The sequence below is a fragment of the Streptomyces sp. NPDC005393 genome (assembly GCF_040606675.1).
Classification (GTDB): Bacteria; Actinomycetota; Actinomycetes; order Streptomycetales; family Streptomycetaceae; genus Streptomyces.
On record NZ_JBEXFG010000018.1, the window covers coordinates 1 to 57,671 of the forward strand.

General features: G+C 71.0%; 43 protein-coding genes and 3 pseudogenes (1 of these 46 running past the window's edge). 17 read left to right on the forward strand and 29 right to left on the reverse strand.

Going from position 1 to position 57,671, the window contains the following annotated elements:
• Positions 1-89: 89 nt before the first annotated feature.
• Entirely contained in the window at positions 90-1,547 is a 1,458-nt protein-coding gene (gene ahcY / locus ABZS71_RS17190; RefSeq protein WP_356210888.1) for an adenosylhomocysteinase, read from the reverse strand.
• Between the two features lie 393 nt (positions 1,548-1,940).
• Here ahcY and ABZS71_RS17195 point away from each other — a divergent pair, with 393 nt between their 5' ends.
• Positions 1,941-4,055, forward strand: a complete 2,115-nt coding sequence (locus ABZS71_RS17195) for a fructose-specific PTS transporter subunit EIIC (protein WP_356210891.1) — start codon at positions 1,941-1,943, stop codon at positions 4,053-4,055.
• An 82-nt stretch (positions 4,056-4,137) separates the two neighbouring features.
• Here the strand turns inward: ABZS71_RS17195 and ABZS71_RS17200 are convergent, their stop codons facing one another.
• The 7 genes and pseudogenes from ABZS71_RS17200 to ABZS71_RS17230 form a co-directional block, all read right to left on the reverse strand.
• The gene (locus ABZS71_RS17200) at positions 4,138-5,064 is read right to left on the reverse strand and encodes a cation diffusion facilitator family transporter (RefSeq protein WP_356210893.1); all 927 of its coding nucleotides are present in this window, start codon (positions 5,062-5,064) and stop codon (positions 4,138-4,140) included.
• Between the two features lie 105 nt (positions 5,065-5,169).
• Positions 5,170-6,375 (reverse strand): mannose-6-phosphate isomerase, class I, encoded by a 1,206-nt coding sequence (gene manA / locus ABZS71_RS17205; RefSeq protein WP_356210895.1) that lies wholly within the window; start codon positions 6,373-6,375, stop codon positions 5,170-5,172.
• A 59-nt stretch (positions 6,376-6,434) separates the two neighbouring features.
• Positions 6,435-7,742, reverse strand: a complete 1,308-nt coding sequence (locus tag ABZS71_RS17210) for an SIS domain-containing protein (RefSeq protein ID WP_356210897.1) — start codon at positions 7,740-7,742, stop codon at positions 6,435-6,437.
• An 80-nt stretch (positions 7,743-7,822) separates the two neighbouring features.
• The gene (locus ABZS71_RS17215; RefSeq protein WP_355859643.1) at positions 7,823-8,005 is read right to left on the reverse strand and encodes a Trm112 family protein; all 183 of its coding nucleotides are present in this window, start codon (positions 8,003-8,005) and stop codon (positions 7,823-7,825) included.
• Between the two features lie 983 nt (positions 8,006-8,988).
• Complete coding sequence (locus tag ABZS71_RS17220; RefSeq protein WP_356210899.1) at positions 8,989-10,353, reverse strand: phosphomannomutase/phosphoglucomutase; 1,365 nt, start codon at positions 10,351-10,353, stop codon at positions 8,989-8,991.
• A gap of 103 nt (positions 10,354-10,456) precedes the next feature.
• Positions 10,457-10,624: pseudogene (locus ABZS71_RS17225) on the reverse strand (L-lactate permease); the annotation flags it as partial.
• Between the two features lie 325 nt (positions 10,625-10,949).
• The gene (locus tag ABZS71_RS17230; RefSeq protein ID WP_355859647.1) at positions 10,950-11,405 is read right to left on the reverse strand and encodes a DUF3499 domain-containing protein; all 456 of its coding nucleotides are present in this window, start codon (positions 11,403-11,405) and stop codon (positions 10,950-10,952) included.
• Positions 11,406-11,746: 341 nt separating this feature from the next.
• Between ABZS71_RS17230 and ABZS71_RS17235 the strand changes: the two genes are divergently transcribed.
• The gene (locus ABZS71_RS17235; protein WP_355859649.1) at positions 11,747-12,169 is read left to right on the forward strand and encodes a metallopeptidase family protein; all 423 of its coding nucleotides are present in this window, start codon (positions 11,747-11,749) and stop codon (positions 12,167-12,169) included.
• Positions 12,170-12,368: 199 nt separating this feature from the next.
• Here ABZS71_RS17235 and ABZS71_RS17240 read toward each other — a convergent pair whose 3' ends face one another.
• From ABZS71_RS17240 to ABZS71_RS17260, 5 genes and pseudogenes are all read right to left on the reverse strand, one after another.
• On the reverse strand, positions 12,369-13,130 hold the full coding sequence (locus ABZS71_RS17240; RefSeq protein WP_355859662.1) for a MerR family transcriptional regulator: 762 nt from the start codon (positions 13,128-13,130) through the stop codon (positions 12,369-12,371).
• Positions 13,131-13,315: 185 nt separating this feature from the next.
• Positions 13,316-13,564: pseudogene (locus ABZS71_RS17245) on the reverse strand (transposase); the annotation flags it as partial.
• 175 nt (positions 13,565-13,739) lie between these two features.
• Positions 13,740-15,281, reverse strand: a complete 1,542-nt coding sequence (locus ABZS71_RS17250) for a DUF5719 family protein (protein ID WP_356210903.1) — start codon at positions 15,279-15,281, stop codon at positions 13,740-13,742.
• Positions 15,278-19,234 (reverse strand): glycosyltransferase, encoded by a 3,957-nt coding sequence (locus ABZS71_RS17255; RefSeq protein WP_356210905.1) that lies wholly within the window; start codon positions 19,232-19,234, stop codon positions 15,278-15,280. The genes ABZS71_RS17250 and ABZS71_RS17255 overlap by 4 nt, the downstream gene beginning before the upstream one ends.
• 183 nt (positions 19,235-19,417) lie before the next feature.
• Complete coding sequence (locus ABZS71_RS17260) at positions 19,418-19,681, reverse strand: WhiB family transcriptional regulator (RefSeq protein WP_004952403.1); 264 nt, start codon at positions 19,679-19,681, stop codon at positions 19,418-19,420.
• Between the two features lie 554 nt (positions 19,682-20,235).
• On the opposite strand from ABZS71_RS17260, the gene ABZS71_RS17265 reads away from it, so the two are divergent.
• From ABZS71_RS17265 to ABZS71_RS17280, 4 genes are all read left to right on the forward strand, one after another.
• Positions 20,236-20,778, forward strand: a complete 543-nt coding sequence (locus ABZS71_RS17265; RefSeq protein ID WP_356210908.1) for a cysteine dioxygenase family protein — start codon at positions 20,236-20,238, stop codon at positions 20,776-20,778.
• 49 nt (positions 20,779-20,827) lie between these two features.
• Positions 20,828-21,790, forward strand: coding sequence for a 2-phospho-L-lactate transferase (cofD, locus tag ABZS71_RS17270; RefSeq protein ID WP_356210910.1), 963 nt, complete (start codon positions 20,828-20,830; stop codon positions 21,788-21,790).
• Positions 21,787-23,169 (forward strand): coenzyme F420-0:L-glutamate ligase, encoded by a 1,383-nt coding sequence (locus tag ABZS71_RS17275; RefSeq protein ID WP_356210913.1) that lies wholly within the window; start codon positions 21,787-21,789, stop codon positions 23,167-23,169. The genes cofD and ABZS71_RS17275 overlap by 4 nt, the downstream gene beginning before the upstream one ends.
• A gap of 991 nt (positions 23,170-24,160) precedes the next feature.
• A complete protein-coding gene (locus ABZS71_RS17280) occupies positions 24,161-25,066 on the forward strand; it encodes a DNA-3-methyladenine glycosylase 2 family protein (RefSeq protein WP_355846842.1) in 906 nt (301 codons plus the stop codon).
• Between the two features lie 791 nt (positions 25,067-25,857).
• On the opposite strand, the gene ABZS71_RS17285 is transcribed toward ABZS71_RS17280, so the two are convergent.
• Together ABZS71_RS17285 and ABZS71_RS17290 are read right to left on the reverse strand one after the other, a co-directional pair.
• Complete coding sequence (locus tag ABZS71_RS17285) at positions 25,858-26,958, reverse strand: NDP-sugar synthase (protein ID WP_356210915.1); 1,101 nt, start codon at positions 26,956-26,958, stop codon at positions 25,858-25,860.
• A gap of 72 nt (positions 26,959-27,030) precedes the next feature.
• Complete coding sequence (locus ABZS71_RS17290; RefSeq protein WP_356210918.1) at positions 27,031-28,593, reverse strand: N-acetylmuramoyl-L-alanine amidase; 1,563 nt, start codon at positions 28,591-28,593, stop codon at positions 27,031-27,033.
• Positions 28,594-28,720: 127 nt separating this feature from the next.
• Here ABZS71_RS17290 and ABZS71_RS17295 point away from each other — a divergent pair, with 127 nt between their 5' ends.
• From ABZS71_RS17295 to ABZS71_RS17310, 4 genes are all read left to right on the forward strand, one after another.
• On the forward strand, positions 28,721-29,473 hold the full coding sequence (locus tag ABZS71_RS17295) for a TIGR03089 family protein (protein WP_356210921.1): 753 nt from the start codon (positions 28,721-28,723) through the stop codon (positions 29,471-29,473).
• Between the two features lie 216 nt (positions 29,474-29,689).
• Complete coding sequence (locus tag ABZS71_RS17300) at positions 29,690-30,808, forward strand: LCP family protein (protein WP_356210924.1); 1,119 nt, start codon at positions 29,690-29,692, stop codon at positions 30,806-30,808.
• A 229-nt stretch (positions 30,809-31,037) separates the two neighbouring features.
• The gene (locus ABZS71_RS17305; RefSeq protein WP_356210927.1) at positions 31,038-32,726 is read left to right on the forward strand and encodes an LCP family protein; all 1,689 of its coding nucleotides are present in this window, start codon (positions 31,038-31,040) and stop codon (positions 32,724-32,726) included.
• 72 nt (positions 32,727-32,798) lie between these two features.
• Positions 32,799-34,421, forward strand: a complete 1,623-nt coding sequence (locus tag ABZS71_RS17310; protein WP_356210930.1) for an LCP family protein — start codon at positions 32,799-32,801, stop codon at positions 34,419-34,421.
• Between the two features lie 60 nt (positions 34,422-34,481).
• On the opposite strand, the gene ABZS71_RS17315 is transcribed toward ABZS71_RS17310, so the two are convergent.
• Complete coding sequence (locus ABZS71_RS17315) at positions 34,482-35,498, reverse strand: glycosyltransferase family 2 protein (protein WP_356210933.1); 1,017 nt, start codon at positions 35,496-35,498, stop codon at positions 34,482-34,484.
• Between the two features lie 210 nt (positions 35,499-35,708).
• Between ABZS71_RS17315 and ABZS71_RS17320 the strand changes: the two genes are divergently transcribed.
• Positions 35,709-37,142, forward strand: a complete 1,434-nt coding sequence (locus ABZS71_RS17320; protein ID WP_356210936.1) for an LCP family protein — start codon at positions 35,709-35,711, stop codon at positions 37,140-37,142.
• Here ABZS71_RS17320 and ABZS71_RS17325 read toward each other — a convergent pair.
• Both ABZS71_RS17325 and ABZS71_RS17330 read right to left on the reverse strand, forming a co-directional pair.
• Positions 37,114-37,644 carry a hypothetical protein gene (locus ABZS71_RS17325; protein WP_356210939.1) on the reverse strand — a complete coding sequence of 177 codons (531 nt, stop codon included), beginning with the start codon at positions 37,642-37,644 and terminating at the stop codon, positions 37,114-37,116. The genes ABZS71_RS17320 and ABZS71_RS17325 overlap by 29 nt on opposite strands.
• An 82-nt stretch (positions 37,645-37,726) precedes the next feature.
• Positions 37,727-38,269 (reverse strand): acyl-CoA thioesterase, encoded by a 543-nt coding sequence (locus ABZS71_RS17330; protein ID WP_355846873.1) that lies wholly within the window; start codon positions 38,267-38,269, stop codon positions 37,727-37,729.
• A 107-nt stretch (positions 38,270-38,376) separates the two neighbouring features.
• Here ABZS71_RS17330 and ABZS71_RS17335 point away from each other — a divergent pair, with 107 nt between their 5' ends.
• Positions 38,377-39,684, forward strand: coding sequence for an LCP family protein (locus ABZS71_RS17335; RefSeq protein ID WP_356210942.1), 1,308 nt, complete (start codon positions 38,377-38,379; stop codon positions 39,682-39,684).
• Between the two features lie 72 nt (positions 39,685-39,756).
• Here ABZS71_RS17335 and ABZS71_RS17340 read toward each other — a convergent pair whose 3' ends face one another.
• Positions 39,757-40,917, reverse strand: coding sequence for an acyl-CoA dehydrogenase family protein (locus tag ABZS71_RS17340; protein WP_355846902.1), 1,161 nt, complete (start codon positions 40,915-40,917; stop codon positions 39,757-39,759).
• A 169-nt stretch (positions 40,918-41,086) separates the two neighbouring features.
• On the opposite strand from ABZS71_RS17340, the gene ABZS71_RS17345 reads away from it, so the two are divergent.
• Positions 41,087-42,427: a UDP-glucose/GDP-mannose dehydrogenase family protein gene (locus ABZS71_RS17345; protein WP_356210944.1), complete on the forward strand. Its 1,341-nt coding sequence runs from the start codon at positions 41,087-41,089 to the stop codon at positions 42,425-42,427.
• An 87-nt stretch (positions 42,428-42,514) separates the two neighbouring features.
• On the opposite strand, the gene ABZS71_RS17350 is transcribed toward ABZS71_RS17345, so the two are convergent.
• The 4 genes from ABZS71_RS17350 to ABZS71_RS17365 form a co-directional block, all read right to left on the reverse strand.
• On the reverse strand, positions 42,515-43,942 hold the full coding sequence (locus ABZS71_RS17350; protein ID WP_356210946.1) for an alkaline phosphatase family protein: 1,428 nt from the start codon (positions 43,940-43,942) through the stop codon (positions 42,515-42,517).
• Positions 43,943-44,105: 163 nt separating this feature from the next.
• On the reverse strand, positions 44,106-45,305 hold the full coding sequence (locus ABZS71_RS17355) for a dipeptidase (RefSeq protein ID WP_355846911.1): 1,200 nt from the start codon (positions 45,303-45,305) through the stop codon (positions 44,106-44,108).
• Between the two features lie 101 nt (positions 45,306-45,406).
• On the reverse strand, positions 45,407-45,931 hold the full coding sequence (gene purE / locus ABZS71_RS17360) for a 5-(carboxyamino)imidazole ribonucleotide mutase (protein ID WP_356210949.1): 525 nt from the start codon (positions 45,929-45,931) through the stop codon (positions 45,407-45,409).
• Positions 45,928-47,091, reverse strand: a complete 1,164-nt coding sequence (locus tag ABZS71_RS17365; RefSeq protein ID WP_355846917.1) for a 5-(carboxyamino)imidazole ribonucleotide synthase — start codon at positions 47,089-47,091, stop codon at positions 45,928-45,930. Before ABZS71_RS17365 ends, purE begins: the two co-directional genes overlap by 4 nt.
• Positions 47,092-47,253: 162 nt before the next feature.
• Between ABZS71_RS17365 and ABZS71_RS17370 the strand changes: the two genes are divergently transcribed.
• Positions 47,254-47,781, forward strand: a complete 528-nt coding sequence (locus ABZS71_RS17370; protein WP_355846920.1) for a GtrA family protein — start codon at positions 47,254-47,256, stop codon at positions 47,779-47,781.
• A gap of 28 nt (positions 47,782-47,809) precedes the next feature.
• On the opposite strand, the gene ABZS71_RS17375 is transcribed toward ABZS71_RS17370, so the two are convergent.
• Together ABZS71_RS17375 and ABZS71_RS17380 are read right to left on the reverse strand one after the other, a co-directional pair.
• Positions 47,810-49,060, reverse strand: a complete 1,251-nt coding sequence (locus tag ABZS71_RS17375) for an ATP-binding protein (RefSeq protein ID WP_355846923.1) — start codon at positions 49,058-49,060, stop codon at positions 47,810-47,812.
• Between the two features lie 22 nt (positions 49,061-49,082).
• A complete protein-coding gene (locus ABZS71_RS17380) occupies positions 49,083-49,763 on the reverse strand; it encodes a response regulator transcription factor (RefSeq protein WP_355846926.1) in 681 nt (226 codons plus the stop codon).
• 320 nt (positions 49,764-50,083) lie between these two features.
• On the opposite strand from ABZS71_RS17380, the gene ABZS71_RS17385 reads away from it, so the two are divergent.
• Positions 50,084-51,613, forward strand: coding sequence for an oligopeptide:H+ symporter (locus tag ABZS71_RS17385; protein WP_355846929.1), 1,530 nt, complete (start codon positions 50,084-50,086; stop codon positions 51,611-51,613).
• Positions 51,614-51,743: 130 nt separating this feature from the next.
• A pseudogene (locus ABZS71_RS17390) lies at positions 51,744-52,523 on the forward strand (transposase); the annotation flags it as partial.
• A 447-nt stretch (positions 52,524-52,970) separates the two neighbouring features.
• On the opposite strand, the gene ABZS71_RS17395 reads toward ABZS71_RS17390, so the two are convergent.
• Entirely contained in the window at positions 52,971-53,480 is a 510-nt protein-coding gene (locus ABZS71_RS17395; RefSeq protein ID WP_355846932.1) for an ATP-binding protein, read from the reverse strand.
• Between the two features lie 183 nt (positions 53,481-53,663).
• Positions 53,664-54,032 (reverse strand): STAS domain-containing protein, encoded by a 369-nt coding sequence (locus ABZS71_RS17400; protein ID WP_355846935.1) that lies wholly within the window; start codon positions 54,030-54,032, stop codon positions 53,664-53,666.
• 253 nt (positions 54,033-54,285) lie between these two features.
• Here ABZS71_RS17400 and ABZS71_RS17405 point away from each other — a divergent pair, with 253 nt between their 5' ends.
• Positions 54,286-55,233, forward strand: a complete 948-nt coding sequence (locus ABZS71_RS17405; protein WP_355846938.1) for an RNA polymerase sigma factor SigF — start codon at positions 54,286-54,288, stop codon at positions 55,231-55,233.
• Between the two features lie 103 nt (positions 55,234-55,336).
• Here ABZS71_RS17405 and hutI read toward each other — a convergent pair whose 3' ends face one another.
• Both hutI and ABZS71_RS17415 read right to left on the reverse strand, forming a co-directional pair.
• Complete coding sequence (gene hutI / locus ABZS71_RS17410; protein WP_355846941.1) at positions 55,337-56,518, reverse strand: imidazolonepropionase; 1,182 nt, start codon at positions 56,516-56,518, stop codon at positions 55,337-55,339.
• 44 nt (positions 56,519-56,562) lie between these two features.
• A protein-coding gene (locus tag ABZS71_RS17415; RefSeq protein WP_355847123.1) for a formimidoylglutamate deiminase crosses the window boundary here: on the reverse strand, positions 56,563-57,671 show its 3' portion. The gene runs 277 nt beyond the window's last position; the window shows 1,109 of its 1,386 coding nt (coding positions 278-1,386); its start codon lies beyond the right edge, outside the window — the gene reads right to left on this strand; the stop codon is at positions 56,563-56,565.

Below are 57,671 nucleotides of genomic sequence, written 5' to 3' on the forward strand. Positions count from 1 at the left end.
ACGACGTGGGGGAAGCCGGCGAGCTGGAAAGCGCTGGCGCGGGCGGGGGCCGGCCGGCCGCCGACCGGTGGGGTCGGCGGCCGGTGCGGTCAGTAGCGGTAGTGGTCGGGCTTGTACGGGCCCTCGACCGGGACGCCGATGTATGCCGCCTGCTCCGGCCGGAGCGTGGTCAGCTTGACGCCGAGGGCGTCCAGGTGCAGCCGGGCGACCTTCTCGTCCAGGTGCTTGGGGAGCACATAGACGTCCGTCGGGTAGGACTCCGGCTTGGTGAAGAGCTCGATCTGCGCGATGGTCTGGTTCGCGAAGGAGTTGGACATCACGAACGAGGGGTGACCGGTGGCGTTGCCCAGGTTCAGCAGCCGGCCCTCGGAGAGCACGATGATCTTCTTGCCTTCGGGGAAGGTCCAGGTGTGGACCTGCGGCTTGACCTCGTCCTTCACGATGCCCGGGATGGCGGCGAGGCCGGCCATGTCGATCTCATTGTCGAAGTGGCCGATGTTCCCGACGATTGCCTGGTGCTTCATCCTGGCCATGTCGGAGGCCATGATGATGTCCTTGTTGCCGGTCGTGGTGATGAAGATGTCGGCGGTCTCCACCACGTCGTCCAGGGTGGCGACCTGGTAGCCGTCCATCGCCGCCTGGAGCGCGCAGATCGGGTCGATCTCGGTGACGATGACCCGGGCGCCCTGGCCGCGCAGCGACTCGGCGCAGCCCTTGCCCACGTCGCCGTAGCCGCAGACGACCGCGACCTTGCCGCCGATCAGCACGTCGGTGGCGCGGTTGATGCCGTCCACCAGGGAGTGGCGGCAGCCGTACTTGTTGTCGAACTTCGACTTCGTCACCGCGTCGTTGACGTTGATCGCCGGGAAGAGCAGCGAGCCGTCCCGGTGCATCTCGTAGAGGCGGTGGACGCCGGTGGTGGTCTCCTCGGTGACACCGCGGATCTCCGAGGCGAGCTGCGTCCACTTGCGCGGGTTCTCGGCGATGGTGCGGTTCAGCAGCTCAAGGATGACGCGGTGCTCGTCGTTCTCGGCGGTGGCCACGTCAGGGGCGGCGCCGGCCTTCTCGTACTCGACGCCCTTGTGGACGAGGAGGGTGGCGTCGCCACCGTCGTCCAGGATCATGTTGGGGCCGCCGGTGGCGGTGCCCGGCCAGGTCAGCGCCTGCTCCGTGCACCACCAGTACTCCTCCAGGGTCTCGCCCTTCCAGGCGAAGACCGGGACGCCCTGCGGGTTCTCCGGGGTGCCGTTCGGGCCGACGGCGATCGCGGCGGCCGCGTGGTCCTGGGTGGAGAAGATGTTGCAGGACGCCCACCGGACCTGGGCGCCGAGGGAGACCAGGGTCTCGATCAGAACCGCGGTCTGCACCGTCATGTGCAGCGAGCCGGTGATACGGGCGCCGGCCAGCGGCTGGGAGTCGGCGAACTCCTTACGGATCGCCATCAGGCCGGGCATCTCGTGCTCGGCGAGGGTGATCTCCTTGCGGCCGAAGGCAGCCAGGGAGAGGTCGGCGACCTTGAAGTCCTGACCGGAGACGGCTGTCGTCATGGGTGCTGCTCCTCATCGATCGTGTTGCGAGCGAGAGTGGTTTCGGCTGGGCATACGAGGCAAGCGGGGCAGGTCATGCCGTCCAGCGGACACACCTGTCCCGTCCTCGCACTGCGCAGTCCGTCCGGGGCCCTCTCTCCCTCGGCCGGTCCACGGGACGGACCGCCCGACCGCCATCAGCAGCGACGTCTGGCTCGGTCACGAATCTACACCGATCGGCGCAGTGATCCCCAGCCCGGAGGGGGTCTCTTCGGCCGCGATCGCGGGGCGAGGGGTGTGCCGGCCCGTGTAACCGGGCGCTTTGATCCCGTCCGCATCTATTGCAGGATGCCGCGAGCGCGGGGACGCTTGCACATTCCCGCGCCCGCTCAACGCGTTGTGAAGGAGAACCACGTGACCAGTCCAGCCGATCCCCCGGGTGGTGCGGGGGCCAGCGGAGCAGGGCTCAAGCTGCTCGCGGTGACCGCCTGTCCGACGGGCATCGCCCACACCTATATGGCCGCTGAGAAGCTGGCTCAGGCCGCGGCGTCGCTCGGCCACAGCATGAAGGTGGAGACGCAAGGCTCGATCGGGGCTGAGAATGTACTGTCTGACAACGATGTCAGGCAGGCCGACGGCATCATCATCGCCGCCGACAAGGACGTCGACCGCAGCCGGTTCCTCGGCAAGAAGGTGCTTGTCGTCGGAGTCGCCGAGGGCATCCACCACCCCGAGCGGCTGATCGAGCAGGTGCGGAGCGCACCGGTGTACGGGGGCGACGGCCGCGGCTCGGACCGCGGAGCGGCGACCGCTTCCGGCGGCGGTAAGGGGCGCAGCGTCACCTACAAGGCGCTCATGAACGGCGTCTCGTACATGATTCCGTTCGTCGTGGTCGGCGGTCTGCTGATCGCGGTCTCGCTCGCGCTGGGCGGCGATACGACGTCCAAGGGAATCGTCATCCCCGACGACTCCTTCTGGAAGACGGTCAACGACATCGGCGCCATCGGCTTCCAGCTGATGATCCCGGCGCTGTCCGGCTATATCGCCTACGCGATCGCCGACCGGCCCGCGCTGGTGCCCGGCATGGTGGGCGGCTGGATCGCGGCCCATGGCGAGCTGTACGACAGCGAGGCGGGCGCCGGGTTCATCGGCGCGATCGTCACCGGCTTCCTCGCCGGCTATCTGGTGTTGGGGATCAAGAAGGTCAAGGTCCCCGCGTTCGTGCAGCCGATCATGCCGATCATCGTGATCCCGATCGTGGCGACCTCGGTGCTCGGTCTCTTCTTCATCTCTGTGCTCGGCGCGCCGATCTCCTGGGTGTTCGAGCACCTCACCGACTGGCTCGGCGGGCTGACCGGGACCAGTGCGGCGCTGCTCGGCATCGTCCTCGGGCTGATGATCGCGTTCGACATGGGCGGTCCGGTCAACAAGACGGCGTTTCTCTTCGGCGCCGGGCTGGTGTCCAAGAACCCGGAGGTCATGGGGGCGTGCGCGGCGGCCATTCCGGTTCCGCCGCTCGGCCAGGGGCTGGCCACGCTCATCCGCCGCCGGATGTTCGACGACCAGGAGCGGGAGACCGGGCTCGCGGCGCTCTTCATGGGCTTCTTCGGCATCACCGAGGGGGCGATTCCGTTCGCCGCGGCGCGCCCGGCACGGGTCATCCCGGCGAACATGCTCGGCGGCGCGGTCGCCGGTGCGATAGCCGGGCTCGCGTCGGTCGAGGACAGCGTGCCGCACGGCGGGCCGATCGTCGCGGTGCTCGGGGCGATCAACGGCGTGCCGATGTTCTTTGTCGCCGTGCTCGTCGGTACGGCGGTGACCGGGCTGGTGACGGTCGCGCTGATGTCGGTCGGCAGTGGCGGCGGCGAGGCCCCGGCGGAGGCCGGAGCGGCCGCCGAGGTGCCCGTGGCGGTGCCGGAGCCGGTGCCGGAGCCGGTGCCGGCGGGAGTGGCGAGCGGCGGCGGTACGGGCGGTGCGAGCCGTACTACGGAGGCCACGGCCCCTGCCCGTACGGCCCCTGCCCAGGCGGAGGCCGCGCCCCAGGCCGCACCCGAGTCCGCGCCCGGGGCGGACGAGGTGCTGTCCGGCTATCTCACCGAGCAGACCGTCACGGAGCGGCTGGCGGCGGACGACAAGGACGCCGCGATCCGCGAGATGGCCGAGCTGCTGGCCACCACCGGCAAGGTCACGGATGTGGCGGAGCTGGTGCGGACGGCGTTCGCCCGGGAGGCCCAGGGCACCACCGGGCTGGGCGAGGAGATCGCGATCCCGCACGCCAAGACGGACGCGGTGACCGCGCCGGTCGTCGGCTTCGCACGCTCCCCCGAGGGCATCGAGTGGGGCGCGCCGGACGGGACCAAGGCGCGGCTGATCTTCATGATCTCGGTGCCGGAGGCCGCCGCGGGCGATGAGCATCTGCGGATCCTGGCGCTGCTGTCGCGCACGCTGATGGCCGCCGAGTTCCGGGAGCGCCTGCTGAGCGCTCCGGACACGGCGGCGATCCTGCGGGTGCTCGGCGAGATCCAGTAGCCCCGCGGTAGCCGGGCGGTGGCGAAACGGCGTCGGCCTTCATGATCCGTGTGTGGTCATGAAGGCCGACGCCGGCTTCGTGTCAGGCGGAGGAGGAGGACGTCCGGAGGATGTCCGGCTCCAGATAGATCACCCGGGCGATCGGCACCGCCTCGCGGATCCGCGCCTCCGCCGCGTCGATCGCGCGGGCGACCTCCGCCGCCGCGTCATCGTGCTGCACCGCGATCTTGGCGGCGACCAGCAGCTCCTCGGGGCCGAGGTGGAGCGTCCGCATATGGATCAGGTCGGTGACCGTCTCACCGTCCACGATCGCCTCACGGATCTTGGCGACCTGGTCGACATCGGCCGCCTCGCCCAGCAGCAGCGACTTCGTCTCCGCCGCGAGGACCAGCGCGATCAGCACCAGCAGGGCGCCGATGCAGATGGTGCCGATGCCGTCCCAGACGCCGTCGCCGGTCAGCAGCGCCATGCCGACGCCGCCGAGCGCCAGCACCAGACCGACCAGCGCGCCGAAGTCCTCCAGGAGGACGACGGGCAGCTCGGGGGCCTTGGCCCGGCGGACGAACTGCGCCCAGGTCAGCTCGGCGCGGATCTCGTTGGACTCCCTGATGGCCGTACGGAAGGAGAAGCCCTCGGCGATGATCGCGAAGATGAGCACACCCACCGGCCAGTACCAGTGCTCCAGCTCATGCGGGTGCTTGATCTTCTCGTAGCCCTCGTACAGCGCGAAGACGCCACCGATGGTGAACAGCACGATGGAGACGAGGAAGCCGTAGATATAGCGCTCACGGCCGTAGCCGAAGGGATGCTCGGGGGTCGCCTCGCGCTTGGCCTTCTTGCCGCCGAGCAGCAGCAGTCCCTGGTTGCCGGAGTCGGCAATCGAGTGCACGCCTTCGGCGAGCATCGACGACGAGCCGCTGAAGGCGAACGCCACGAACTTGGCTACGGCGATGGCCAGGTTCGCGCCCAGCGCGGCAACGATCGCCTTGGTTCCGCCTGATGCACTCATATGTGCCGAATGTCCCTTCCGCTTTCTGGCAGCTTTGCTTGTGCTTTACTGCGCACGGCGGGCCATTGTTCCAGCCCCGTTCCAGCCCCTCGCACAGGCCGTACCTCAGGCCACCAATGTGGCCCGGAACACCGTGCCCTCGCCCGTCAGCGCGGCACCCTCGCCCGCCGGGACGAAGGCCGACTCCCCGCACGCCAGCCGCAGTTCCCCGCCGTCGTCCCCGGCGCCGCGCAGCGTGACCGTGCCCGAGGCGCACAGCAGGATCTGCGGGGTGGCGGCGGGCAGCGGGCGCGGCTCGGCGCCCTGGGCCAGGACGTACCGCGAGAGCCGGAACTCATCGATCGGGGTGGCGTAGAGCTCCTCCCCGGAGGAGTCCGCCTCCGGCCGTAGTACGGCGGGCGCGTCGGCCTCGAAGCGCACGACGCGCAGCAGTTCGGGGACGTCGACATGCTTGGGGGTCAGACCGCAGCGCAGCACATTGTCGGAGTTGGCCATGATCTCGACACCCAGCCCGTCGAGGTAGGCGTGCGGGACGCCGGCGCCCAGATAGAGCGCCTCACCGGGCTGCAGCCGTACGAAGTTGAGCAGCATCGCCGCGATCACCCCGGGGTCGCCCGGGTAGTGCCGCGCGATGGAGGCGTATGCCGCGTATGCCGGGGCGTGCGGGCCGTCGAGTGCGCTGAGCCGCTCGGCGGCGGCAGCGGCCTGATGCACGGTCTCGGCCATGGCCTCGGGGTCGGCCGTCAGTACCGCGGTCAGCACCTCGCGCAGCGCGTGCGACTCCGGGTGCGCGTGCAGGATGTCGACGTACGGCTTGAGCGAGTCGACCTCCAGGGCGGCCAGCAGCGCGGCGGCCTCGCCCGGGTCGCGGAAGCCGCACAGCCCGTCGAAGGGCGTGAGCGCGCATATCAGCTCGGGCTTGTGGTTGGCGTCCTTGTAGTTGCGGTGCGGGGCGTCCGCCGGAACGCCGCGCCCCTCCTCGTCCGCGAAGCCCTCCTTCGCCTGGTCCAGGTCCGGATGCACCTGGAGCGACAGCGGCGAGGCGGCGGCCAGCACCTTCAGCAGGAACGGCAGCCGCGGCCCGAAGTGCCGTACGGCCCCTGGGCCGAGCTCGCGCTCGGGGTCGGCGGCGATCACCTCGGAGAGCGCGACGGCGCCCTCGCCCCGGTCCACCCGGGACGGCGCCCCGGGGTGCGCCCCCATCCACATCTCGGCCTGCGGCTCACCGGTCGGCCGGACACCCAGCAGCTCGGGGATAGCGGTGGTGGAGCCCCAGGCGTAGGGGCGCACGGTGTTGACGAGGCGGTCCATGCGGTGCGGTTCCTGACTGTACGGACGAAGAGACGAACGAGCGTCTGCGGTTCACGGGCTCAAGTTCTATCCGCCGAAGCGAGCGCCAGGTAAACGGCGGCGAAATCCGTGATGGCGAGAAGCTCCGCCGCGCCCTCCAGGGAGCTGCTGCCCTCGGCCGGTTCGAGCTCGCTGAACGCCGTGTCATGGGCGAGCGCCAGCTCCCGGGCGGTCGGCACGGCCGAGACGGAGCCCACCGGCTCCTCGTGGAGCAGCACGATCCGGGCCCGTAGCGCCTCGGGCTCCTCCACCCGGTCGCGGAAGAAGTCATCGGGGTCCGCCCCGCCCGCGAACGCCCCCGTAAGCAGCGAGCCGTGCGCGGCCAGCGCCCCGGGGAGCTCGGAGGCCAGCGCGGGACGCCCGGCGAGCGCCGCGAGCAGCCCCGCGAAGCGCCGTCCGACCGCCGCCGCGACCGGCCCCTCGGTCCACAGCAGCGGAAGCGCCCCGGCGAGCTCGGCCGCGAGCGTCTTGGCGGGGTTGGTGTAGGTGGCGATGGCCGGGCCACAGCGCTCGGCTACCTGGTCGAGCCGGTCGGCCACCTGCTGCAGCGCGGTGGGCGGCGCGGAGACCAGGCCGATCCGGTCGACGAGCATCAGCAGCGGGGTGAGCAGGGCCCAGACCGTGCCGGGCAGGGCGGGGCCGGTCACCTCGTCGGGCGCGGTGCCCGGCGGCTCGATGTGCTGCGGGACGGACGGGGCGTCATGGAGGGCGGAGGGCTCGTCCAGGGCGCCCTCGGCGGCGGTGTCCTGGAGGGCGCCTTCGCCGGGTGTGTGCCGAGGGGGGGTGTACGGGTGGGCGGTGTGCGGCCCTGTGCCGTACGGCCCCGCTTCGTCCGGGGCCGTGGCCAGCGGAACCAGCAGACCGCGCACCTGTGCGACCGCGTCGGTCAGCGGCGAGTTCCCCGGGGCGACCGCGACGATCGCGCAGCCCCGGCGGTACGCCTGCTCGGCCAGGAGCGGAAGGCCCGGCTCCGTACCGTCCGGCGTCACGATGACCAGCAGGTCCAGCGGGCCCGCCCAACCGGGCAGCGCCCAGCGCAGCGCGCCCGGCGCGGGTGCGACGCCCGTGGGCGGGATCAGGCTGACCGGGCAGTTGCCGCCGCCGAGCGCGCCGAGCAGGTCCGCGGTGCAGCTTCCGGCCGCCCCCGGGCCCGCGACCAGTACGGCGCGCGGCCGCCCGTCCGGCTTGAGGTCGGCTATACCCGCCTCGGCTGCGTGCCGGGCGGCGGTACGGACCCGGGCACCGGATTCCGCGGCCCCGCGAAGCAGCCCGCGGGTGTCCGCGCGGGCCAGGGCCTCAGGGGCGTCGAGGAGGGATTCGTCGAGCATGGTGCTTCGGCCTCCGATTCGCCGTGGTGGGGCGGTTCGCGCGAGGGCTGCGCGGGGACTGGGCGCCGTCGGGCCGCCGGTCAGGCGGGGCGGCGCGCCTCATCGACGAGCAGCACCGGGATGCCGTCCCGGACGGGGTACGCGAGGCCGCACCCCTCGCCCGTGCACACCAGCTCGGGGGTCTCCGCGGCCTGCTCCTCGCGCAGCGGGGCGTGGCACGCCGGGCAGGCGAGGATCTCCAGAAGACCGGCTTCGAGCGGCATGGGGTGTCCCTTCGGGTATGGGTCCAACCGGATACGACTCCGGCGTGGTCAGCGTACCGCCGGGGGCGGGGGCGGCGCCGGTGGCTCCGCCGGGTGGTCGGTGCGCTGGGTGGTCGGTGCGCCGGGTGCCGGTGCGCTGGGTGCCGGTGCGCTGGGTGCCGGTGCGCTGGGTGCCGGTGCCTGTGCGGGTGGTCGGGTGCCATCGGGTGCTCCCCCGCCCCTGGGGCTCCGCCCCAGCCCCCGCCGGGACTCCGCCCCGGACCCCGTTTCGGGGGCTCCGCCCCCGCACCCCCGCTCCTCAAACGCCGGAGAGGCTGGATTTGGGGCTGCGGCCCCGGACCCCGCTCCCCCACACCCGACGGGGCCAGGCTCAGGGCTGCGGGGGCAAGCCGGACACCTGCGGTGGGTCGAGGCCGGGTGTAGGGCCCCGCACGGACCCGATCCGAAGGCTGCACCCTCGCACCCCCGCACATCAAACGCCGGAAGGGCCGGGTGTCCGGGGCCCGCCCCGGACCCGACCCGGGGGGGCTGCACCACCGCACCCCCGGACCCCCGCACCTCAAACGCCGGAGAGGCTGGATTTGGGGCTGCGGCCCCGGACCCCGCTCCCCCACACCCGACGGGGCCGGGCTCGGGGCTGCGGGGGCAAGCCGGGCACCTGCGGTGGGTTGAGGCCGGGTGTAGGGCCCCGCACGGACCCGATCCGAGGGCTGCACCCTCGCACTCCCGCACCTCAAACGCCGGAAGGGCCGCGTGTCCGGGGCCCGCCCCGGACCCGACCCGGGGAGCTGCACCCCCGGACCCCCGCAGCGCAAACGCACAAGGGGCCGGGTGTGGGACCAGCCCCGGGGCCCAACGCCCCAACACCTGACGAGGTCGGGTCCGCGGCTGCGGCCCGGGCTTCGCTGCTCAGACGGCCGACGGGCCAGGGTCCGGGGGCGGAGCCCCCGGACCGCGAAGCAGCGCCGCGCGCCGCGTAAGGGTCAGGCGCGGACGATGGCGAGGGCCTCGTCGCGGACCTTGGCCACCGTCTCGGGGTCGCGCGCCTCCACGTTCAGGCGGAGCAGCGGCTCGGTGTTGGAGGGGCGGAGGTTGAACCACCAGTCGGCGCTGGTGACCGTCAGGCCGTCCAGCTCGTCCAGCGCGATGCCCTCGTCCTTACGGCCCTCGTACGCCGCCTTGACGGCCTCCATGCGCCCGGTCTGGTCGTCGACGGTGCTGTTGATCTCGCCGGAGGCGGCGTACCGGTCGTACTGCGCGACCAGCTGCGACAGCGGGCCGTCCTGGCCGCCGAGCGCGGCCAGGACGTGCAGGGCGGCCAGCATGCCGGTGTCGGCGTTCCAGAAGTCGCGGAAGTAGTAGTGCGCGGAGTGCTCGCCGCCGAAGATCGCGCCGGTGTGGGCCATCTCGGCCTTGATGAAGGAGTGGCCCACCCGGGTGCGGACGGGGGTGCCGCCGTTCTCCTTGACGACCTCAGGGACGGACCACGAGGTGATGCAGTTGTGGATGACCGTGCCGCCCGGGTGCTTGGCCAGCTCGCGTGCGGCGACCAGGGCGGTGATGGCGGACGGGGTCACCGGCTCGCCGCGCTCATCGACGACGAAGCAGCGGTCGGCGTCGCCGTCGAAGGCGAGCCCGATGTCGGCGCCGATCTCCCGGACCCGGGCCTGGAGGTCGACGATGTTCTTGGGGTCGAGCGGGTTGGCCTCGTGGTTGGGGAAGGTGCCGTCCAGCTCGAAGAAGAGGGCGTCCAGCTCCAGGGGGAGCCCCTCGAAGACGGTGGGGACGGTGTGGCCGCCCATGCCGTTGCCCGCGTCCACGACGACCTTGAGGGGCCGGATGTCGGTCAGGTCGACGAGCGAGCGCAGATGGGCGGCGTAGTCGTCGAGGGTTTCCCGCTGGGTGATGGTGCCGGGGTCGGCCGCGGGCTCGGGCGCGCCGGATTCGGCCCACTCCTCGACCAGGGCGCGGATCTCGGCCAGCCCGGTGTCCTGGCCGACGGGGGCGGCGCCCGCGCGGCACATCTTGATGCCGTTGTACTGCGCGGGGTTGTGGCTGGCGGTGAACATCGCGCCGGGCAGACCGAGATGTCCGCTGGCGAAGTAGAGCTGATCGGTCGAGCAGAGTCCGATCTCGGTCACATCGACGCCGAGCGAGGCCGCCCCGCGTGCGAAGGCCCCGGACAGACTGGGGGAGGAGGGGCGCATGTCATGGCCGACGACGATCGCGTCCGCGCCGGTCGCCCGGGCGAAGGCGGCGCCGAACAGCTCGGAGAGTGGCTCGTCCCACTGATCCGGGACCACACCGCGCACGTCGTACGCCTTCACGATCTGCGACAAGTCGGGCACAGCCAACCCCTTCTGGAGGTCCTGGTAGAGGTCTCTACGGACCTCAGAACCTACCCGCAGGACGTGGGCGGGAACTGTGAGGCCCGTCGCGCGGCACGCTTCGCGGCAGCATCCAGCCGAGCAGGAAGGACGACTGCGCGACGACGATGAGACACCTCACCAGCAACAGGGCGAGGCTCCATGGCAGCACCTTGCGCAACAAGTCCCCCTCGCGCCCCTTGAGGCCCACCGCCCCGCAGGCGGTCGTGAGGTTCCACGGGGAGATCATCTTGTGCCCTGTCAGCAAGTGATCAGAGGCTGGGGGCACCTCCCAGCGGTAGCTGGGGGCGAGCTGAAGGGGCGCGCCGCCGGCGAGCCTCCGTCGACCCGGCGAGTGAGCCAAGGGGCGCAATGCCGTCGAGCCTCAAGTGGGACCACCGGCTGGGGGCACCTCCCAGCGGTAGCTGGGGGCGAGCCGAAGGGGCGCGCCGCTGTCGAAAGGGAGAGCGCGCGGAGGCCCCGAGGAACGAGGGGTCGAGCACGGTCGACCGTCGACAGTGGCTGGAGCGCCCCGGAGGCGAACCGAGCCCCAAAAAAAGGGGGGCCGGCAAAGTGCGTCAGGAGTCGGGCGAGCGCAGGACGCGCAGATGGCCGCGGCGGGCAACCTCCCGGGGGTCGGCCTCCCGGCCGCTCTGCCCCGCGCCGGATCCCGGGCCCCCTGCTCCGCCCGCCGCCCCGGCCGCGCGCTCCTGCGGACGGGCGGCCTCGCGCACCGCGTTGGCAAGCGCTTCCAGATCGTCGCTGCTGGGCCGGGCCGGGCCGGTGTCGATGGCGAGCCGGACGACGTCCCAGCCACGCGGGGCGGTCAGCCGCTCCGAGTGTTCCGAACACAGGTCGTAGCAGTGCGGCTCGGCGTAGGTGGCGAGCGGCCCGAGAACGGCGGTCGAGTCCGCATAGACGTACGTCAGCGTCGCGACGGCGGGGCGGCCGCAGGCGGTGCGCGAACAGCGACGTACAGGGCTCACGACGTTGGACGGTACCGCACTCTTGAGCGGGCCGCGACGACTCTCCACCAGCTCACTCCGCCGTGTCGTCCCGGTTCGCCCCGTGTACCCGATACGTGAACTTCCCCGCTGACCAGCGCGGACTTCCGGACGGGCGAAAAGCGCCGATGGCGATTTCGGTCAGCAGTCGAACCGAGAGGCGTCATCCTGGGCCAGGGAAGCGGCTCAAGAGACATCCGTTTATGAACGTAAGGGTGGCCGGAATGTTCATTTGGCGACATCGACCACGGCTGTCCGGTAAGCGCGTGGCGGTGGCCGGTCGACGGCTACCCTCGTGAGTGATGACCAGGCCCGTACCACCCCACCAGTCCGAACCGCGCCCCCGTCGTCGCGATCGGCACGGACGAGGTATGCGCGGCCCGATCGCGCCACCCCAGGTTCCGCTGTCGATCAGTCGTGCGGAGTCCTTCGTGGATCTGGTCCAGGACTCCGCCGAGCGGCTGGAAAGACGCTGGCCCCAGCTGTCGGGGGTCGACTTCACCGTGCTCGAGGTGCCGACGTCGGATCTCGGCGGCGGCCCCGGCGCGGGCACCGGCCCGGACGCACACGGCGGGCCGGACGGATGGGACGGCGAGTCCGTACCGCTCGGGCGCTTCATCGCGGCCCGCGGGGAGGCGCCGGACCGGATCGTGATCTACCGGCGCCCGGTGGAAATCCGGGCGAAGAACCGGGACGAGCGGGCGATGCTGGTGCACGAGGTCGTGGTCGAGCAGGTCGCGGAGCTGCTGGGGCTGGCCCCGGAGTCCGTGGACCCGCGGTACGGCCAGGAATAGAGCACCCCGGGTACGCCTGCGCCGGACGGGCTGGATGGTCCAGCCCGCCCGGCGATGAGGACAGACCCATCGGACGCCCGGGGGCTCGGGGCGCGGAGGCGCGGGGCTGGAGCCTGTCCGGTGGGTCGAGTGTTCTGAGCACGGCGGAGAGTTGCTTGTCGCCGGGGGTCTGCAGCCCCCCGGCAGTGTGAGCCGTCAGTCAGCTCAGCCGGGCATCGGCGTAGACGACCATCGCGTCGCGCTGGTAGACGGCCAGCCCGTCGGCGATCTTGTCGTAGTTCGCACGGATCTGCGGGTCGTCGACGTAGGTCTGGCCCAGTCCCTTGTACGCGGCCGCGTTCGGGGTCCAGAACCGGCAGACGCCCTGGTAGTGGGCGTCCACTTCGGCCTGCACCGCAGGATCGGGAACCGGCGTGCCGGCCACCATGAACTCCGCAATACGGATCATCTGTGCCGTCACCTCACGCTGCCACTGCTCCTGGTCCTCGGCGGTCATCGTCTCGATGGCCTGCCGGGACTGCTCCCACGCCTTCGGCCACCGCTCGCGCACCTCGGCCTCGGCGGAGGAGGGCTCGAATCCCTCGAACAGGTTCTCCGGCCTGTTGATCTTTGCCATGTCGTTGTTGTCCTTGCCTTCCTCCAGTTCGGCGATGGTCCGCCCGACCGTGCGCACCAGCGTCTCCAGCCGGTCACGCTCCCTGAGTAGCCGCCGGTGGTGCTCGCGCAGCACAGTCACCTGATCGACCTGGCTGTCCAGAACCGCCTGGATCTCGCGCAGTCCCAGATCCAGCTCCCGCATCAGCAGGATCTGCTGCAGCCGCAGCAGATCTGCCTCCTCGTAGCAGCGGTGCCCGTTACTTCCGATCCACGCAGGCGGCAGCAGACCGATCTCGTCGTAATGCCGCAGCGTCCGGGACGTCACCCCGGACATCCGGGCCACATCCGCGATCGACCAGGCCATTGCCGTGCCTCCCATCGCCAGGCCGGTCTCTCCGGCCACACCGACGACCGTAGGAGTTGACGCAGCGGAAACCGCAAGCCGGAACCGGCGTCCGGATCGCGCCCCACTTGATTACATTCCGTGAACCATTACAGCGGTGTCCGGTGACTTGCGCTCGCAGCCACAGACGCACCGCTGCGGCGGTGACGGACCTGACGCCGCCGCAGGTAACGGCGGTTACGACGCGACGAATACGCCTTGTCGGCGCTCAGGCAGTCGGGACGGGTACGCGGACGCCCGCCGGTCAGTCTGGGCACACGCAACCGTTCCAGAACGGGGATCATCTGCGGGCCGTCACCCCACTGGCCCGGCGTGACCAACAGGGCCAGCGGGCGGCGACCGCCCTCACTGGTCAGGTGAATCTTCGTCGTCAGCCCGCCCCGGGAACGCCCCAGGGCCTCATTGGGCGGTGCCACGCGGGGCGCCTCCGCTTGCCTGGGACTCGCGGGGAACGCTTGCGGGCACCAGCCGCATGCTGGTGAGCACGGCAGACGGTCGAATCCACACCGACCATGGACCAGTCGATCCGTCCCTCCGCATCGGCATTGGCCAGAAGGGCCCGCAGGACACCTAGTCGTCGTTGAGCAGGGACAGCTCCTGGTCCGCCTCGGGGACCACGACCGTGCCCCGGTCGTCCGGCAGCGGCTGGATGGTGAACATCGGGATCCCGCCCTGCGGCAGCGCCAGCATCCGGGAGGCGTGCACCGGGCCGCCCGAGAGCCGCTCGACCGTCACCGCGTACTGGCCCTTGCCCGAGGCCGGGCGCGGCGGTGGCATGGCCATGCTGGTGCCGCCCTTGACCTCATAGGTCTTGCTGACGGGGCTCCCGCCGTCGCTGCCCGCCGAGGCGGTGACCCGCACCTTCGCGGTCGCGCCCGGCGCCACGAGGGAGAGCGTCGAACCCTTGGCGCGGTTGTCGGCCGCGGTGGCGCTGCGGTCGATCCGGCCGGTGGCGGGGATGAAGGCCGTCTCCTGGTCGCTCCCCTCGCCCCGGGTGACCCGTAGTGCCGCCACCACGGGCGTGGCCGCGCCCTCGCCGCCCTCGGGGGTGAGCAGCAGCGAACCCGGTTCGCCCTTGGTCACGTCGCCGAGGTCTATCGCGGTCGTCATCCCGCTCTTGATGTGCAGCGACTCATGTCCGGCCGGGGTGATGGAGCTGGTCGGCCCGGCGAGCCGCACCTTGAGGTCCGCGTCGTTGGAGCCGGGAGCGAAGACGACCAGGCGCGCCGAGGTCGCGTCGGCCGGGATACCGGGGAGCGCGACGCTGGTCGAGGGTGCGGCGGAGGCGGGCAGCCAGTCGCTGCCGAGCTTCTGGTCGACGGCCTGGACCGCCGCGCCGACCCGGCCGGTGCGGGCCGTCACATGGAGCGAGACATTGGCGACCCGCTGATCGGTGAGGGTGGAGAGCAGCACGGGGACGGTGGAACGGGCCGGGACCGTGATCGACTCGTCGGTCGCGGACTTGAGCCGGCCGCTCGGGCCGTACAGCTTGAGGTCCACCTCGGCCGCGCTGTCGTCCGGGTTGGTCAGATGGACGAAGTCCTGGCGGTCCTGGTCGGTACTGGCGCCGGGGAACCAGAAGTCGGTGTCGGGCGCCGTGCACGCGGTGCCGAGGAGGCCGCGTCCGCTGCCCGCGTCGATCCTGGTGGTCTGCTGGACGGCCCAGCCGGGCGCGAGAGGGCCGTCGGCGGTGCCGATGAGCGCGGGGGCGTCCGAGCGGTCCGTGTCGGTCGTGACGGGCTTTCCGGGCGCCTTGAGGGGCAGGACGGGCTTGTCGTCGCCCTGCGACGCCTGGCCGCCCTTCTTGCCGCCGGACCCGGCGTCCGGCGCCGATACCTCGTCAGGAGGGCTCTGCGCGGGCAGGAGTTCGGCGGTCCCGCTCTTGCCGCCCGCGCCCGCCCGCTTGGGGGTGTAGGCGGTGTAGGTGGTGCTGCTCACCTCTGAGGAGGACGGTGCCGGGCACAGCAGCGTGGAGCGCTGGACGGGCAGCCGGGTGGCCGCCTTCGTCGCCGGGCCCGCGTCGTCCGGCGAACCCCCGGTGAGGGACGCCACGCCGGTGACGGCGGCCAGCGCCGTCGCGGCGCCGATCAGGGACAGGGTGGTGCGGTTCATCGCTGCTGCTCGCTCCCGTCGCGGCGGTCCTCGGGGTCGGTGCCGTCGTACGTCGTGTCGCCCTGCGGGGGGTACGTGCCGTCGGCGTAGGGCCGCTGCTGGTCGTAGCCGTACGGATCGGCGTACTGGCCGCCCGCGTACGGGTCCGCCGGGTACTGGCCGTCCTGGCCGTCCTGGCCGTCCTGGTACGGGGCCGGATAGCCGGCGCCCTGATAGCCGCCCTGGTAGTCACCGGCCGGATACTGCCCGCCGGGGTAGTGGCCCGCGTACTCCCCGCCCTGGTACTGCTCTCCCTGATCCTGGTACTGCTCTCCCTGATACGGGCCGCCCGGGTACTGGCCGTATCCGGCGTCGGCGTACGTCTGCGCGTCCCACTGTTGCCCGTACTGATGCTGATGCGGCACCGCCGCGTACGGATCCAATCCGGCCGTCTGGTCGGCGTACGGGTCCGCCACCATGGGCGGCTCGGCCGGCGGCGCGGGGACGCCCGCGGCCATACCGCCCGCGTCCGGGTCCATGTCCGCACCCGCGTCCGGCGCCTGCCCGGCGTCGGCCTCGGCCTGCGCGCCCTGTGCCTCGGCGGCGGCCCGCAGCCGCCGCGCCCGGCGTCCGTCGCCCGCCAGATCCTCGGCGGTGACGGCCGCGGCGGCGGTGACCTCCGCGTCCGGCAGATCGTCGTCGACATGGCGGCGGCGCCCCGGCAGCGCGAGCACCAGCAGGACGACCGCGAGCAGCCCCTGCGCCCACACCCACGCGGTGTGCGTCATCGGCGTCTCGTAGGTGAGGTCCAAACGGCCGCCGGAGGCCGGGAGTTCGAAGCCCTGCGCCCAGCCGTCGACCGTCGTCGCCTTCAGCGGCTTGCCGTCGAGCGTGGCCTGCCAGTCGGGGGCGGACCTGTCGGCGATCCGCAGCACGCGCCCCGCCGCCCCGTCCGGGACGGTGGTGTGCGCCTCGACGGGACCGGCCGCCACATGCACCGGCTTGGCCGTGGCACCCGCCGAGCCAGCCCCGGACGCCGCCGGGACGATCGAGACCCGCGAGACCCGCTGGTCGACCCGCCACAGCACCCCGCCGTGCTCACGGCTGAGCTGGGTGAGACCCGGCGTCGCGTTCAGCACGCGCTCCATCTCGCGCGGCGCGCCCTTCTGCACGTACACATAGCGCACCGCGTAGCCGCCGAGCTGACCGGTCTGGTCGGCGCCGGAGCCCGCGATCAGATTCGCCACCACGTCGTCGAGCCGGGTGTCGTCGCCGCCCGCCGCCGCGAGTTCGCCGTCGCCGAGCCGGGCGCCGGAGCCGCGCACCAGGGCGTAGTCGGCGCGGGCACCGCTGCTGCCGCCGCCGAGCACCAGCGTGCGGGCCTGGTCCTCCGTGGCGCTCTCCGCCGCCACGAACGCCGGGACCTGCGAGGGGTCGCGCCGCTCGACCGGCCCGTCCGCCCCGCTCACCATCCAGCTGACGGCGGCGTACAGCGGGGCCGCGGCCGCGGCGAGGGCGATGAGCAGCGCGACCGGCTGGCGCCAGCCGAAGCTCTGCGTCGCCACGCGTTCGCGCGCGTCCTCGGCGCCGACCAGGGCGGCGGTCAGCAGCGCCAGGCCGTAGACGAGGGTCGCCGGCCCGGCCCAGCCGGAGCCGCCCGCGAGCGCCGCGAAGAGGAAGCCGGTGAGCGCCACGACCCAGGCCGTACGGACCACCAGCTGACGCTCGCCGCGCATCAGGGCGGCGAGCGCGGCCAGGACGAAGCCGAGCAGCAGCAGCGTGCCGCCGCCCTTGGGGCCGCCGGGGCTGAGCGCGAGCAGGTCCAGGGCGGACGCGGAGCCGGTGCCCTTGTCGAGCCCGGCCTCCTTGAGGAAGCGGGCGGGGTCGGTGAGGAGGCCGAGCGACCAGGGGGCGAGGACCACCACCGGGGTGACGAGCGCGATCAGGAACCGCACTCCGTACCCCGCCAGCTGCTCGGTGCCGCTCTCCCTGAAGCGCAGCGCGAGCACGCCGACGCCCAGGACGAGCGCGATCGGCCAGACGACCGGCGTGAAGGCCATGGTGAACGTCAGCAGCAGCGCATACGCCCACGCCGCGCGCCAGCCCGGGAGCCTCCTGCTCCCGTCGGCCCTGAAGCCCCCGGCAGCCGCTGCCGCGCGTGCCATCAGCGGCAGTAGTACGGCGAGCACGGCGGTGCCAAGACGTCCGCCCGCGAGCGCGCCGGTCGCCGCCGGCAGGAAGGCGTACGCGACGCTCCCCCAGGCACGCAGCAGCCGGGACTCGACCAGTGGCCGGGAGGCGAAGTACGCGATGAACCCGGCCAGCGGCACCGAGCAGACCAGCAGCAGGGTCAGGGTGAAGCCCGTGGAGCCCAGGAAGACCGTCGACAGCGCGGCGAGGGCGGCGAGATAGGGCGGCGCGGTCTGCGTTCCGCCGGTGCCGACCGGATGCCAGCCGTTCGCATAGCTCGCCCACAGGCCGGAGACGTCGGCGGGCGCGGGCAGCAGATCGCCGCCCGCCAGTGCGCCGCTGCCGAGCAGATCCCGGCAGGCGACCAGCGAGACCAGCAGCAGTACGGCGAAGAGCATCGGCCCCGGCTTGCGCGCGATCCGCTTGAGCCGGGCGAACTGCTCGACCTCCAGGAAGTCGGCGTCGTCGTCGCCGGGCCCGGACTCCACCGCTCCATGGCGCCCGCCGGAGGACAGCTCGGGCTCCGAACGGCCGCCGATATTGCTGGCGATCTGCTCCGCCGTCGCCCTTACGGTCGCACCGGGCGGCGGGAAGAGCGGGCGCAGTTCGCTCGCCTCCACCGCGGGACGGCCTCTGCGCTTGCGCGCGGCGAGGATCCGCTCGGGCCGCAGCAGCGTGCCGAACAGCCCCGCGACCTCGTCCAGCGCCTGCCCCGGCACCTTGCCCACCAGATAGGCGAGGGTGCGCAGCAGCGTGCCGAACACGAGCCGCAGCATCACATACAGCAGCAGGGCGCCCCGGGCGTTGACCAGCAGGGTATAGGCGGCACCGGCCTTGTCGACGCGGTGCGGGTTGGCGACCGAGCGCCCCACGCAGTCGATGGGCCGCCGCTCGCGCGCGGACGCCTCCGCATGCCGTAGTACGGCGTCCGGCGCGACCAGCACCTGATGGCCGGACGCCTGGGCTCGCCAGCACAGATCGACGTCGTCACGCATCAGGGGCAGCTTCGGGTCGAAGCCGCCCAGCTGCTCCCACACATCGCGGCGCACCAGCATGCCGGCGCTCGACACCGACAGCACCGGCCGCACCTGGTCGTGCTGGCCCTGGTCCTGTTCGCGCCGCTCCAGCCCGGTCCAGCGGCGGCCGCTGCGGGCGATGCTGACGCCGACCTCGAGCAGCTGCCTGCCGTCGTACCAGCCGCGCAGCTTGGGGCCGATGATCGCGGCCTGGCGATTGGCGGTCAGCTCGGCGTCGGCGACCCGCAGGAGTTCGGCGAGCGCGTCCGGTGCGGGCGCGCAGTCGTCGTGCAGCAGCCACAGCCACTGGATCGGCTCGCCGTACGGAAGCTCCGGCATGTCGTAGGCGTCATCGCGCCAGGTGCGGTTGACGGGGTCCCAGCCGCTGGGGCGTTTGAGGTACGTGAGCTCCTCGGGGCCCAGCGCCGGGGCGGTGCGGACCGCCTCGGCGACGGCTGTACCGAAGCCGCTGCGGCGCGCCAGGTGCAGCACTCGCTCCTCGCCGAGGGCCTCGGTGAGCAGCCGGGCGGAGTCATCGGCGCTGCCGGTGTCGGCGGCGATGACGTTTTGGACGGGGCGCTCCTGGCCGAGCAGACCGGACAGCGCGTCCGGCAGCCAGCGGGCGCCGTCGTGGGCGACCAGCACGGCGGTCACGACATGGCGCGGGTACTCCGGCGGGTCCGGGGGAGCGGACGCGGCTGGCTGAGCCTGGGCAAACGCGGCGGTGGCGGCCGGATATTGGGCCGCCGGGTGGCTGTGCACGGACATCGAGGTACGGGCCCCGGTTCGCTGGACTGCGGTGGACGCGCGCGCCCCACGGGGGCGTTGGTACGTCTCGGACGGGCCCCCACACTAACGGCTGCGTACGCGGCCGGTCCGCCTCCCGTCGCCAAGGGCGCGGGAGGCGGACCGGTCGCGGTGACTCGCTCTGCCGTGAGCTGTGTGGATATGTCAGACGGCGGCCTTCTTCAGCCTGCGGCGCTCGCGCTCCGACAGACCGCCCCAGATGCCGAAGCGTTCGTCATTGGCGAGGGCGTACTCGAGGCACTCGGAGCGGACCTCACAGGCGAGGCAGACCTTCTTCGCCTCACGCGTGGATCCCCCCTTCTCCGGGAAGAACGATTCGGGATCGGTCTGGGCGCACAGCGCGCGCTCCTGCCAACCGAGCTCCTCGTCCGCCTCTTCGACCAGCAGTTGCTGGAACAACTCGGTCATGTGCGCCCCTCGTCTGTCTTTGCGTCCCCGTGCCTGTGCCGTCGGTGCGTCGGCAGAACGACACGAGTGAAATTACAAGTGCGCCGATCCGGGCCAGTCAAGCCGAGATCTGCTATTGGGCCTCTTATTCACTCTGCGGAACCAAGGCTGCGCGGTAAGTGTTCAAATCGGCCTAAACGAGACACCTTCCCCGTCCGCCACACCCGGCCCCTTCTCTTCCTCATCGAAGAGGACGCCATGAGCGCCGGTCCCGTTGCGTGGTGACGGCGGGTGGTGCGCCATCTCTCCGACCTAACGCGCGCACAAACCTTTCTGCCCGTACCGCAACCGGAAGAGGTGAAACATTGCCGCCAAAGCGGAGATCAAGTTGACAGGGAGGCAACGGCCCGGGTCTCCTTGTCCACATGTCAGTGACCCACGCGCCCGAGCCGACCCGTGCCCACGGGTTCCGCTGCGCTGTGCAGGCTCGCTGTCGCTGTTCCAGCTGTTGATGCCCCCGAGCTCCAGCCATCTCTGCGCCATTCCCGCACCTTTTCCGCCGAGGAACCACGCATATGAACAGCGACGTCCAGATCGCCGGTGACCCGCTCGCCATCCCGCATCTGCTGCCGCCCGTACCCGCACACCCCACCACCGTCTCCGCCTTCGCCGGCCTGGCCCGCACCATCGCGGCCGACCGCGACGGCTGGGTGCCCCTCGTCCAGTACGACGCCACCAGCCGCTGGTACCACCGGCTGCGCACCGGCCCCGGCTATGAGGTCTGGCTGCTCAGCTGGGTGCCCGGCCAGGGCAGCGGGGCCCATGACCACGGGCGCTCCTCCGGCGTCCTCACCGTGCTCCAGGGCGAGCTGACCGAGCGCGTGGGGCGGGGCGGCGAGGCGCGGGGCGGCGCGCGGCAGGGCGGTATGCGGCACGCGCTGCGCGCCGGCGCACAGCGCGTCTTCGCGCCCGGCTATGTCCACGACGTCGTCAACGAGTCGCTCGAACCGGCCGTCAGCCTGCACATCTACTTCCCCGGGTTGACCGAGATGCCGCTGCACCACACCCAGAACGCCGATCCGGCCACCGCGGACGCCCTCGATGTCCTCGGCGGCTGAGCCGCCCCGAACGTCCTCGATGTCCTAGGCGGCTGACAGACTGTCCCCCATGCGCATTGTGGTTCTGGCAGGCGGCATCGGCGGCGCCCGTTTTCTCCGCGGTCTCAAGTCGGCGGCTCCCGACGCCGACATCACCGTCATCGGGAACACCGGCGACGACATCCATCTCTTCGGCCTCAAGGTCTGCCCCGACCTCGACACCGTGATGTACACCCTCGGCGGTGGCATCCACGAGGACCAGGGCTGGGGCCGGGCCGACGAGACCTTCGCCGTCAAGGAGGAGCTGGCGGCGTACGGCGTCGGGCCCGAGTGGTTCGGCCTCGGCGACCGCGACTTCGCCACGCATATCGTCCGCACCCAGATGATCGGCGCCGGCTATACGCTGAGCGCCGTTACCGAGGCCCTGTGCGCCCGGTGGCAGCCGGGCGTGCGGCTGCTGCCGATGACGGACGACCGCGTCGAGACGCATGTGCTCATCGACGACCCTGAGGGCGATGGCCGCAAGGCCGTCCACTTCCAGGAGTACTGGGTGCGGCTGCGCGCCTCCATGCCCGCCCACGCCGTCGTCCCCGTCGGCGCGGACCAGGCCAAGCCGGCGCCCGGCGTCCTCGAAGCCATCGCCGACGCCGACGTCGTCCTCTTCCCGCCGTCCAACCCCGTCGTCAGCATCGGCACGATCCTCGCCGTGCCGGGCGTGCGCGAGACCATCGCCGACGCCGGGATCCCGGTCGTCGGCCTCTCCCCCATCGTCGGCGACGCGCCCGTGCGCGGCATGGCCGACAAGGTCCTCGCCGCCGTCGGCGTCGAATCCACCGCCGCGGCCGTCGCCCGGCACTACGGCTCCGGGCTGCTCGACGGCTGGCTCGTCGACACCGTCGACGCGGGCTCGGTCGACGAGGTCGAGGAGGCCGGAATCCGCTGCCGGGCCATTCCGCTGATGATGACCGACCCCGAGGCCACGGCCCGGATGGCCGCTGAGGCGCTGGCCCTGGCCGAGGAGGTACGGGCATGAGCGAAGTCCCCTCGTACCGGGTCTGGGCCCTCCCCGGCATGCCCGAGGTGCGGCCCGGCGACGACCTCGCCAAGCTCATCGCCGACGCCGCGACCTCCGGCGGTCTGCCGGGGCTCGCCCACGGCGATGTGCTGCTGGTCACCTCGAAGATCGTCAGCAAGGCCGAGGGCCGCATCGTCGAGGCCACCGACCGCGAGGCCGCCATAGACGCCGAGGCGGTGCGGGTCGTCGCGCGGCGCGGGCGGACCCGGATCGTCGAGACCCGCCACGGCCTGGTCATGGCCGCCGCCGGAGTCGACGCCTCCAACACCCCCGCCGGCACCGTGCTCTTGCTCCCCGAGGACCCCGACGCCTCCGCGCGGCGGATCCGCACCGGGCTGCGGGACGCGCTCGGCGTCGACATCGGCGTCATCGTCACCGACACCTTCGGGCGCCCCTGGCGGACCGGCGTGACCGACGTCGCCATCGGGGCGGCGGGCGTCCGGGTCCTCGACGATCTGCGGGGCGGGGCCGACGCCCACGGCAACCCACTGAGCGCCACCATCGTCGCCACCGCCGATGAGCTGGCCGCCGCCGGTGATCTGGTCAAGGGCAAGGCCGACGGGCTGCCGGTGGCTGTGCTGCGCGGGCTGCCGCATGTGGTGACGTACGACGAGCGGTCCGGCGCGCTGGCCGACGGGCCGTCCGGCGGGGGTGCCGCCCCCGACGAGGGTGCGCCCGACGAGGGTGCGCGGGCCCTGGTGCGCGGCGCCGCCGACGACATGTTCCGGCTGGGGACCTCCGAGGCCGTACGGGAGGCCGTCACCCTGCGCCGTACGGTGCGGGAGTTCACCGACGAGCCCGTGGACGGCGCGGCCGTCCGGCGCGCCGTCGCCGCCGCCGTCACCGCGCCGGCGCCGCACCACACGACGCCGTGGCGCTTTGTGCTGCTGGAGTCCGCCGATGCGCGGACGCGGCTGCTCGACGCGATGCGGGACGCGTGGATCGCCGACCTGCGGGGTGACGGCTTCTCGGAGGAGAGCGTCGCCAAGCGGGTACGGCGCGGCGACGTCCTGCGCAAGGCGCCCTACCTGGTCGTGCCGTGCCTGGTCGCGGACGGGACCCATACGTACCCGGACCCGCGGCGGAACGCGGCGGAGCGCGAGATGTTCGTGGTCGCGGCGGGGGCCGGCGTGCAGAACCTGCTGGTCGCGCTGGCGGGTGAGGGATTGGGGTCGGCGTGGGTGTCGTCGACCATGTTCTGCCGGCCGGTGGTGCGTGAGGTGCTGGGCCTGCCGGACGACTGGGACCCGATGGGGGCGGTCGCCGTAGGCCGTCCGGCCGCGCCGCCGGCGGCGCGGCCGGAGCGGGGGGTGGAGTGGTTCGTGGTGGTGCGGTAGTGGTGCGGTAGTGGTGCGGGGCGCGTATGGGCGAGGTGCGCGCCGGAGGTGGGGGCGCGCGTTGTGCGAGGCGGGGGTGCGGGTGCGCGGGGTGGTGAGTGCGGGTTCCGGGGCGGGTGCGGGTGCGGGTTCCGGGGCGGGTGCGCGGGGGGTGCGGGTGCGGGTTCCGGGGCAGGTGCGCGGGGTGGTGGGTGCGGGTTCCGGGGCGGGTGCGGGTGCGGGTTGCGTGGGTGGTGGGTGCCGGGTGCGGGGCCTCCGGGGCGGGGGCCCTGGACCGTATATTTACGGCGCCGGCGGCCGGAAGCGTTGGGTTGGCCGGAGATTGGCGCCACAAATACACGTCAGCGTCCAGGACCCCCACCCCTGCACCCCCGCCCCCTCCCGCCTCGTCGCCGACCCCGACCCGGTGGCCCGGCCTCCGGCCCGGTCAGCAGTCGGCCCGGGTGGTGGCGGGGGTGGGCGCACCCCCACCCCCTCCCGCCTCGTCGCCCAGCCCGGCGCGGTGGCCCGGCCTCCGGCCCGGTCGGCAGTCGGCCCGGGTGGTGGCGGGGGTGGGCGCACTCCCGCCCCCTCCCGCCTCGTCGCCCACCCCGGCCCGGTAACCCGGCCTCCGGCCCGGTGACCCGGCCCCTGCCCGGTCAGCAGTCGGCCCGGGTGGTGGCGGGGGCCCCGGCCCGGTGACCCGGCTTCCGGCCCGGTCAGCAGTCGGCCGGGTGGTGGTGGGGGTGGGCGCGCCTCCGTCCCCTCCCGCCTCGTCGCCCAGCCCGGCCCGGTGACCGGCCTCCGGCCCGGTCAGCAATCGGCCCCGGTGGTGGCGGGGGTGGGCGCACCCCCACCCCCTCCCGCCTCGTCGCCCAGCCCGGCCCGGTAGGCCCTGCCGCGCCCGGTCAGTGGTCGGTGGTCCGCCCCGTGTGGGTGGGGGCCCGTACGGGGCGAACGAGGGGGCGGAGCCACGTCGTTTCGGGAGTGAGGTGGGTCGTAGGGTGGCGGAGTGTTGGTGAGCCGTACCTGGAGTCCCTCCGGGCCCTTCGACCTCGTGCGCAGTCTGGGCGTACTGCAGCGCGGGCCCGGGGATCCGGCGTTTCAGGTCGGCGGGGACGGGGTGTTCTGGCGGGCGAGCCGGACGCCGGCCGGGCCCGGGACCATCCGTATCGCCCGCAGCGGCACCGACATTGAGGCCCGCGCCTGGGGGCCCGGCGCGGAGTGGCTGATCGACGGGCTACCCGCCCTCCTCGGCGCGGACGACGATCCCTCCGCCTTCACCCCGCGCCACCGCCTCGTCCACGAGGCACACCGCCGTCACCCCGGTCTCCGCCTCATACGCACCGGCCTGGTCCTGGAATCCCTGATCCCCTCGATCCTGGAGCAGAAGGTCACGGCCGACGAGGCGTACCGCGCCTGGCGGTTGCTGCTCCGGCGGCATGGCGAGCCCGCGCCGGGTCCGGTCGAGCGGATGCGGGTGATGCCCGATCCCCGTACCTGGGCGCTGATCCCGTCGTGGGAGTGGCACCGGGCAGGTGTCGACACCAAGCGCTCATCGACGATCCTGCGGGCGGTCCGGGTCGCCCGGCGGCTGGAGGAGGCCGCGGCCATGGATCTCGCCGCCGCCTCAGCCCGCCTCCAGCTCATCCCCGGTATCGGGCCCTGGACGGCGGCGGAGACCCTCCAGCGCAGCAATGGCACCCCTGACGCGATCACGGTCGGCGATCTGCATCTGCCGCGCATCATCGGCTACGCGCTCACCGGCGTGCACGGTTCGGACGACGAGACGATGCTCGAACTCCTGGCCCCCTACGCGGGCCAGCGCCACCGGGCGGCCCGTCTGATCCTGCTGTCCGGCCGCACCCCACCCCGCCGCGCACCGCGCTTCTCAGTCAGGGACTTCCGCGCGATGTAGTCATCACTCCCTCATCCCCGCGACGGGAGCCGGCCACCGCCGACGGGGTCACTCCCCCCACCGGGTGGACCGCTGGGGGCTCGGGGACGGACGGGAGGGGGCGGGGTGCTCCCATCCCCACCTCCACCAGGCCGACCGCTGACCGGCCCGGGGGACTGGCCCACCAGGCCGGAGGTGGGGGAATGGAAGGGGGCCGGGGCGCTCCCACCACCACCAAGCGGACCGCTGGCCGGGCCTACCGGGCCAGGGCAGCGGCGAAGCGGGAGGGGGTTGGGGGTGCTCCCACCCCCGCCACCCCCGGGCGCCCGCTGACCGGGCAAGGGCCGGGTCACCGGGCCGGAGGCCGGGCCACCAGGCCGGGCTGGGCGACGAGGCGGGAGGGGGCGGGGGCGCGCCCACCCCCACCACCACCCGGGCCGACTGCCGACCGGGCCGGAGGCCGGGCCACCGGGCCGGAGGTTGGGCCACCGGGCCGGGGTCGGCGACGAGGCGGGAGGGGGCGGGGGTGCAGGGGTGGGGGTCCTGGACGCTGACGTGTATTTGTGGCGCCAATCTCCGGTCAACTCAACGCTTCCGGCCGCCGGCGCCGTAAATATACGGTCCAGGGCCCCCGCCCCGGAGGCCCCGCACCCGGCACCCACCACCCACGCAACCCGCACCCGCACCCACCCGGAACCCGCACCCACGACCCACGCAACCCGCACCCACCACCCCGCGCACCCGCCCCGGAACCCGCACCCACCACCCACGCAACCCGCACCCGCCCCGGAACCCGCACCCGCCCCCACGACCTACTGGTCGGACGAGAACCGCACCGCCCCCGCCGGGATGTCCGCCCCGCACCACACCCGCACCCCGTCCCGCAGTTCGTTGTCCGGCCCGACCAGTGCGCCGTCCCCGATCACCGCGCCCTGCAGCACCGTGCGGGCGCCGATGCGCGCCCCCGCGCCGATGAGCGAGTCGCGCACCTGCGCGCCGTCCTCCACGACCGCGCCCTCCAGCACCGTGCTGCCCTCGATGCGCGCACCCGCGCCCACGCGGGCCTGCGGTCCGATGACCGTGCCGCCGGTCAGCTTGGCGTCGTCCGCCACCGAGGCGGTGTCGAGGACGAGGCGGTCGCCGCAGCGGCCCGGTACGGCCGGGGAGGGGGCGCGGCCCAGCACCAGGTCGGCGGAGCCGCGGACGAACGCCTGCGGAGTGCCGAGGTCGAGCCAGTACGTGGAGTCGACCATGCCTTGGAGGTGGGCTCCCGCGGCGAGCAGCCCGGGGAAGGTCTCGCGTTCGACGGAGACGGGGCGGTCGGCGGGGATGGTGTCGATGACCGAGCGGTTGAAGACGTAGGCGCCCGCGTTGATCTGGTCGGTGACGATCTCCTCGGGGGTCTGCGGCTTCTCGAGGAAGGCGGTGACCCGGCCTTGGTCATCGGTCGGTACGAGCCCGTACGCACGCGGGTCGGTGACCCGGGTGAGGTGGAGGGAGACATCGGCTCCCGTGGTGCGGTGGGTGTCGATGAGGGCGGGGATGTCGAGGCCGGTGAGAATGTCGCCGTTGAAGATGAGCACCGGATCGTCGGGGCCGGAGCGCAGCCGGGAGGCGACGTTGCGGATGGCGCCGCCCGTGCCGAGCGGCTCCTCCTCGGTCACGTATTCCAGGTGCAGCCCGAGGGCGGAGCCGTCACCGAAGTACGGTTCGAAGACCTCGGCGAGATAGGACGTGGCGAGCACGATGTGCTCGACCCCGGCGGCGCGGGCGCGGGCGAGCTGGTGGGTCAGGAACGGAACGCCGGCCGCCGGGACCATCGGCTTGGGGGTGTGCACCGTCATCGGGCGCAGCCGGGTCCCCTTGCCGCCGACCAGGAGGATCGCTTCTGGCGTTGCTGGCGCTTTGGTCACGTATCGTCTCTGCTTCCTGCTGGGGCTCGCCGGTCGGCGGCCAGTGTAGGCAGATCCCCGGACCGCGCCTGGTCAGCGCCCCTGAAGCCGGGCGGCCGTGCTACGGATCGACTTGAGCTTGCCGTAGAGCCGCTTTCCGGGGCATGCGGTGGCGAAGCCGTCGCGGTGTCCTGAGATCACATGGAGCTTTACGTTGGCGCCCTTTTTGTACCTGTTGCCGCCGCCGGACACCAGATGCGTGGAGCCGCGCGGATTCCGCTTGTAGAGACCGAGCTTCCATGCGGTGAGCTTGGCTACGGCCTTGACCGCCTTGGCGGAAGGCTTCTTGGTGGAGTAAGTACCGAGGACAGCGACGCCCATGCTGTTGGTGTTGAAACCCAGAGTGTGCGCCCCCCGTACGGCTTTGGTCACACCTCCCGAGCGGCCTTCGTAGATGTTTCCGCATTTGTCGATGGTGAAGTTGTAGCCGTAGTCGCGCCAGCCCATGCTCTGGACGTGGTAGCGGTAGATACTGCGCAAAACGGAGGGCACCTGGGAGCAGTTGTATTTATTGCCCGTCACGGTGTGGTGGATGAAGGCGACCTTGACGGTCTTGCTGTAGACGTGTCCCTTCTCGCGGAGCTTCTCGTTGGCGCCCCAGCCGGCGCGGGTGATGATGCGGGGCCGTGGGGCGGTGTGGGCGGCGACGCTCACCATGGGCGCGCCTGCCTGGGGTTCGCTCGGGGTCCGCGCCGAGGAGTCCGGCAGGGGGTCGGCGGACGGGTCGGGCGACGGGTCGGGCGACGGGTAGTGCGACGGGTGGGGTGAGCGGTCGGGCGAGGGTTCGCCGGCAGGCTTCGCGGAGGGTCTGGCGGAGCCCGGCGACGGCGTGGGGGTGGGCGTCGGCACGGGGTGCGGGGGGAGCGCGCGGACGGCCGAGGCGGGGGCGGCGGCCTCGCCGGGGTCGACGAGTTCGAGCCGGAGCCCGGACGGCAGGCCGGAGGCGGTACCGGACGGCAGTCCCGAGATACCGGACGGCAGCCCCGAGGCGGTACCGGACGGCAGCCCCGAGGCCGTACCGGACGGCAGCCCGGCGATCCCTGAGGCAGCCCCGGACGGCAGCCCCGAGGCGGCCCCCGACGCGCCGGTCGCGGTCCCGGACGGCCCCGAGACGTCGCCCGGCGGACCCGAGACCGGGTCCGGCACCCCGGGGTGGACGCGGGCCTGGACGCCGTCGGAGTCGCCGACCCACAGGGGTGCCGTGCCGCCGTGTGCCCGTACGCCCTGGCGTTCGGGCGAGTCGGGGTCGGGGGCTTCCTCCCCGTACGGCTGGAGGTCGCGCCAGGGGGACCAGACCCCGCTGCCGGTCGCCCGGGTGCGGACCTGCACCTGGGCGCGGAGGTCGGCGGAGGGGTGGTCCCAGACGACGCCGACGAGCGAGAAGGGCCGCACGCTCTGCGCCGCGGCTCCCCGGTCGCGGCCGGGGGCGACCGCGCCCCGGTCGCCGTCGAGCGGGAGCAGGGGCAGCGACTGGATGCCGCCCTGGAGTCCGGCCGGCTCCGCACGGGCGTGGGCGGGGGCGGGGTTGAGGGCGAGCGGGAGGGCGAGGGCGGCGGTGCACACGACGCCGATCGAGGATGCAAGGAATGCACGCATGATAACGATCGTGTACATACTGTGACAAAGCTGTCCATTCGGGAGAGGGCCGACACACGGCCGGGCGATCGCGATGGCTTCGCCCATCCCCTCCGCGGGCGGCCGTTCGCCGCGTACCCTTGCGCGGATGAACGCCACCGATCGCACCCCCGCCGACCTGCTGCGATCCGCGCTCGACGCGGACCCGGGCCGCCCGCTTGTGACCTTCTACGACGACGCGACGGGCGAGCGCGTCGAGCTCTCCGTGGCCACCTTCGCCAATTGGGTGGCGAAGACCGCCAATCTGCTTCAGGACGATCTGGCCGCGGCGCCCGGCGACCGCGCCGCGCTGCTGCTGCCCGCGCACTGGCAGACCGCGGTATGGCTGGTGGCGTGCTCGTCGGTCGGCGTCGTCGCGGACGTCGGCGGCGATCCGGCCACGGCCGATCTCGTGGTCAGCGGCCCGGAGACCCTGGAGGAGGCACGTGCGTGCTCCGGGGAGCGCATTGCGCTGGCGCTGCGCCCCCTGGGCGGCCGGTTTCCGCAGCTACCGCAGGGCTTCGCGGACTACGCCATGGAGGTGCCGAGCCAGGGGGACCGTTTCGCGCCCTACTCGCCCGTGGATCCGGACAGGCCCGCGCTCGCCGTCGGCGGCCTTGAGCTGACCGGCGCGGCCGTGGTCGAGCGGGCGCACGCGGACGCCGACGCGCGGGGCCTGGGGCCCGGCTCCCGGTTGCTGTCCGGGCTGCCGTACGACGGCTGGGAGGGGTTGTCGTACGGGCTGTACGCCCCGCTGGCGTCCGGCGGCTCGGTGGTGCTCTGCCGCCATCTGGACCGGCTGGACGAGGACGGGCTGGCGAAGCGCAAGGAGAGCGAGCGCGTCACCGCCACCGCATCATGAGACACCGATAGTCCCACCGGTGGTCCCTGCTCCCCCACCCTGACCCGTCCGGCGGACCTGAGGGCCGAGCCCACGGGCCCCGCCGCCGACCCCGCGCGATGATCGACGGATACGTACAACCCTGTGCGGGGTTCGCATGTCTGTCCCATTAATCGGCACCCCAGCACGCGATGCCGCTTCGCCGGACCGGGCGGGGACGGGTGGGAGGACGTGGACGTGACGACTGACAGCCCTGAGCCGGCGCCGGGACCCAGGCGCCGCCGGCTGCGTGTGCTCGCGCTGGGCGCGGCCGTGCTCGTGCTGTCCGTCGCCGGGACGGGTTGGTGGTTCTACGAACATCTCGACGGCAATATCCGCACCGACACCCGGACCGCGAACGAGCTGAGGAAGTACGAGGCCGAGCGGCCGGTGTCGGCGGTGCGGGACGCGCAGAACATCCTGCTGATCGGCTCGGACAACCGGGGCGGCAAGGGGAACGGCAAATACGGCAAGGACACCGGCACCCAGCGCTCGGACACCACGATCCTGCTGCACCTCCAGGCCGGTGGGAAGAGCGCGACGGCCGTCTCGGTCCCGCGCGATCTGATGGTGGACATCCCGGCCTGCGACCGGCCGAACGGCAAGCGGACGACGGCTCGGTTCGCCCAGTTCAACTGGGCGTTCGAAGCCGGCGGCGCGGCGTGCACGATCCGTACGGTCGAGAAGCTGACCGGGATCCGCGTCGACCACCATGTGATCGTGGACTTCAACGGCTTCAAGAAGCTGGTGAACGCGATCGGGGGCGTCGAGGTGTGCCTGAAGGAGCCGGTCGACGATGGCGACGCGCATCTGACGCTGGCCGCGGGCCGTCAGGTCCTCCACGGCGAGAAGGCCCTCGGCTATGTCCGGGCCCGGTACAGCATCGGCAACGGCAGCGACACGGAGCGTATCGCCAGGCAGCAGGAGTTCCTGAGCTCCCTTGTGAAGAAAGTGCAGAGCAATGGTGTGCTGCTCAATCCGGCGAAGCTGTATCCCGTGCTCAACTCGGCGACCTCCGCGCTGACCACGGATCCGGGGCTGGATTCGCTCAGGGATCTGTACAGCCTGGTGCGCGGGGTGCGGAACATCCCCCGGGAGAAGATCCGTTTCCTTACGATTCCGCGACAGCCCTATACGTACAACAAGAACCGTGATGAGCTCGTCCAGCCCGACGCCGACCGCTTGTTCAGGCAGCTACGGCTGGACCATCCGGTATCGGTGTCCCGCACCGTCACGGCCACGACGGGCGAGGACCCGAAGGGCGGGAACCGCAGCCCTTACCAGGGGACGACGGCAGCACGCGACATCTGTGAATAATCGCACCAAAGGGTGCGGCCAACGATTCGTGAAGAATCTCGAAAGGATTGGGCAGATTGCCCACTTGTAGGGAAGTGGAATGTGTCACCGGCGTCGCTTGACGACGAACTGGGCGGATAGTGTGAGCGATCCGGTGCGCTCTACGAGATGGCCGCGCACTGCACAGAAGACGGATTGAGCGCCTTGAGGGGGAGGCGCCGCGTGGCACCGACGGAGGACACAGGCGACCGTGGACGGGCAAGGCCATGGGCGGGCGGGCGACATCGACCCCGCCGATCAGTGGGTGTTCGACCCGAACACCGGCAGCTACGAGCTGCGGCTGGACTCTGCCGGGACCTCGGCGGACGCCGCCGATCCCCGGCCGGCTCCCAGATCCGCGGGGCGTCGTCGTGCGCCCGAATCCGAGCAGCGGGGGCGGCGGCGGGCGGCGGGCAGGCGGGAGCCGGAGAAGGCGGCCGGCCCGGTCAGCCGCCGGAAGCCGAAACCGAAGAAGTCGAAGACCAGGAAGGCGCTCTACTGGGGCACCGGCACCCTGGCGTTTCTGCTGGTGGGCGGCTCGGTCGCGGCGTACTTCGTCTACCAGCACCTCAACGGCAACATCAGCAAGGTCGACGTCGGCGAGAACAACGCCGCGGTCTCCGACGGCCCGATGAACATCCTGGTCATCGGCACCGACCGGCGCGATGGCAAGGGGAACGAGGGCTACGGTGACGCGGGTAGCGTCGGCCACGCCGACACGACCCTCCTCTTCCATTTCTCCAAGGACCGTTCGAACGCGACCGCGCTGTCCATCCCGCGCGACATGATCACCGACATCCCGGACTGCCGTACGAAGCAGAAGGACGGTTCGTTCAAGAACATCCCAGGTGAGAAGGAAGTGCGCTTCAACACCAGCCTGGGGCAGGAGGGGCGCGACCCCGGCTGCACCTGGCGGACCGTGGAGAAGCTGACGGGCCTGCAGATCGACCACTTCATGATGGCGGACTTCAACGCGGTCAAGGAGATGTCGTCGGCGGTCGGCGGGGTCGAGGTGTGTCTGGCCAAGGACGTCAACGACCCCAAGTCGCATCTGAATCTGAAGAAGGGCCGGCACACCGTCGAGGGTGAGCAGGCACTGGCGTTCGTCCGCACCCGGCACACCGTCGGCTTCGGCGGCGATCTGGACCGGATCAAGCTCCAGCAGCAGTTCCTCAGCTCTCTCATGCGCAAGGTGAAGTCGAGCGGCTCGCTCAGCAACCCCGGCAAGACCTGGGACCTGGCCCAGGCCGCCACCAAGGCACTCACTGTGGACACCGGGATCGGCACCGTCTCCAAGCTGGCCTCGCTGGGGAAGAACCTCAGCAAGGTCGACCTCAAGAACGTCACCTTCGCGACGGTCCCGGTGGTCGACAACACCGACGGCGCGACGGTGCTGCTCGACAAGACCAAGGCCGAGCCGCTGTTCTCCATGGTCCGCCAGGATGTCTCGCTGACAGAGGTCAAGAAGAAGCGGAAGGCGGCCAAGGACAAGCAGGCCGCCCTGCTCAAGGGCCCCAAGGCCGATCCCGCGAACGTCCGGGTGAAGGTGCTCAACGGCAGCGGGCAGTTCGGTGCCGCCCAGGAGACCGTCGACTGGATGCAGAACACCGAGGGGATGCTCCGCACCAGCAACGGCGGAAACGCTCCGGCAGAGCGGAAGAAGACGACGCTGGAGTACGCGCCGAACCAGGCCGACCAGGCCCGGCGGCTGGCCGACAGCATGGCGCTGCCGGCCTCCGCGATGAAGGAAGGCACGAAGGACGCCGCCCCCATGGCGGAGATGACCCTGACGCTCGGCGGAGACTTCAAGGGCGCCGGCATCCCCATCTCAGCTCCGTCCAAGGCGCCGGAAGGCATCCAGAAGGTCGAGGCCGACGACAAGAACGTCTGCGCCAAGTGACCTGCGCCGGCCGTCGGATCCATTAACGTCCACCGGGCCGGACCCAATGATCAGAAAACCGGGGAGGGCCCGTTGCGGCAGAGCAGTGTGCGGGGGGAGAGCGGACGGCGCGTCGCCGTGCCCGAGCCCCGCGAACACGGTGAGGATGACAGCCCGCCGGAAGGGGGTGGCCCCGCGCCGGACGGCGCGGGGCATCGCAAGGGCGGTCCACGCCGACCGAAGCGGAGCCGGGGGGTGCGTATCTTGCGCTGGAGTGCACTGACGCTCGCCGTGCTGATACTCGGCGCGGCCGGCGTCGGCTATGTCTACTACCAGCACCTGAACGGCAATCTGAAGAAGGAGGATCTGGACCTCGGCGACAGCAAGCTCGGCAAGCCCGAGCCGAACGCGGCCGGTCAGACCCCTCTCAACATTCTTCTCATCGGCTCCGACAGCCGTAATACGGCGGAGAACGTCAAGCTGGGCGGCGCCAAGCAGGACGCCGACCGCAAGCCGCTGGCCGATGTGCAGATGCTGGTGCATGTCTCGGCCGACCGCAGCAATATGTCGGTGGTCAGCATTCCGCGCGACACCCGGGTGACCATCCCCAAGTGCACCGATCCGGGCGACGGGCACGTCTATCCGAAGACGGTGGCGGCGATCAACCAGTCGCTGCAGCACGGCGGTGCGGGCTGCACGGTCGCGACGTGGAAAGAGCTCACCGGCATCTACATCGATCACTTCATGAAGATCGACTTCTCCGGTGTGGTGACCATGGCGGACGCCGTGGGCGGCGTCCCGGTGTGCGTGGACAACAACGTCTACTCGCACGACAAGTCGGGGCACGGCTCGGGGCTGAAGCTGACCAAGGGCACCCACCCCGTCAAGGGCGTCCAGGCCCTCCAGTGGCTGCGGACGCGCTACGGCTTCGAGGACAACACCGACATCGGCCGGGCCAAGGCCCAGCACATGTACATGAGCTCGATGATCCGTCAGCTCAAGGCGGGCACCAAGCTCAGCGACCCGGGCAAGCTGATGAACCTCGCGGAGGCGGCCACCAAGGCGCTGACCGTCGACCACGGCCTCGGCACCGTCAAAAAGCTCTACGACCTGGGCAATGACCTCAAGCGGGTGCCGACCAAGCGCACCACCATGGTCACCATGCCCTGGGAGTACGGCGGCGGCGGCGAGTTCGTGATGCCCAAGCCCGGCGACGCCGAGCAGACCTTCTCACTGCTGCGCAATGACATAGCGCTGGACGGCAAGGACAAGAAAAAGCCCGACAAGACCCCGGCGCCCACCGCGCCCAAGGGCGAGATCCCGGTGGTCGTGCAGAACGGCACCGGCAGCACCGTCCTCGGGCCCGTGTCCGGCCGCGCCGGAGTCATCACCGGTGAGCTGGTACGGCTCGGCTACACCAAGGCCACCGCGAACACGGTCCTCTTCTCGCAGGCCGACACCACGGTCGCGTATCCGAGCGAGTCCGAGCAGGGCGACGCGCTGGCCCTGGCCAAGGCGCTGAAGCTGCCGAAGGACGCGGTGAAGTCGTCGAAGTCGGTGCAGGACGTCACAGTGGTCGTCGGCAACGACTGGCGCGAGGGCACGGTCTATCCGAAGGCCGCGGCGACGGACGACGACAAGACGCCAAAGAGCGCGGACGCCCTCAACGGCGAGGAGAAGAAGTGCATGAAGGTCAATACGGGCTACACGTTCTGAGCTGAGCAAGGGGCCGGACCCAGTGGGTCCGGCCCCTTCGTCGTACGCGCGTACGGGCGGCTACGGCGTCAGGACCGCCGGGCGGCGGCTGGCGATGACCTTCTTGGCCAGCGACCGCGGGCTGGTCAGGAAGCCCCAGCCCCACGACATGTGCATGGTCGCGAGCGCCACCGGGATCCGCAGCCGGGCCTTGAGCGGAAGCCCCTTGCCGGCCGGCAGCGAGCCCGCGGCGATGGCCGCCAGATAGCCGCCGGGTATCACGAAGCCCCACGGGGTGACGGCCGCGCCCACCACGACGCCCGCCGCGATGGCCACGACGGCGGTCGGCGGAGCGAGATAGCGCAGATTGATCGAGCCCTGGTGGAAGCGGGCGACGACATGGCGCCAGCGCCCGTAGTCCTTGTACTGCTTGGCCAGCGCCCGCACGCACGGCCGTGGCCGGTAGGTGACCTTCAGCTCGGGCGAGAACCAGATCAGCCCGCCCGCCTCGCGGATCCGGAAGTTCAGCTCCCAGTCCTGGGCGCGGATGAACTCCTCGTTGTAGCCGCCCTGCTGCTCCAGCGCCTCGCGCCGGAAGACGCCCAGATAGACGGTCTCGGCCGGGGCCGCCTCGCCACCGGTGTGGAAGGCGGCGTTGCCGACCCCGATCTTCGAGGTCATGGCGGCGGCGACGGCCCGCTCCCAGTCGTTCTCTCCCTCGGCGTGCATGATCCCGCCGACGTTCTGCGCGCCGGTCTCCTCCAGGAGCCGCACGGCGGTCGCGATGTAGTCCGGCGAGAGCATGCCGTGCCCGTCGACCCGGACCACCACCGGATGGCGGGAGGCCTTGATCGCCGCGTTCAGCGCGGCGGGGGTGCGGCCGGTCGGGTTGGGCACCGTATGCACCCGGGAGTCCTCCGCGACCAGCTCGGCGGCGATCTCGTCCGTACGGTCCGCGGACGGGCCGAGGGCGATCACCACCTCCATCTCGCCGGCGTACTCCTGCTCCAGGATGTGCCGCACGGAGTTGCGCAGATGGCGTTCCTCATTGAGCACCGGCATGATCACAGAGATGGCCGGGAGCTGCTGCGGGGGCATGGCACCTCGGGTTTTTCGGGGGTCGGCCCCCCAGAAGACTGCAGTATCGGGGGCCACGGTACCGCGAATGGGGGACACCGGAACGCGCCGCCCGGGTGGCAGCGGGCGGCACGGGCGGCGTGGGGCCGCCAAGGTGATCGTCGTATGGGCCTACGGTGAGGCGATTCCGCCCCGTCAGCCGCCCCACCAGCCGTTACGGAGGTCCCCGGAGTGAGTGCACCGGCCCGAACGCCGCGCCCGCCGCGCCCCCGCTCACGCCGCCCCCGCTGGGGGCTGCGGCTCGCCACGGGCGCCGCATGTCTGGTGCTGGTGGTCAGCGGCATCGGGCATCTGCTGGTGAGGGAGCTGGAGTCCGGTATCCACCGGGTCGATGTCTTCGGCAGTCTGGACAACCGGCCCAAGAGCGGCGGCGGGGGGATCAACTTCCTCCTGGTCGGCACGGACGGCCGGGACAGGATCACACCCCGGGAGAAGGCGCTCTACCGGCTGGGCGGCGCCCCCTGCCACTGCACCGACACGATCATGCTGGTGCATCTGTCGGCGGACCACCGCCGGGCCAGCGTGGTCAGCCTCCCCCGCGACTCGTACGCCGACATCCCCGCGTACACCGACGCCACCGGCAAGCGCCACCCGACGCATCCGCAGAAGCTCAACGCCGCGTACGCCGAGGGCGGCCCGAGCCTGACCGTGCGGACCGTCGAGCATCTGACCGGGATCCATATCGACCACTACCTGGAGGTCGACTTCACCAGCTTCATGAAGACCGTGGATGTGGTCGGCGGGGTCAAGATCTGTACGGCGCGGCCGCTCAAGGACGACCACACCGGCCTCGACCTGCCGGCCGGCACCCACATCCTGGGCGGCGGCCAGGCACTGCAGTACGTCCGTTCCCGCCATATCGACGTCACCTCGGACCTGGGCAGGATCCAGCGCCAGCAGCGTTTCCTGGCCGCCGTGATCCACCAGACCACGGCCGACGGCATCCTGCTCAACCCGGTCAAGTTCAACAAGGTGGCCGGGACCCTGCTCGGCTCGGTCCGCGCCGACCACGGCTTCGGCGCGGCGGACATGGTGGCGCTCGGCCGGGCGATGAACGGGCTGACCCCCGCGTCCTCGGAGTTCGCCTCGGTGCCGGTGAACCTGCCGGGCATCCCGGTCAAGGGCGTTGGCTCCACGCTCCGCTGGGATCGCGCCAAGGCCGAGCGCCTCTTCACCACCCTCCGCGAGGACCGGCCGCTCACCGTCCACCATCCGAAGCGGCCTCACGCCGTCCCGGTCGATGTGGACCCCGGCCAGGTCCGCGTGCATGTCCTCAACGGCACGAGGACGGCGGGGCTCGCCCGGCGGGCGGACCGCGCGCTGCACGCCACCGGCTTCGCCACCACCGGCTCCCCCGCCGACGCCGCGACCTCCGACGTCCGGCACACGGTCATCGCCTACGACCCGGTCTGGAACCGCTCGGTGCGCTCGCTGGCGGCCGCGCTGCCCGGTGCGAAGCTGCGGCCGGTGCGCCGGCAGGGCGCTGTGATGCAGGTCACGGTCGGCGCCGACTACAAGGGGGTCCAGCGGGTGCGGGCCGAGGAGCCGCACCCGGGCGGGAAGGGCATCCACGCCGTCACCGGCGACGAGGTCGCCTGCCCTTAGGCGGCTGATCGGTGGACCTGACCCGGGCGGGGCGGGCGGGCCGCTCGTCCCGCTCGGAGGTGGCGGCCCCCTGGCGCCGGGCCCCGGTGTAGATCCCGACCAGCCCCGTCACCAGTCCCATGAGCTGGCCGATGAAGCCGAGCCAGGCCGTCAGCAGGGCTGCCGAGTTCTCCTCCACCCGGGGCGCCCCGGCGGCCCGCAGGCCCGGGCCGAACATTCCGCTGGGGCTCGGTGTCGGCTCCGGGGCGGAGGTCGGCGGGGTCGGGGTCGTCGGGGTCGGGGTCGTCGGCGGGGGCGTCGTGGGAGGGGTCGGCGAGGTGGGTGTCTCGCTGTTCGAGACGGTGGGTTTCGGGCTGACGGTCCGCACCGGTTTCACCGTCAGCGTCGTCAGCCCGCCCGCCGTGAGCAGGGTCCCGGCGACCAGCAGCCCGAGGGCGGCCAGCAACACGGTGGCCTGGATCTGGAGGACGGCGAGAGTACCGGGTCGCGGAAGGCGCCTCATGGGGCCACTGTACGCTCCGCAAGGATACGATCACGTTCCGCTACGCCCGCCCAGGGCAACGCCGTGGCCTCACGGGACCCCGCTAGCGGGCCCCGGCGGCACGCCGGGCGCGCAGCTCCTTGATGGCGCGGCGCCGGGCGAGGCGATGGGTCCGCCGGATCTCGGCCTCCTGATAGCGCTGCTTGTCCCGCTCGGACTCCGGTATGACCGGGGGTACGGGGCGGGGCTTGCCGTCGGCGTCGACCGCCGCGAAGACCAGATAGGCGCTGCCGACCTGAGTGGCGGGCTTGGATTCGTTCCACCTCTCGGCCAGCACCCGCACCCCGATCTCCATGGAGGACCGTCCGGTCCAGTTGACCTGGCCCTTCACATGGACGAGGTCGCCGACCCGGACCGGCTCCAGAAAGGCCATCTCGTCCATCGACGCGGTGACCGCCGGGCCCTCGGAGTGGCGTCCGGCGACCGCCCCGGCCGCGTCGTCCACAAGTTTCATGATCACGCCGCCGTGCACGGTCCCGAGGAGATTGGTGTCACTGAACGTCATGATGTGTGACAGCGTGGTACGAGAAGCGGAGGTGGGTTTACCCGGAAGCTCCGCTTCCGCACCCTGGGCCTGATTGGTCATGCCGTCCACCCTATGCGGCCGGGATTCTTATCAGGTCTGCAACAGCCGTGCCCCGATCCGGCACCCACCCTGTAAGGCGACCCGCTCGACCAGGCACACTGCATTGCATGAGCGATTGGCCCCAGGGTTGGACCGGCGACCGCAACGACCGGTACGGACGAGGCAGCAACAGCGCCGAGCCCGAAGGGGCCCGCGCGATGCCGCAGGTCAGGCGAGCGGCGCCGGGTGCGGGCGGCCCGCCACGGCACGGTGAGCCGCCGCTGCCGCCCGGGCTGTCGCCGTACGGAAACGTTCCGCGGCAGCAGCCCTCCCAGGGCTATGACGACTATGACGATGGTTACAACACCGGCCAGGTCTACGGCCAAGGCAACGGTGGCGGACCGGGCGCCGGCGGGCCCGGGGGCGGCGGACCGCGCCCGGCCCGGCCCAAGAACTGGAAGCGCCGGATAACCGTCGGCCTGGTCACCCTGATCGTTCTGCTGCTCGCCGTCGGCATCGGCACGTACTTCTGGGCCGACTCGAAGCTCCGCCGCGAGGTCAACCTGAGCAAGGTCGAGGACCGGCCGAGCGGCGGCAAGGGCACCAATTATCTGATCGTCGGCTCCGACAGCCGCGAGGGCATGTCCGCCGAGGACAAGAAGAAGCTGCACACCGGCTCCGCCGACGGCAGGCGCACCGACTCGATGATCATCCTGCATGTCGGTGACAACGGGAACACCATGATCAGCCTGCCGCGCGACTCCTGGGTCACCATCCCGCCCTTCACCGGCCCGGACACCGGCAAGCGGTACAACCAGACGCAGAACAAGCTGAACGCGTCCTTCTCCATGGCGGGCCCCGAGCTCCTGGTCCGCACGATCGAGTACAACACCGGTCTGAAGATCGACCACTACGCGGAGATCGGCTTCGACGGCTTCGCCAAGATCGTGGACTCGGTCGGCGGCGTCGAGATCGACGTCCCGCAGGACATGAAGGAGAAGCACGCCGGGACGGACCTGAAGAAGGGCAAGCAGACGCTGGACGGCCAGACGGCGCTGGCCTTCGTGCGGCAGCGCTACGGTCTGGCGGGCGGCGACCTGGACCGCACCAGGAACCAGCAGAAGTTCCTGTCCGCGCTCGCCAACAAGGCCGCCACGCCCAGCACGGTCCTCAACCCCTTCAAGCTCTACCCGACGATGGGCTCGGGCCTGGACTCGCTGATCGTCGACAAGGACATGAGCCTGTGGGACGTGAAGGACATGTTCTTCGCGATGAAGGGCGTCTCCGGCGGTGACGGCAAGCAGATGAACATGCCCGTCTCGAACTCCGGCTTCTCCACCCCGCAGGGCAGCGCGGTGCAGTGGGACATGACCAAGGTCAAGCAGCTGATGGGCCAGCTGAAGAACGACGAGAAGGTCACCGTCTCCAGCAATTGATCCCGAGGCTCCCAAACGACCGCTGCCGGGCCCTGAGGGCCCGGCAGCGGTCGTTTGCTCGACGCCTCACGGCTACGGCAGGTTGCGCGCCATCACGATGCGCTGGACCTGGTTCGTGCCTTCATAAATCTGAGTGATCTTGGCGTCGCGCATCATCCGCTCCACCGGGTAGTCCCGGGTGTAGCCGTAGCCGCCGAGCAGCTGGACCGCGTCCGTGGTGATCTCCATCGCGGCGTCGGAGGCATAGCACTTGGCGGCCGCGCCGAAGAAGGTCAGGTCCGCGTCGAGGCGCTCGGACTTGGCAGCCGCCGCGTAGGTGAGCTGACGGGCGGCCTCCAGTTTCATGGCCATGTCGGCGAGCATGAACTGGATGCCCTGGAAGTCGGCGATCGGCTTGCCGAACTGCTTGCGCTCCTTGACGTACCCCTTGGCGTAGTCGAGGGCGCCCTGTGCGATGCCGAGGGCCTGGGCGGCGATGGTGATGCGGGTGTGGTCGAGGGTCTTCATGGCGGTGGCGAAGCCGGTGCCCTCAGCGCCGATCATGCGGTCGGCAGGTATGCGGACGTTGTCGAGATAAACCTCACGGGTCGGGGAGCCCTTGATGCCGAGCTTCTTCTCCGGGGCGCCGAAGGAGACGCCCTCGTCGGACTTCTCGACGACGAAGGCGGAGATGCCCTTGGAGCGCTTCTCGGGGTCGGTGACGGCCATCACCGTGTAGTACTCGGAGACCCCGGCGTTGGTGATCCAGCGCTTGACGCCGTTGAGGACGTAGAAGTCGCCGTCGCGCACGGCCTTGGTCTTCATGCCCGCCGCGTCCGAGCCCGCGTCCGGCTCGGAGAGGCAGTACGAGAACATCCCGTCGCCCTTGGCGAGCGGGCCCAGGTACTTCTTCTTCAGCTCCTCGGAGCCGGAGAGGACGACCGGCAGGGAGCCCAGCTTGTTGACGGCGGGGATCAGCGAGGAGGAGGCGCAGACGCGGGCGACCTCCTCGATGACGATCACGGTCGCCAGCGCGTCGGCGCCCGCGCCGCCGTACGACTCGGGGACGTGCACGGCGTGCAGATCGTTGGCGACCAGGGCCTCCAGCGCCTCCTGCGGGAAGCGGCCCTCCTCGTCGACCTCCGCCGCGAACGGGGCTATTTTCGCCTCGGCGAGCGAGCGGACCGAGTCACGGAGCATGTCGTGCTCCTCGGACGGCCGGTACAAGTCGAAGTCATTTACCGAGGACGCCAAGGCCTTCTCACTCCCCTGAGTGTGCTAACTACCGTTAAGTAACTGAAGTCTAGGGGCGCTGCCTCGGCAGGTATAGGTGAGCTTCCTGACAGAGTCGGCTGAGCGGGCTCCGCGGTCCCGACTATGCTCAGGCAGCGCATCTGCGACCGAACGCCTTCTGGAGCACCACATGGCCCTCAAGATCACCGTGATCGGCACCGGCTACCTGGGCGCCACGCACGCCGCGGCCATGGCCGAGCTGGGCTACGAGGTGCTGGGGCTGGACATCGTGCCCGAGAAAATCGAGATGCTCTCGGCGGGCAGGGTGCCGATCTACGAACCGGGCCTGGAGGAGCTGCTGCGGCGCCATGTCGAGGGCATCGAGGGCTCGACCGGCCGGCTCCGCTTCACCAGCTCCTACGAGGAGGCCGGGGAGTTCGGCGACATCCATTTCGTCTGTGTGAACACCCCGCAGAAGCACGGCGAGTACGCGTGTGACATGAGTTACGTGGACTCCGCCGTGGAATCGCTCGCCCCGCATCTGCGCCGCCCGGCGCTGGTCGTCGGCAAGTCCACGGTGCCGGTGGGCAGCGCGGACCGGCTCGCGGCCCGGCTGGCCGAGCTCGCCCCGGTGGGGGCCGATGCCGAGCTGGCGTGGAACCCGGAGTTCCTGCGCGAGGGCTTCGCCGTCCAGGACACCCTGCACCCGGACCGCATTGTGGTCGGGGTCGCCGGTGAGCGGGCCGAGAAGCTGCTCCGCGAGGTGTACGAGACGCCCGTCGCCGAGGGCTCGCCCTTCGTGGTGACCGACTATCCGACCGCCGAGCTGGTGAAGACCTCGGCGAACTCCTTCCTCGCGACGAAGATCTCCTTCATCAACGCCATGGCCGAGGTCTGCGAGGCGGCGGGCGGCGATGTGGTCAAGCTCGCCGAGGCCATCGGCCACGACGAGCGCATCGGAAAGAAGTTTCTGCGGGCCGGAATCGGCTTCGGCGGCGGCTGTCTGCCCAAGGACATCCGCGCCTTCATGGCCCGCGCCGGAGAGCTCGGCGCGGACCAGGCGCTGACGTTCCTGCGCGAGGTCGACTCGATCAATATGCGGCGCCGCGGCCATATGGTCGAGCTGGCCCGTGAGTCCGTCGGCGGCAGCTTCCTCGGCAAGCGGGTCGCGGTGCTGGGTGCCACCTTCAAGCCCGACTCGGACGACGTACGGGACTCCCCCGCGCTCAATGTGGCGGGCCAGATACAGCTCCAGGGCGCCCAGGTCACCGTCTTCGACCCGAAGGGCATGGACAACGCGCGGGCCCTCTTCCCGACCCTCGCCTACGCGGACACCGCACAGGCGGCGGCCCAGGGCGCGCACGCGGTGCTGCATCTCACCGAGTGGCGCGAGTTCCGCGAGCTGGACCCGGCGGCCCTCGGTGACATGGTCGCGGTGCGCCGCATCCTGGACGGGCGCAACGCGCTCGACCCGGACATCTGGCGCGAGGCGGGCTGGACCTACCGCGCCCTGGGCCGCCCCCTGGCGTAGCGCACGGCGCGAAGCACTGAAGGCGATCGCCGGACGGGCCCGCTTGTGGCGGTTCCGTCCGGCGGTCGTGTGCGGTGGGTCCCGGCGTCAGCGGCGCGGGCGGTGGCCGCGCTCCTGCTTCGGCGGGGTCTGGTCCTTGCCCGGCAGGGTCGGCTTGGGGAGGGTCTCGACCTCCTTCTTCGCCTTCTCCAGCTGTTCGGCGGTGTCGTCCGGCAGCCGCGGCGGCTTCGGCGCGGCGTGCGAGAAGCCGAAGGCCGAGGTGAGGTCGCCGAAGGTACGGCGGCGCCACTGGCTGATGTTGGGCTCCTCGACCCCGGTGAGCCGCTCCAGGAACCGCAGCACCGAGGTGTGGTCGAACGCCTGGCCCGCGGCCCAGCCGCCCACGGTCCAGGGCGAGACGATGAGGCAGGGGACCCGGAAGCCGCCGCCGATGGGCAGGCCCTGGACGAATTCGTCCACGGTCCCGGGCTTCGGGACAGGCGGCGGGACATGGTCGAACAGCCCGTCGTTCTCGTCGTAGTTGAGGATGAAGGCGGTCTTGCGCCACACCTTGGGGTTGGCGGCTATGGCCTCGATCTTGGAGGCCACGTAGTCCGCGCCGGCGGCGGGCAGATAGTCCGGGTGCTCGGACTGGGTGGAGGTCGGGATGATCCAGGAGACGGTAGGCAGCCGGTCGTTGCGGGCGTCGTCCTCGAAGGTCCCGGCGGGGCTGACGGTCATACCGCGGTCGTACAGCGGATCGCCCGGCTTGGCGTCGCGGAACTGCTGGAACTGTTCCAGGAGATTGCAGCCGTAGTCGTCCTCCTCCTGGTAGACCTTCCAGCTGATCCCGGCCTTCTGGAGGCGCTCGGCGTAGGTCGTCCAGCGGTACGGCTTCGGCGCGGTGTTGTCGAGGACCGGGCCGCCCTTGGTGCCGCCCGGGTCGATCGTGCCGGTCATCCAGTACAGCCGGTTGGGCCAGGTGGGCCCGAAAACCGAGCAGAAGTAGTTGTCGCAGATGGTGAACGCCTCGGCCAGCGCGAACTGGAACGGGATGTCGTCACGGGTGTGGTAGCCCATGACGTACGGACCGTTCTTGCCGTCCGCCTTACGGTGCGCGGGCAGCCACGTGTCCATGGCGCCGCTGTTCCACGCCTCGTGCTGCACCGACCACGCGTGGCTGGTGGAGGGGATCGCCTGGGCGCTGGTGGAGTGGGTGTCCAGGTGGAACGGCAGCAGATAGCCGTCCGGGTTCTCGGCATCCGGCTGGTAGAAGACGGACTTGCCGGTGGAGAGGGTCAGGGCGTCCGGGTCGCCGAACCCGCGCACTCCCTTGAGGGTGCCGAAGTAGTGGTCGAATGAGCGGTTTTCCTGCATGAGCAGGACCACATGCTCGATGTCGTGCAGCGAGCCGCGGCGCGGCGGCCCCTCGGCGATCGCCTGCTGCACGCTCTGCGGCAGCAGATTCATGGCCGCGCCCGCGCCGAGCGAGCCGGCGGCGGCACCGAGGAGTCTACGGCGGGTGAAATCGGGCATTACGCCTCTTTCCCTCTAAGTGCATGAGAGATCGTCAGACCGCTCTCGACTCTCTCGCCACGACGGCAAAGGGGAAGAGGAGAATTGGGTGAACGATGCATCAAGGCATCGCAAAGCCAACAACCGGTAAGTAAAGGGATCTCCGGAGGCCGGCCGGAGGTGGTCAGCTGCGCTCGGTCTCGTCCAGTTGGTCGATCGTCGCGATGGACGGACCCCGGGACGCCCGCAGCCCGCGCGCCACGTCCTCGGCGGAACGGAGGGTGCGGACCGCGTTCTGCCAGGTCAACTTGGCCAGGTCGGCCGGTGACCAGCGGCGGTCGAGGAGCTCGGCGATGAGGTTCGGATAGCCCGCGACATCCGCGAGGTCCTCGGGGGTGAAGGCGGTGCCGTCGAAGTCTCCCCCGATGCCGATGTGGTCGATGCCCGCGACCTCACGCATATGGTCGAGGTGGTCGGCGACGGTCGACGCGGTCGCCATGGGGCGCGGGTTTGCCTCCTCGAAGGCGCGCTGGACCTTCATCCCGGCGGGCGTCATCTCCAGCGGATGCAGCCCGTGGGCCCGCATGTTCTCGTCCGCCGCCTGGGTCCAGGCGACCGCCTCCGGCAGGACGAACTTCGGGACGAAGGTGACCATCGCCACACCGCCGTTGGCGGGCAGCAGTTCCAGCACATCGTCCGGGATGTTGCGCGGATGGTCGCAGACGGCGCGCGCGGAGGAGTGCGAGAAGACGACGGGCGCCTCGGTCACGCGGAGCGCGTCGCGCATGGTGTCGGCCGAGACATGCGAGAGGTCGACGAGCATGCCGAGCCGGTTCATCTCGCGGACGACCTCCTCGCCGAAGCGGGTGAGGCCATGGGCCTTCGGCTCGTCGGTCGCCGAGTCCGCCCAGGGGACGTTGTCGTTGTGGGTGAGCGTCATATAGCGCACCCCGAGGTCGTACAGGGCGCGCAGGGTGGCCAGTGAGCAGTTGATGCTGTGGCCACCCTCGGCGCCCATGAGGGACGCGATCCGGCCCTCGGCCCGCGCCGCCTCCATGTCGTCGGCGGTCAGCGCCGGGCGCAGCTCGGCCGCGTGGCGCTCGGTGAACCGCCGGACGACATCGATCTGCTCGAAGGTGGCGCTGACCGCCGTGTCGCCGCTGTAGTGCGAGGGGACGTACACGGACCAGAACTGCGCGCCGACGCCTCCCGCCCGCAGCCGCGGGATGTCGGTGTGCGTGTGCTCGCTCAGATCGGCGGCGATATCGCGCCGGTCGAGGTCATAGCGGACCTGCTCGCGCAGGGCCCACGGGAGGTCGTTGTGGCCGTCCACGACGGGATGGGCGGCCAGCAGTTCACGGGCTTTCGCGAGACGATCGGTCATTGTCACATCTTGCAATGGGACATGACCGAAGTCACGCGTCGTCAGATCACTTGCTGCTCACCTGCTGAGCACTCGCCGCTCACTCGCCGATCATTTGCTGGTCACTTACCGAAGCCGAAGGAGTCCGCCCCATCGACCTTGGCGCGCAGCCGCTTGCCCTTCTCGGTGGCCTGCGCGTTCAGCTCGTCCTGGAACTCACGCATCCGCGCCTGGAGCTCGGAGTCGTGCGCGGCCAGTATCCGGGCGGCGAGCAGCCCCGCGTTACGGGCTCCGCCGATGGAGACGGTCGCCACGGGCACGCCGGCGGGCATCTGGACGATCGAGAGCAGCGAGTCCATGCCGTCGAGGTACTTCAGCGGCACGGGCACGCCGATCACCGGCAGCGGGGTGACGGAGGCGAGCATGCCCGGGAGATGGGCGGCGCCGCCCGCGCCCGCGATGATCGCCTTGAGCCCGCGGGGCGCCGCGTTCTCCCCGTAGGCGACCATCTCCCGCGGCATCCGGTGCGCCGAGACGACATCCACTTCGTACGGGATCTCGAACTCGTCGAGGGCCTTGGACGCTTCTTCCATGACGGGCCAGTCGGAGTCGGAGCCCATGACGATGCCGATCGCAGGAGCGCTCATTCGGTGATGGTTCCTCGGAGGTAGTCGGCGGCATGGCGGCCGCGCTCGCGCACGTCGGCCAGATCGTCGCCGTAGGTGGTGACGTGGCCGACCTTACGGCCGGGCTTCACATCCTTGCCGTACATATGGATCTTGAGCGCTGGGTCGCGCGCCATGCAGTGCAGATACGCCCCGTACATATCGGGGAAGTCGCCGCCGAGGACATTGGTCATCACGGTCCACCGGGCGCGCGGGCGTGGATCGCCGAGCGGCAGATCGAGCACGGCACGCACATGGTTGGCGAACTGGGAGGTGACGGCGCCGTCCTGGGTCCAGTGGCCGGAGTTGTGCGGGCGCATCGCCAGCTCGTTGACCAGCAGCCGCCCGTCGCGGGTCTCGAAGAGCTCGACCGCGAGATGGCCGACGACCCCCAGCTCGGCCGCGATGCGCAGCGCCAGCTCCTGCGCCTGGGCGGAGAGCGCCTCGGAGAGATCGGGGGCGGGGGCGATGACGGTGTCGCATACGCCGTCGACCTGGATCGACTCCACGACGGGGTAGGCGACGGCCTGGCCGTGCGGGGACCGTACGACGTTGGCGGCGAGCTCGCGCGCGAAGTCGACCATCTCCTCGGCGAGGACGGGCACTCCGGCGCGGAACGGATCGGCCGCGTCCTCCGCGCTACGGACCACCCACACCCCCTTGCCGTCGTAACCGCCGCGCACGGTCTTGAGGACGACGGGGAAGCCTGTGCCTTCTCCCGCCGCCCCGCCCAGCCCTTCGGCGGCGAATCGCCCGACATCCTCCGGGTCCGTCACGATGCGGTGACGGGGGCACGGCACACCGGCCTCGCGCAGCCGCTCCCGCATCACGCCCTTGTCCTGGGCGTGCAGCAGGGCCTCGACACCGGGGCGGATGACGACGCCGTCCGCCTCCAGGGCGCGCAGATGCTCGGCCGGGACATGCTCATGGTCGAAGGTGACCACATCACAGCCTTGTGCGAACGCACGAAGGGTGGCCAGGTCGCGGTAGTCGCCGATGACGACATCGCTGACCACCTGGGCCGCCGAATCCTGGGGGGTATCACTGAGCAGCTTGAACTTGATGCCGAGGGGGATGCCCGCCTCGTGGGTCATACGGGCGAGCTGGCCACCGCCGACCATGCCGACTACCGGGAATGTCACCCTCCCAGGGTAACTTCCCGCGTGGACCGCCCCTGACCTGCGTTGGAGGATCCTCTAGATATTCACACCGGCCTCTTGTCCGCGGCCTGCGGGCGGCGGACCGGACCGCTGGTTAGCATGGGGTGGTTGACTCTGCCGACCGGACGGGACTGAACGATCACCATGAGTGAACGGCGCACGCTCGGCGGGTTGAGCACCCGAGTGAGGCAACTCGCCCGTGAGATCGCGAAGTTCGGGGTGGTCGGGGGCGCCGGCGTCTTCGTCAATCTCGCGGTCTTCAACCTGGTCCGCGGCCTCACCGAGCTGCCCGTGGTGCGGGCCAGCATCGTGGCGACGGTGGTCGCCACCGGCTTCAACTATGTGGGGTACCGGTACTTCACCTACCGGGACCGGGACAAGCAGAGGCGGACCAAGGAGCTCAGCCTCTTTCTGCTGTTCAGCGTGGTCGGCCTGGTCATCGAGAACGGCGTCCTCTACACCGCGACGTACGGCTTCGGCTGGGACAGCTCGCTGCAGAGCAACGTCTTCAAGTTCCTCGGCATCGGCATCGGCACCCTCTTCCGCTTCTGGTCCTACCGGACCTGGGTGTTCCGGGCGCTGCCCGCCCGTGAGGCGGTGGAGCACGCCGAAGCGTTCCTCTCCAAGTCGCAGCCCGCCCAGGCCACCCGTAAGCAGCCGGTCCGCAAGTAGCCCGAGCCCCACGTCTTACGTCTACGTCTTACGAGGCCGGCGGCTCGTCGGCCTCACGGCTCAGAAAGAGCGCGAAGATCGGCGGATGCTGCTGCAGCAGCTCCAGACGGCCGCCGTCCGCCTCCGCCAGATCCCGGGCGACGGCGAGCCCGAGCCCCGTGGAGTTCCGGCCGCTGACCGTCCGCTCGAAGACCCGCGCCCCGAGGTCCGGCGGCACGCCCGGCCCCTCGTCGGAGACCTCGACCACCGCCTGATTGCCGGTGACCCGCGTACGCAGCGCGACCGTGCCGTCACCGTGCATCAGTGAGTTCTCGATCAGCGTCGCGAGCACCTGGGCGACCGCGCCCGGCGTGCCGACCGCCCGCAGCCCCTTCTTCCCCGAGCGCACGATGGCACGGCCCTCGCTGCGCGAGGCCGGGCGCCACTCCTCGATCTGCTGCTTGACGACCTCGTCCAGATCGAAGGCGACCGCGGAGCCCGAGCGGGGATCACGCGAATTGGTCAGCAGCCGCTGGACGACATCGGTGAGCCGCTCGACCTGGCCCAGCGCGATCGTCGCCTCCTCCTTGACCGTCTCCGGGTCGTCGGTGAGCGTGATCTCCTCCAGCCGCATGGACAGCGCGGTCAGCGGCGTACGGAGCTGATGCGAGGCGTCGGCCGCCAGCCGGCGCTCGGCCGTGAGCATCCGGCCGATCCGCTCGGCGCTCGCGTCCAGCACATCGGCGACCCGGTCCAGCTCCGGCACCCCGTAGCGGCGGTGGCGCGGCCGGGGATCCCCGGAGCCCAGCCGCTCGGCGGTCTCGGCGAGGTCGGTGAGCGGCGCGGAGAGCCGGTGGGCCTGGCGTACGGCGAGGAAGACCGCGGCGAGCACGGCCAGCAGCGCCACCGCCAGGATGACCAGCATGGTGCGGCCGATCTCCCGGCTCACCGTGGAGCGGGACGCCTCGACCCGCACCGTCTCACCCTGCTCGCCCGGCTCCTCGGAGGAGATGATGCTGCCGGTGGGGCGCTTGCCGATCTCCACATCCCGATGGTGCGGGATCTTGATCAGGGCGTAGCGGCCGGGCTCGATCTGCTCCCGCAGCACCCTGGCGGTAACCCCCTCGCCGCCCAGCAGCCTGCTGTCGACGATGCTGACCAGCCGCACCGCGTCGGAGCTCACGCTCTCCTGGGCGCTGTTCTCGATGGTCCGGGTCTCCACGATGACCAGCGACAGGCCGAAGACGGCGATGACGACGAGCACCACGGCGAGTGTGGAGTTGATCAAGCGACGGCGCATGGCCCTACCGTGTCAGTCCTGGTCAGCTTTTCTCGAATCGGAAGCCGACACCCCGGACGGTGGCGATATAGCGGGGATTGGCCGCGTCGTCACCGAGCTTCTTGCGCAGCCAGGAGATGTGCATGTCGAGGGTCTTGGTGGAGGACCACCAGGTGGTGTCCCACACCTCGCGCATCAGCTGATCGCGAGTGACGACCCGGCCGGCGTCCCGGACCAGGACGCGCAGCAGATCGAACTCCTTGGCGGTCAGCTGAAGCTCCTCGTCGCCCATCCAGGCGCGGTGCGACTCGACGTCGATCCGCACGCCGTGCGTGGCCGGCGGCTGCTGCTGGGTCTCGACCGCGCCGCGCCGCAGCAGGGCCCGCACCCGCGCGAGCAGCTCGGCCAGCCGGAACGGCTTGGTCACATAGTCGTCGGCGCCCGCGTCCAGCCCGACCACCGTGTCCACCTCGTCCGCGCGGGCGGTGAGCACCAGCACCGGGAAGCCATGGCCCTCCGTACGGAGGCGGCGGCAGACCTCCAGCCCGTCCATCCCCGGCAGGCCGAGGTCGAGGACGAGCAGATCGACGCCTCCTTGCAGGCCGGCGTCGAGCGCGGTGGGTCCGTCCTCCCGCACCTCGACCTCGTAACCCTCACGGCGCAGGGCGCGAGCGAGCGGCTCCGAGATGGATGCGTCATCCTCGGCGAGCAGTACTCGGGTCATGGGGTGATGGTAGTCCGCCGAGGTTGGCGCACGGGGCGCGCACAGGACCCCGGACGGAGCACGAATCGTTGCGCACGCCGCCCGTGAGCTATCTCTCACGCTCTCAATGTTGTCAAGGAGGTGTCGTATGGTGAAACAACGTCTGTAGCACTCCTCCGGGGCCTTTGGGCGCTAGACGCGCCGAAGGTCTCTGTCGTGTCCGGAATTGGACAGTGTCGGCACCACCGGCCCGGCCCCACCCGGCGCTCAGTCGCTCAGTCATCCCCCCGGGCGCTCCCCCGCATGGCAGCGCACCCTGAGCACACAAGGAACGAAGCACCATGGCGTCCAGCCTGACGAAGGGCGCAACCGCGCAGGAGACCCCTGCGAACGGCGGCAAGACCTTCTTCGGCCACCCTCGCGGCCTGGCCACGCTCTTCATGATCGAGATGTGGGAGCGCTTCAGCTTCTACGGCATGCGGGCGCTCCTCGTCGTCTATCTGATCTCCGGCGGCCCCGACGCCGACAGCGGCGGCCAGGGCGGCGGCCTGGGGATGTCCCAGGGCAACGCGGTGGCCATCTACTCCGTCTATCTGGCGCTGGTCTATCTGCTGGCCATGCCGGGCGGGTGGTTCGGTGACCGGGTCTGGGGCCCGCGCAAGACCGTGGTCATCGCGGCCGGCATCGTCATGGCCGGTCATCTGGCGCTCTCGATCCCCGGTCAGGCGACGTTCTTCGTCGGCCTCGCCCTGGTGGCACTCGGCTCCGGTCTGGTGAAGGCCAACATCTCCACGATGGTCGGCCAGCTCTACGACGGCCCGCAGGACCCGCGCCGGGACGGCGGCTTCACCCTCTTCTACATCGGCATCAACCTCGGTGCCTTCGCCGCGCCCCTGGTCATCGGCACCGTCGGCCAGTCGTACAACTGGCATCTGGGCTTCGCGCTCGCCGCGCTCGGCATGGCGCTGGGCCTGATCCAGTTCCTGATCGGCACCCGCCACCTGAGCCCGCAGAGCAACACCGTGCCGACCCCGCTGGCGGCCGAGGAGCGGCGCTCCTGGCTGCGCAAGGGGATGATCTGGCTGATCGTCGCCGCGGTCTTCTACACCGGGGTCGTCCTGAGCGGCAGCTGGACCATCAACTGGGTGCTGATCCCGATCACCATCCTGGGCCTGATCATCCCGACCGGGGTGCTGATCCGGATCAAGCGCGACCGGGACCTCTCGGCGGTCGAGCAGACCAAGGTCAGCGGCTATATCTGGTTCTTCGTGGCCGCCGCCGTCTTCTGGATGATCTACGACCAGGGCGGCTCCACGATGTCCGCCTTCGCCGAGACCAAGACCGCGGACACCGTCTTCGGGCTGCACTTCCCGTCCTCGTGGTTCCAGTCGGTGAACCCGCTGATGATCATGGCGCTGGCCCCGGTCTTCGCCTGGCTGTGGCTGTGGCTGGCGCGGCGCGACCGGGAGCCGAACACCACGCTGAAGTTCGCGACGGCCCTGGTCCTGATCGGTGCGTCGTTCTTCGTCTTCATCGTGCCGATGGGGATGGCCTCGGACGGCACCAGGGTCAGCCCGCTGTGGCTGGTGTCGATCTACATGATCCAGACGATGGGCGAGCTGTTGCTGTCTCCGGTCGGGCTGTCGGTGACCACGAAGATGGCGCCGGCGAAGTACGCCAGCCAGATGATGGGCGTGTGGTTCCTGGCCGTGACCGCCGGTGACTGTGTTACGGGGCTGCTGTCCATCGCGGGCGTCGACCTGAGCGGTGTCGGGATGATCACCCTGGAGGCGGCCGTGGCGGCGCTGGCGGGCTTCGCGGTCTTCATGTACCGGAAGAAGGTCGTGGCGCTGATGGCGGACGTGCACTGACGTCGCTTGTTGTGGAGGGCCCGGCGCGGATCGATCGACGCTGTTGGTCAATTCGGGCCCGTGCGTGACGTCGGTTCTCCAGACCTGGTTGGGTCTGGGGAACCGGCGTTGTCGTATGGGGAGGGTGTCGGTGTCGTTGCGGCCGAAGGGGCCGGGAGAGATCCCGGTGGAGACGGTGTGGGTGGCGCGGGCGGCGTTCCCGAGGGGAAGCCTGGCGATCCGGGTCCGGGATGAGCTGGGGCCCCTGTTCACCGATGAGCAGTTCGCTGGTCTGTTTCCCTCACGGGGCAAGCCCGCCTGGTCACCGGGGCGGCTGGCGATGGTGGTGGTGTTGCCGTTCGTGGAAGGGCTGACCGACCGGCAGGCCGCGGAGGCGGTACGGGCCCGGATCGACTGGAAATTCGCGCTGGGACTGGAGCTGACCGATCAGGGCTTCGACTTCTCGGTGCTCTCGGAGTTCAGGGACCTCCTGGTCAGCGCGGACGGCGGACGGGGAGTCCTGGACGGCGTCCTGGCCGCAGCCCGGGAGAAGGACCTGCTCAGCCGCGGCGGAAGGGCGCGGACCGACTCCACGCATGTGCTGTCCTCAGCGCGTGAGCTGAACTGGCCGGAACTGGTCGGGGAAACGTCGCGGGCGGCACTGAGCGCGGTGGCCCAGGACGAGCCGGACTGGCTCGGCGCGCACGCTCTGCCGGACTGGTTCACGCATGACGCGACCCGCATCGAGGACTCCCGTTTCCCCAGGGCCCAGTCCAAGCGCGCCGAAGTGGGGCGCCGGATCGGCGCGGACGGCATGCGTCTGCTGCGGATGCTCTGGGCGGATGACGCGCCCCCGCAGCTGCGGGCGCTGCCACCGGTCGAGACCCTGCGTCAGACCTGGGGCCAGTACTTCCACGTGGTGGAGGGCGACTCCAGGACACTGACGAATGGAAGGACCGCTACAAGATCCGGCGTGCGTGGCCGGGGCGGTGAGGAGTACCGCGGAACCGGCCACGGCCGCGGCGAGCGTGAGGGCGCCGCCACGGCCGACCGCGCGGCGTTGGGTGCGGGACACCACGAGATCCCCTCTCGTCAAGCGCTGCCGAAGACACCTGACGGCACATCAGATTGGGCGCTGACAGTACGCCGGGGACCTTGCCGAGGGAAGACGAAGAACACGCCGGATCGGCGCGAAGCGGGTGAAGTGGGCGGAGATACGGGGCCCCTGAAAGCCGGAGGAGATCCGGGGCTGCCGGGCGTCATGGCGGCTGGGCAGCGGCAGTACGGCGCGTCAGAAGTACGGGCGGGCCCGTGCGGCGGATCAGCCGGGCCCTACGGCGTGGAGCACGCGGGGAGCGAGAGACCCCGGCCGTGCCCTTCAGGCCGGCGCGGCCAGCTCTGCCCAGACCGTCTTGCCGGATCCCTCCACGTTCCGCACGACCCCCCAGTCGAGGCACAGCCGCTGCACGATGAACATCCCGTGCCCGCCGGGCCGCCCGGCGCGGTGCGGAGTGCGCGGCGCGGGCGTACCGGCGCCGAGATCCACCACCTCGAGGCGGAGCACCTTCGCACTGCAGCTGACGCGCAGCTCCTCGGGGCCCTCGGCGTGCAGACACGCGTTGGTGACGAGCTCGGAGACGACGAGCAGCACGTCCTCCGCTGCGGCCCGCTGGTCGGCGGTCGCGGCCGGAAGCCACCCCCAGTCGCGCAGCGCCTCACGAGTGAAATCGCGGGCGCGCGGCACGACTCCGCTGGCTCCGATCAGATGGAGTCTGCGGACCTGGCAGATCCGCCCGGCGGACGGAGTGGCCGGTGGGGTGGCCGAAGCGGCAGGGCCGTCCGGATCCGGGCCGCGGTCGCCCGGAGGGTACGGCCGCGTGGTGCTCATCAGCGCTTCACCTCACCGATTCACCGATTCAAGGACAAGAGATTCCTGATCTCTTCAACAGTTTCAGCCTGTCTCCTGCCCGGCGAAAGCGTGAGAACACCCACTTCTTCGACATGGATGATGTGACACGGGCAACGCATCGATGACCCACCGATGACACGCCGGAAACAGGAGTGGCGGAGATCACTCGACGAGCGCTGCGTCAAGCGATTCATGGACCGTGAAGACGGCCTCCGCGCCCGTGATTTCGAACACGCGGGCAACGATCGGCTGCATCCCGGCGAGGTGGACGCCCCCACCCTCGGCCTCGGCCTTGAGGCGGGCGCCGAGAAGGACATTGAGGCCGGTGGAATCGCAGAACTCCAGCTTCGAGCAGTCCACCACCAGCCGGACCCGCCCCCCTTCCACGCACTTCTCCAGCGGCTCGCGCAGCACTTCGGCGGTGTGGTGATCCAGCTCACCCGCCGGCGTGAAGACAGCACTCGCCCCGTGGTGCCGAACCTCGACCTGGAGTCGGCCCTTGCTGGCACTGCCGACCATCCCGCGGTCCATCTGCGCACCTCTTCTGGCGTCTCGTTGCTTTCGATTGCGCGCGTCGAACCCTACGCCTTCTACCCGCCCTTCCGGTAGCCGAACATTTCGCATAGTTCGGCAAATATGGACAACGCGGACTTGCCACGCGGTGGCCAATACAGGTAGGCGTAGTAGGGACGCACTCGAACACGGACCGGCCTTGGAGGCGCCGCTCACCGGAGCAGCACGTTATGGCACCGGCAGCCATATGCCGAGAACGATGGAGGAGACTATGTCACCCCAGCTCGACGACTCGCGTACCGAACCGTCTTGGAGTACCCGGACCGCCGCCTCGTCGACCCCCGTACCCGAACAGTTCGCACCCGAGATGGACGTCCAGGCGGTCGCCGGGCACTCTCTCGATGAACTGCCGGAATTGTCCGATCTGCCGCAGATTCCCCCGTATGAGACGGTGGGTCCGGTAGACGCGAGAGCTCTTTCGAAGACCCTTTTCGAACGTCTCGAGGTGCTGGAGGAAGGCACCCACGAGTACGCCTACGTCCGCAACACGCTGGTCGAGCTCAACCTGGCGCTGGTCAAGTTCGCCGCCTCTCGGTTCCGCTCCCGCAGCGAGCCCATGGAGGACATCGTCCAGGTCGGCACCATCGGCCTGATCAAGGCCATCGACCGCTTCGAAATGGGCCGGGGCGTCGAGTTCCCCACCTTCGCGATGCCGACGATCGTCGGTGAGATCAAGCGCTTCTTCCGGGACACCAGTTGGTCGGTGCGCGTGCCGCGGCGGCTGCAGGAGCTCCGTCTCGACCTGGCCAAGGCCGGCGACGAGCTGGCGCAGCGGCTCGACCGCGCCCCCACCGTCGGCGAGTTGGCCAAGCGGCTGGACATCACCGCCGCCGAGGTCGTCGAGGGCATGGCCGCGAGCAACGCCTACACCGCGAGCTCGCTGGACGCGCAGCCCGAGGAGGACGACTCCGAGGGCGCCCTGGCGGACCGGATCGGCTATGAGGACCACGGGCTCGAGGGCATCGAGTACGTCGAGTCCCTGAAGCCGCTCATCGCCGATCTGCACCCGCGTGACCGGAAGATCCTCTCGCTGCGCTTCGTCGCGAATATGACCCAGTCGGAGATCGGCGAGGAGCTGGGTATCTCCCAGATGCATGTCTCCCGGCTGCTGTCGCGCACCCTCCGTCGGCTCCGCAAGGGGCTGATGATCGAAGAGTGACGCTTCCGCAGACGGATAAGGGCCCGCCCCCGCTCGCCGGGACGGGCCCTTATTCGCGCGCGCGTACGGGCGCGTTCGCGGGTGCGGGCCAGGTGATCGGGGGTCAGATGAGGGTTCCGTCGTGCCAGACCGCCGAGACCAGGGGGACTCCGGGGCGGTAGGCGAGATGGACATGGGACGGGGCGTCCAGCAGCGCCAGATCGGCGCGGGCGCCGGGGGCCACCCGGCCCACATCGGTGCGGCGCAGCGCCTGTGCCCCGCCGGCCGTCGCCGCCCATACGGCCTCATCGGGGGTCATCCGCATATCGCGTACGGCCAGGGCGATGCAGAACGGCATGGAGCTGGTGAAGGAGGAGCCCGGGTTGCAGTCGGGGGAGAGCGCGACCGTGACACCCGCGTCCAGGAGGCGGCGTGCGTCCGGATATGTCGAGCGGGTGGAGAACTCCGCCCCGGGGAGGAGGGTGGCGACCGTATCGCCCTGAGCCAGGGCATCGATGTCGTCGTCGGTCAGATGGGTGCAGTGATCGGCGGAGGCGGCGCCGAGTTCCACGGCGAGCTGCACTCCCGGGCCGTAGGACAGCTGGTTGGCATGGACCCGAGGGGTCAGTCCGCGGTCCTTGCCCGCGGTGAGGATGGTGCGGGCCTGGTCGCCGTCGAAGGCGCCCTGCTCACAGAAGACATCGATCCAGCGGGCGTGCGGGGCGCAGACGTCCAGCATCGGGCCGGTCACGAGATCCACATAGGCGGCGGGGTCGTCGGCGAACTCGGGGGCGACGATATGCGCGCCGAGGTAGGTCACCTCGTCGGTGTGGGCACCGGCGATGGACACGGAGCGGGCCTCGTCCTCCGAGGTGAGGCCGTAGCCGGACTTGATCTCGATGGTCGTGGTGCCCTGGCGGCGACCCTCGGCCACATAGCGGCCGACGTTGGCGTGCAGCACATTGTTCGAGGCGGCGCGGGTGGCGGCGACGGTGGTGCGGATCCCGCCGGCGCTGTAGGCGCGGCCGGACATCCGGGCGTTGAACTCCTCGGTCCGGTCGCCCGCGAAGACCAGATGCGAGTGGGAGTCGACAAACCCCGGGATGACGGCGCGGCCGCCCGCGTCGACCCGGTTGTCGGTGCCGGGGACCTTGCCGGATTCACCGACCCAGGCGATGCGGTCGCCGTCGATGACGACGGCCGCGTCCCGGACCAGCCCGAGGGGGCCTTCACCGAGGGAGGGGTCATTGGTGACCAGGCCGGCGATATTGGTGATGGCGGTCGTCGTGGGGGTCGCGGTCGTCATCGTGGGGACGTTCTCCTTCATCGCCCGCCGCGGCGGGCGGATTCTCAGCCGTGGAGGGCTGCGATGGATTCGGCCAGCGCCTCGGGGACGCGGGGGACGAGCTGATGGGTGCCGTCCCGGACGACATGGCGACCGCCGACCACGGTGTGCCGGACGTCGGCGTTGGTCGCCGCGAATATGGCGATCTCGGCGCCCAGCCGGGGTGGCGGCCCCGCCGTGCGGACCGAGTCCAGCGCGATCGTGGTGAGGTCGGCGAGCGCGCCCACCTCGATCCGGCCCGCGTCCTCGCCCCAGCCGAGCGCCGCATGGCCGTCGGCGGTGGCGGCGCGCAGCAGCTGGGGCGCGGTCCAGTGGCCGCGGGTGCGGGTGTGCAGCCGCTCGTCCAGCTCCATGGCCCGGGCCTCTTCGAGGATGTCGATCACGGCGTGGCTGTCGCTGCCCAGCGAGAGCGAGGAGCCCGCGCGCTGCAGCTCGGCGGCCGGGCCGATGCCGTCGGCGAGGTCCCGCTCGGTGGTGGGGCACATACAGACGCCCGTGGACGAGTGGCCCAGCAGCCGGATGTCGCCGGGGGTGAGATGGGTGGCGTGCACGGCGGTCGTGCGATCGCCCAGCACCCCGTGGTCGGCCAGCACCCGGGTGGGGGTGAAGCCGTATGCCTCCACACAGGCGTCGTTCTCGGCGGTCTGCTCGGAGAGATGGACATGGAGGGGGGCCGCCCGGTCCTCGGCCCACCCGGCGACGGTCGCCAGCTGATCGGCGGGGACGGCCCGCACCGAGTGGATCGCCGCGCCGATGCGGGTGGTGCCGTCGGCCTTCAGCGCGGAGACGCGCTCGGCCCAGTCCTCGGCCGTCCCGTCGGAGAAGCGCAGCTGGTGCTGGTCGGGCTCCGCCCCGAAACCGGAGGAGAGATAGCAGGTGTCGAGGAGGGTGATACGGATGCCGGCCTCGGCCGCGGCCGAGATCAGGGCCTCCCCCATCGCGTTGGGGTTGCCGTAACGGGTGCCGCCGGGGGCGTGGTGGAGATAGTGGAACTCGCCGACGCAGGTGATGCCCGCCATCGCCATCTCGGCGTAGACGGCGCGGGCCAGCTCGAAGTAGCTGTCCGGGGTCAGCCGGTCGGCGACGCCGTACATCACCTCGCGCCAGGTCCAGA

Excerpts from the sequence above, each read along its gene's own strand:
- ABZS71_RS17370 (WP_355846920.1), top strand. The coding sequence starts at position 47,254 with ATGAGTGAACGGCGCACGCTCGGCGGGTTGAGCACCCGAGTGAGGCAA.
- ABZS71_RS17250 (WP_356210903.1), bottom strand. The coding sequence starts at position 15,281 with ATGAACCGCACCACCCTGTCCCTGATCGGCGCCGCGACGGCGCTGGCC.
- ABZS71_RS17215 (WP_355859643.1), bottom strand. The coding sequence starts at position 8,005 with ATGCCGCTCGAAGCCGGTCTTCTGGAGATCCTCGCCTGCCCGGCGTGC.
- ABZS71_RS17400 (WP_355846935.1), bottom strand. The coding sequence starts at position 54,032 with ATGGACCGCGGGATGGTCGGCAGTGCCAGCAAGGGCCGACTCCAGGTC.
- ahcY (WP_356210888.1), bottom strand. The coding sequence starts at position 1,547 with ATGACGACAGCCGTCTCCGGTCAGGACTTCAAGGTCGCCGACCTCTCC.
- ABZS71_RS17345 (WP_356210944.1), top strand. The coding sequence starts at position 41,087 with ATGGCCCTCAAGATCACCGTGATCGGCACCGGCTACCTGGGCGCCACG.
- cofD (WP_356210910.1), top strand. The coding sequence starts at position 20,828 with ATGCGCATTGTGGTTCTGGCAGGCGGCATCGGCGGCGCCCGTTTTCTC.
- ABZS71_RS17335 (WP_356210942.1), top strand. The coding sequence starts at position 38,377 with ATGAGCGATTGGCCCCAGGGTTGGACCGGCGACCGCAACGACCGGTAC.
- ABZS71_RS17315 (WP_356210933.1), bottom strand. The coding sequence starts at position 35,498 with ATGCCCCCGCAGCAGCTCCCGGCCATCTCTGTGATCATGCCGGTGCTC.
- ABZS71_RS17275 (WP_356210913.1), top strand. The coding sequence starts at position 21,787 with ATGAGCGAAGTCCCCTCGTACCGGGTCTGGGCCCTCCCCGGCATGCCC.
- manA (WP_356210895.1), bottom strand. The coding sequence starts at position 6,375 with ATGGACCGCCTCGTCAACACCGTGCGCCCCTACGCCTGGGGCTCCACC.
- ABZS71_RS17200 (WP_356210893.1), bottom strand. The coding sequence starts at position 5,064 with ATGAGTGCATCAGGCGGAACCAAGGCGATCGTTGCCGCGCTGGGCGCG.
- ABZS71_RS17255 (WP_356210905.1), bottom strand. The coding sequence starts at position 19,234 with ATGTCCGTGCACAGCCACCCGGCGGCCCAATATCCGGCCGCCACCGCC.
- ABZS71_RS17290 (WP_356210918.1), bottom strand. The coding sequence starts at position 28,593 with ATGCGTGCATTCCTTGCATCCTCGATCGGCGTCGTGTGCACCGCCGCC.
- ABZS71_RS17380 (WP_355846926.1), bottom strand. The coding sequence starts at position 49,763 with ATGACCCGAGTACTGCTCGCCGAGGATGACGCATCCATCTCGGAGCCG.
- ABZS71_RS17265 (WP_356210908.1), top strand. The coding sequence starts at position 20,236 with ATGAACAGCGACGTCCAGATCGCCGGTGACCCGCTCGCCATCCCGCAT.
- ABZS71_RS17210 (WP_356210897.1), bottom strand. The coding sequence starts at position 7,742 with ATGCTCGACGAATCCCTCCTCGACGCCCCTGAGGCCCTGGCCCGCGCG.
- ABZS71_RS17295 (WP_356210921.1), top strand. The coding sequence starts at position 28,721 with ATGAACGCCACCGATCGCACCCCCGCCGACCTGCTGCGATCCGCGCTC.
- ABZS71_RS17395 (WP_355846932.1), bottom strand. The coding sequence starts at position 53,480 with ATGAGCACCACGCGGCCGTACCCTCCGGGCGACCGCGGCCCGGATCCG.
- purE (WP_356210949.1), bottom strand. The coding sequence starts at position 45,931 with ATGAGCGCTCCTGCGATCGGCATCGTCATGGGCTCCGACTCCGACTGG.
- ABZS71_RS17330 (WP_355846873.1), bottom strand. The coding sequence starts at position 38,269 with ATGACCAATCAGGCCCAGGGTGCGGAAGCGGAGCTTCCGGGTAAACCC.
- ABZS71_RS17405 (WP_355846938.1), top strand. The coding sequence starts at position 54,286 with ATGTCACCCCAGCTCGACGACTCGCGTACCGAACCGTCTTGGAGTACC.
- ABZS71_RS17325 (WP_356210939.1), bottom strand. The coding sequence starts at position 37,644 with ATGAGGCGCCTTCCGCGACCCGGTACTCTCGCCGTCCTCCAGATCCAG.
- ABZS71_RS17375 (WP_355846923.1), bottom strand. The coding sequence starts at position 49,060 with ATGCGCCGTCGCTTGATCAACTCCACACTCGCCGTGGTGCTCGTCGTC.
- ABZS71_RS17385 (WP_355846929.1), top strand. The coding sequence starts at position 50,084 with ATGGCGTCCAGCCTGACGAAGGGCGCAACCGCGCAGGAGACCCCTGCG.
- ABZS71_RS17260 (WP_004952403.1), bottom strand. The coding sequence starts at position 19,681 with ATGACCGAGTTGTTCCAGCAACTGCTGGTCGAAGAGGCGGACGAGGAG.
- ABZS71_RS17235 (WP_355859649.1), top strand. The coding sequence starts at position 11,747 with ATGCGCGGCCCGATCGCGCCACCCCAGGTTCCGCTGTCGATCAGTCGT.
- ABZS71_RS17355 (WP_355846911.1), bottom strand. The coding sequence starts at position 45,305 with ATGACCGATCGTCTCGCGAAAGCCCGTGAACTGCTGGCCGCCCATCCC.
- ABZS71_RS17240 (WP_355859662.1), bottom strand. The coding sequence starts at position 13,130 with ATGGCCTGGTCGATCGCGGATGTGGCCCGGATGTCCGGGGTGACGTCC.
- hutI (WP_355846941.1), bottom strand. The coding sequence starts at position 56,518 with ATGACGACCGCGACCCCCACGACGACCGCCATCACCAATATCGCCGGC.
- ABZS71_RS17350 (WP_356210946.1), bottom strand. The coding sequence starts at position 43,942 with ATGCCCGATTTCACCCGCCGTAGACTCCTCGGTGCCGCCGCCGGCTCG.